This is a genomic window from Tahibacter soli (genome assembly GCF_025717065.2).
GTDB classification, from domain to species: domain Bacteria; phylum Pseudomonadota; class Gammaproteobacteria; order Xanthomonadales; family Rhodanobacteraceae; genus Tahibacter; species Tahibacter soli.
Genome location: NZ_JAOVZO020000014.1, coordinates 115,344 through 173,014, shown reverse-complemented (window position 1 = coordinate 173,014; position 57,671 = coordinate 115,344). Strand labels below are relative to the sequence as shown.

Genomic DNA, 57,671 nt, shown 5'->3' with positions numbered 1-57,671 from the left:
CGATCAGATGAACGTCGAGTACAGCACCAACGCGACGGACCTGACGACCGGCACGTGGACCAACATCCCGGCACTTGCGTTCGTGACCCCGGATACCGCGACGACCGGGGCGAAGAACGGCAACGCCGCATCGGCGCGCACGGCGCTCTCGACGACGGTCGGCGGCCTCGGTATCGCGAACGGGGCGACGTTCTGGGTGCGCTACACCGACATCGACGCGTCCGGTGCCGACGACGGCCTCGCGACCGACGACTTCTCGCTGACCCCGAACGGCGGCATACCGACGCCGTCGCTGAGCATCAACGACGTGTCGCTCGCCGAAGGCAACGGCGGCACGACCAACTTCGTCTTCACCGTGTCGCTGAGCGCGCCGGCCGGCCCCGGCGGCGTGACGTTCGACATCGCGACCGCCGACGGCACCGCGCAGGACGACAATCCGCCGACCGAGGACAACGACTACGTCCCGGTCAGCCTCACCGGCCAGACGATTCCGGCCGGCAGCTCGACCTACGCGTTCACCGTGTTCGTCCTCGGCGATACCGCGGTCGAGCCGAACGAGACGTTCTTCGTCAATGTCACCAACATCACCGGCGCGAACGCCGGCGATTCGCAGGGCCAGGGCACGATCAACAACGACGACGTGACGATCACGCCGATCCACGACGTGCAGGGTCCGGGCGCCTCGTCGCCGGTCGTCGGCAGCAGCGTGACCGTGCGCGGCGTCGTCACCGGCGTGAAATCCAACGGCTTCTTCGTGCAGGAGCCCGACGCCAACGTCGACGCCGACCCGGCGACGTCCGAAGGCATCTTCGTGTTCACGAGCGCCGCGCCGCCGGCCGCCGCGGCCTTCACGGCCTACGTGCAGGTGACCGGCACGGTCGCCGAATTCGTGCCGACGAGCGACGTGCTGCAGCCGCCGGTGACCGAGCTGACGTCGCCGACCGTCGCCCAGCTCCTGCCGGCCGGCCAGACGCTGCCGACCGCGGTGCCGCTGACCGCGGCGTTCCCGAGCCCGTCGGGCCCGTACGACCAGCTCGAGCGCGTCGAAGGCATGCGCGTCAGCACCGCGTCGATGACCGTGACCGGCCCGAGCGACGGCACCGTCAACGAGCCGAACGCGACCGGCACGAGCAACGGCCGCTTCCACGCGGTCGTCACCGGCGTGCCGCGCCCGTTCCGCGAACCGGGCATCGAGGCGCCGAATCCGCCGCCGGTCGGCACGGTGCCGCCGATTCCGCGCTGGGATTCGAACCCCGAGCGCGTGCGCGTCGAAAGCGCGACGATCAACGCGCAGCCGTCGCTGACCGTGAAGACCGGCGATGTCGTCGGTCCGGTGGTCGGTCCGCTCGACTACGGCTTCCGCGGCTACGCGATCTATCCGGACGGCACGCAGACGCTGGTTCTCACGCCCGGTCCCGCGCTCGCGACCACGGTCGCCGCGGCGACACCGGGCGAGTTCACGGTCGCCTCGTACAACCTGCAGCGCTTCTTCGACGACGTCAACGATCCGGCGATCAGCGAGCCGGTGCTCACGGCGGCGGCCTACGCCAACCGCCTGCAGAAGGCGTCGATCGCGATCCGCAATCATCTGCTGGCGCCCGACATCGTCGGCGTGCAGGAAGTGGAAAACCTCTCGACGCTGCAGGCGCTCGCCGCGCAGATCAACGCCGACGCGGTAGCCGCGTCGCAGCCGAATCCGAACTACGTGGCGTATCTGTTCGAAGGCAACGACGTCGGCGGCATCGACGTCGGCTTCCTCGTCAAGACCGCCGACGTCGGCGGCGGCACGCCGCGCGTCGCGGTCACCGCGGTGACGCAGGTCGGCCTCAACGCGACCTGGATCGATCCGTCGACCGGCGCGAGCGACCTCTTCAACGACCGTCCGCCGCTCGTGCTCGAAGCGACCGTCAGCCGTCTGCCGGGCGTGTCGTTCCCGGTCGTCGTCGTCAACAACCACCTGCGTTCGCTGATCGGCATCGAGGACCCCGCCGCGGCCGGCCCGACCACCGCCGGCGACCGCGTGCGCCGCAAGCGCCAGACGCAGGCCGACTTCCTCGCCGCCTATTTGCAGGGGCGCCTCACCGCGACGCCGGGCGAGCACCTCGTCGTCGTCGGCGACATGAACGCGTTCGAGTTCAACGACGGCCTCGCCGACACGATCGGCACGATCGCGGGCACGCCGTCGCCGGACAACCAGACGGCCGTCTGCGCGGTCTGTCCGATCGCACCGAACACCGGCGACGGCACCGACCAGCTCAATCCGGACCTGACCAACCTCGTCAACACGCCGCCGGCCGCCGAGCGCTATTCGTACGTGCACGACGGCAACGCGCAGAACATCGACCATGCGCTCGTCAGCGCCGGCCTCGTCACCGACACCGTCGCGCGCCGCATCGAGCATCCGCGCATCGGCGCGGACTATCCCGAAACCGAGCGCAATACGAACACGACCGGCCTGCGCGTCTCCGACCACGACCCGGTCGTCGCGTACTTCCAGCCGACGGGCTTCACGGTCGCCGACGTCGCGATCACCAAGACCGACTCGCCCGATCCGGTGCTGGCCGGCAACAACCTCACCTACACGGTGACGGTGTCGAACGCCGGTCCCGATCCGGCGGCGGGCACGGCGTGGAGCGACACGCTGCCGCCGGGTACGGCGTTCGTGTCGTTGTCGAGCGCGGCGGGCTGGAGCTGCACCACGCCGGCCGTCGGCGCGGGCGGCGCGATCTCGTGCACGAACGCGAACTTCGCCGTGGGCAGCAGCGTCTTCACGCTCGTCGTCGGCGTCGACGCGGCGACCGCGGCCGGCACCGTGCTGTCGAACACCGCGACCGCGACGTCGACGACGGCCGATCCGACCCCGGGCAACAACAGCGCGACCGCGACGACGACGGTATCGACCTCGGCCGATCTTTCGGTCACGAAGACCGACACGCCCGATCCGGTCGTCGCCGGCACGAACCTCACGTACACGATCACCGCGACGAGCGCCGGACCGAGCGTCGCGGCGAACGCGTCGCTCGGCGACACGCTGCCGGCCGGCACGACGTTCGTGTCGCTGTCGAGCGCGGCGGGCTGGAGCTGCACGACGCCGGCCGTCGGCAGCGGCGGCACCGTCTCGTGTTCGAATCCGGCGTTCGCCGTCGGCAGCGCCGCGTTCACGCTCGTCGTCGCCGTAGACGCCGCGACCGCGGCCGGCACGGTGCTGTCGAACACCGCGACCGTGGCGTCGGCCACGAACGACCCGGTGCCGGCGGACAACAGCGCAACCGCGACGACGACGGTCGGCGCGTCGGCGGACCTGTCGATCACGAACGCGGCGTCGACGCCGACCGCGATCAACGGCCAGCCGATCACCTACACGATCGTCGCGACGAACAACGGGCCGAGCAGCGCCGACGCGGTGACGCTGACGAACGTGATACCGACCGGCACGACGTTCACGTCACTGACCTCGCCGGGCGGCTGGAGCTGCACGACGCCGGCGGTCGGCGCGACCGGCACGGTCACGTGCACGATCGCGGCGTTCACGCCGGGCAGCGCGACGTTCGGCCTGACCGTGACCGTCGACATCGGCCTGCCGCCGACGATGATCGTCGACACCGCGCAGATCTCGTCGTCGACGACCGATCCCACCCCGGGCAACGAATCGGCGACCGCGACGACGTCGACGCCGGTGTCGCTGCAGTCGTTCGACATCGAGTAGCGCCTTGCGACCCGCGCGGACGTTCGTCCGCGCGGGTCAGCGGTCCGGATTCGACCGAACCTGACCGCACGCCCGCAGACCCGCACCGGCCGCTATTGCGATTTTCTGTCGCGTTTCAACGGTACGCAGGACGGCCTCGTCGCGCCGGTTGACGATGACGCCGGCCTCGAGCAGCACGGCCGGCATCGCCGACACGCGCAGCACGTGCAGGTTGTCGTAGTAGTAGACGCCGTTGCGCTCGTCGGCCCACGTCCGGCGCTCGCCGTCGATGTCTTCGGCATGGTGCGCCGTCGGCGCGAAACCGGCCGCGATCAGCGCGGCGCCGATCGACCGCGCGCACGCCAGGCTCTCTGCGAGGTGCGCGTTGCCGCGCGAGACGAACAGCGAAAAACCCGAGTAGCGATCGGAGTACAGCCCCTGCCCGCCGTTGCGCTCCCACGTTTCGAGGTACTGCGGCTGCACCGAGTCGTGATGGATCGACAGCAGGAACGTCGCGCGCTTGGACGCCGCGTACGGCGGGCGCATCTTCACGTCGGTCATCGACCCGTCGAGCCCCACGGGCACGAACGCGATGCCGTCGCGCGCGAACGCGTCGCCGATCGTCTGCGCCAGCTCGCGGTTGAACGCGAACTCGGCGACGCCCGACGCGCTGACCGCGCCGCCGATCGTCGCGGAGTGCCCGACGTCGACGGCGATCAGCGGCGCATCGCCGCCGGACCGTCGCCACGCGAACGCGACGACGGCGGCGACCAGCGCGACACCGGCGAGGATGGCCGCGTTGCGGCGTCGATCTTCAAGCACGCGTCGCTCAGCTCAGCGCCTGCTCGTTCCAGGCGGTACCGGTCACAGCATAGCCCTGAAACGTGCCGCTGGCGCTCGCGACGCCTTCGTACACGGGATTGCCGGGCACCGGAAACTCCTGCGCGTCGACGAGGCTCGTCACGGTGAGGCACGCGTCGAACTGCGGGATTGTCACGAGCAAGGTCAGGTAGTACGTCCTGCCGCTGTCGCAGCTCGTCCAGGTATCGCCCTGCGGCGTGATCGTCGAATCGACGATGTAGGTCGTGCCGTCGGCGAACTGCACGGTCGCGTGGCTCGGCGTCGCCTGGTTCAGCGCGAAGTCGACGCCGGGCGCGAGACTCACGGAATTGGAAATGCACACGCCGTTGTCGAGCTGCATGTCCTGCAGGATCCACTTCGGGCCGGCGCCGCTGCCGAACGCGCCGTACTCGTGATCCATCCACGTCACGCCGGTCACGTCGAACACCTCGTCCCCGAGCGTGATCGTGCCCTGCGCGCGCAGCCGGGTCAGCGAATAATAGTAATTGTTCACTTCCAGGTGCGGCCCCGGTTTGCCCGACGGCGCGACGCCGGTACCCCACACGTAGAACGGCGGACCGAGCTGCGACAGCTTGAGGTCGAACTTCACCGGCGTGCCGGTCTTCTGATCGTTCAGCAGCGCCTTGACCGACATGTTCGACAGCACCTGTCCCCACGGCGCCGACATCGTCACATAAGTGTGGATCGCCTGCGCCGTCGCGTCGTTGCCCGACGCGGGCGGCGCGATCGTCACCGTCGGCGTAGCCGTGTAGCCGGCGCCGGGGCTGAGCAGCACGACCTGCGCGATCGAACCGTCGGCCGCGACCACCGCCGCAGCGAGCGCTCCGGCGCCGCCGCCGCCCTCGATCGTCACCGCCGGCGCGGTTTTCGGGGCCGGCTCGTAGCCGCTGCCCGGCGACGTCAGCGCGATGGCCGACAGCACGTTGTCGACGGTGCCGAGCTGCGCGTACCAGTCGCGCACCGGGTCGTTTTCGGCCCACAGGCTGTTGAACATCAGCGGCGGCGCGAACGGCGTCGTGCGCTGGTAGTGCGCCTTGTTGGCCACATCGGTCAGCATGATCTGCGTGAATCCGATGCCGAGATTGCCCTCGAACGACGCCGCGTTGATCTCGAAGCCGAACGTGCGGTCGCCGGCCCTGAGCGTGCCGATGTGCCACCACCACTCGGTCGGCGCGCCGGTGTGCCGGTACTGGTCGGCCGGAAGATCGATCGCGACGAGCGACGGCGGTATCGGTATCTGCGGAAACGCGTTCACCGGCGCGGCGGCGAGCACGGACGGCGCGCGCGGCGCAACGGCGGACAGCGCCGCGGCCAGCGCGGCGGGCGTGGGCATAGGCGTGGACAAGGCGGTTCTCCCCTGATGAGACGGAACCAGCTTAGGTCGCGCGGCCTGCGTGCCTACCTGTCAGATCTTCCGCTTGCGCGCGGTATCGCTACCTGTCCGTGCCACGCGCGCACCGGCCGCCCGGTGCGCGCGCAAGGTTCGCTCAGTAGCCGCCGCGGCCGAGAAAGCCCGAGCCGATCACGCAATACGGCGCGCACGAATTGCAGATGTCTTCGGCGCGCTTGAACTTGGCCTTGTCGGCATCGGACAGGCTCGCCAGCTCCGCGCCGAACGCCTCCGATCCCGCCGACGCCTTCGCCAGCAGACGCTCGGTCACCGGCGTTGCGTCCATCACCGCGTTGTACAGACCGCCGCATTTGCCGTCCATGTAGCAGAAGCCGTCGTGCACGGCGACGAGTTCCTTCGAACCGACGCCGACCTTCGCCATCTCGCCCTTGCAGCCGACGGTCGCGGACGACAGGAAGCTGCGCATCGCGCAGTTGCCGTTCTTGCATTCGAGGCCGACGTCGCAGCGCGCGATGATGTCGGCGTCCTCGCCGCACGCGCCGCCGAGCTGGCGGACGACCTCTTTCTTGGCCGACGCGCCGGCCGCGAACAATGTCAGCACGATCACGAGGCAGCAACGAACGAACGATCGGGTCATGGCGAATCTCCTGGCGGCCGGCATGCCGTTTGCCGCGCGACCGCGTTCGGGCATCCTCTACGAATCCCCCTTTTTAATTATAAAAAAAGTGCATCAAGAGGCCGTGAATCCGCGCGCGCCGCCGCGCGGCCGTGTCGTTGCGGCGTCACGCGCCGCGCTAGCGCCAGGCGCCGTCGGTCGCCGCCATCGGCAACGCCGGCGATCCGACCTGCGCGACGAAGGCGCGCTGTTCGTCCGGCCACACACCGTACCGATCGTCATGGACATTCGTGAACGCACGGAGGCGTTGAGTCCCTGTCGATCCCGGCCGGACGTCGAACGTATGGCGGTTCGCGATGCGCAGGCCGACGAGGTCGGCGCCGACGTCGCCGAGCGTGATATCGGTGAGCGTACGGCCGACACCGGGCGGCCGGGTCGGCAAGCCTCCCGATCCGCCGTCGACGGCGACGTTGCGCCACACGAGAACCTGTTCGTAGACGAGCGGCGCGGCAGACAGCAGAGCCGCTCCCGCGATGAAGACGGCAATCCGTTGTTGCATGTTCCGCTCCCCTGACCGATCGAATCGCTGGCGATCGTTCTAGTCGCGGGAGACGGGCCGTGTCGGCACGGACCGATAACGGCGGGGTAACGGATGGGTAACGCCGCGTCGCGGCGCGTCAGGGCGGCGACTCGAGCGCCTTTTTCGCGTTCGTATAGACGAGACTTTCCTGCGCGGCGCCCGGCTGGATGCCGGCCAATGCGCGCTGCAGCAGCGGGACGGCGGCGGCATGGTCGCCGCGCTTGTCGAGCAGGACGCCGCCGAGCGCGTCCAGGCGCGCCTGCCACATGCCGTCGCTGCCCGCCGTTTCGAGCGTGGGCGCGTCGAGCGTGCGCAGCAGTTCGTCGGCACGGGGAAGATTGCCGAGTTCGAGTTCGATCGCGGCGAGCCAGAACCCCATCATCTGTCCGTGCGGGCTCTTGGCGCCCAGCGCCGTCGACAATCGCTCGTACGCCTCGCGGATGCGCGGCAGCGCGGCCTTCGAATCGCCGCTTTCGTACAGGATCAGCGCCCAGTTGCCGAGCATCACGCTCGTCGAATTGTGCTCGGCGCCGAACTTCGCGCGCGCGGTCTCGTACACGCGCTGCGCGTAGTCGATCGCCTTCGGAAAATCGCGCCGGCGCGCCGCCACGTCGAACAGGTCGGCCAGCACCATCAGCGCGCGCGTGTGGTCGGTGCCGAGCAGCCGCGAGATCGTGTCGTACGCGGCGCGCATCGGCGGCTCGGCGCGGTCGAGCTGGTTGTCGAGCGCATACGCCTTGGCGAGCGCCGACTGCGCGAGCGCGAGCTGCAGTTCGCTGCCGTCCGCGCGTGCCGCGATGTCGTCGACGAGGCTCTGCCCTTCGCGCTGCGCGCCGGCGATGTCGGCGGTCTGCGTCAGCGCGAGAACGAGATCGACGCGCAACGCGTCGAGCGCCGGAACGTTGCCGGGGTCGCTCTGCCGCAGCGCGGGTATCGCGACGCGCAGCCGTTCGAGCGCCTTCGGGAATTCGCGTTGGTTCATGTAGTACATCGCCCACGTCGACGCCGTCAGATACCGCGCGTGCTCGCTCGGCGCCGCCGCGGCGAGTTCGTCGAGCTTCGTCAGCTCCCGCTTCGCCTCGTCGAATTTCGCGGTGCGCGTGAGCAGGCGCACGACCAGTGCGCGCGCGTTCAACGCGTCGCGGTCGCTCGCGCCTTCGACGGTTTCGTACAGTTCGAGCGCGCGGCGCGCCTCGACGTCGGCCTCGGGCAAGAGTTCGATCGTGTTGAGCAGCGTCGCAAGGCTCAGGCGTATCGACGCCTCGGTCGCCGGCTGTGCCGCGAAGCGCTTCGCGACGCGCTCGCGCGCGTTGAGCAGCACGTCCTTGAGCGACGCGCTCTGCCCTTTCGCAACGACGAGCGGGTTCGAACGGCCGATCAGGTCCTCGTTCAAGAAGCGGTTGATCGCCGTCGCGCGGTCGAGTTCCTGCCGCGCGGCATTGCGTGCCTTGAGCGCCATCTGGTACAGGCCGAGCACCACGACGACGCCGGCGCCGAGCGCGGCGACGAGCGCGATCAGGTACGGCTTGCGCGCGCGGCTTTTCGCGAGCGCGTCGCGCGCGGCCTTCGCCTGCGCGTCGGCCTTCGCCTCGGCCGCGGCCAATGCACGGCGCTCGCCCAGCCGGCGCAGCCGCGCGGCGAACTCGGCGGCGCTCGCCAGGCGCCGCTCCGGATTGCCGTCGGTCGCCAGGCGAATGTCCTCGCGCAGCAGTTCGTCGGCAACGTCGGCTTCCCAGCCCGACGCCATCGGTTTGGTCAGATGTCCGGCGAGCATCTGATAGAGCATGATGCCGAGCGCGAACACGTCGCTGCGCACGGTCGGCGTGTGGCCCTCGAAGATTTCCGGCGCCACGTACAGCGGCGTGCCGGACGACGGATCGGTCGCGAGGTTCTGCGTCAGCGTCAGGCCCAGGCGCGTGATGCCGAGCATTTCGAGCCGTTCGGGATCGAGCAGGCGCGCGCTGCCGAAGTCGGTCAGGCGTATGCGCCAGCCGTCGCCGTCGGGCTCGATCAGCACGTTCGCGGGTTTGAGGTCCTTGTGCAGCACGCCGACCCCGTGCGCCGCCGCCACCGTGTCGGCGATCTGCAGGAACAGGCCCAGGCGCTCGGTCACGCCGGTCGCGGCGAGATGCGCGTCGGACCATTCCAGCAGGCTCTGTCCGCCGAACTCGCACTCGAGAAAGAACGGCGCGTTCTCGAAGTTCCAGTCGATGATTTCGACGAGGTGCCGGCGATCGTCGAGGCTTTCGTGCAGCACCCGCGACAACGTCGCCTCGCGCTTGAGCGCGCGCAGGCGCTCGCCGTCCGCGGCGAACTTGTACACGCGCCGCTCGTGCGTCTTGGCGTGCTCGGCGAGCCACACCTCGCTGCCGCGGTTGCTGCCGAGCTGGCGCTGCAGCCGGAAGTTTTCGCGACCCGGTACTGGCGCGTCGGCCGCGAGTTCGAGCTGGCTCGCCGGCTGGCGGCCGACCGCGGTGCGCTCGACGGTGCCGTCGATGCGATAGCCGACGCGCGCGATCGTCGCGAGGCGCTCGGCGTTCGTTTCGCCGAGCGCACGGCGCAGCTTGTTCACGGCGTTGGGCAGCACCTTCTCGACGGTGATGCGCCCGGCCCACACCTCGCGCAGCAGTTCCTCCTTCGTCACCACCTCGCCGGCGTGGCGCAGGAGGTACGCGAACACTTCCAGCGCGCGGCGCTCGACGTCGACGGGAAGGCCCGCGACACGCAGCTCGAATCGCGCTTCGTCGAACTCGGCGGTACCCAGGCGGTAGCTGTAGGAAGTGCGTTCTTTCGTGTCGTGATCCTGGCTCATGGCCCTGCATCCTGCTGCGGCGCGGCGAAACCTATCACGATTGAATTGTTCGCCGCATCTGCAACGGCGGCGCGCAAAAAGTATGTTTCCCGTTAACGCGCACAATCCGCAACGTCCGTTCCGTAGACATCTCTACGGCACATCCGTAGAGTTCTCTACGGACCCGTTCGCGGCGACGCCCATGGCAACGAAGAAATCGCGCGTACCGCGCGGCGGCAGCGCTCTCGGCCGCGACGAATGGCTGACGGCCGCACGCGCGGCGCTGATCGGCGGCGGCGTCGATTCGATCAAGGTCGACGCGCTGGCCCGCGCGCTCGGCGTCACCGGCGGCAGCTTCTACTGGCACTTTCGCGATCGCGCCGACCTGCTCGACGCGCTGCTCTCGCACTGGCGCGCCGCCAACAACGAGCCGTGGTTCGCCGCGGCGGCCGATGCCGGCAACGACCCCTATGCGCAGTTCGAGGCGATCGTCGCGCTGTGGATCGACGAAACCGGTTTCAGCGCCGCGTACGACTCGGCGGTGCGCGACTGGGCGCGCACGTCGAGCGCCGTCGAAGCGGCGGTGCGCGATGCGGACCGGCGCCGCATCGCGCTCCTCGCCGACATCTTCCGCCGCTTCGGCTACGCCGACGAGGCGGCGTTCGTGCGTGCGCGCATCGCCTATTTCCACCAGGTGGGCTACTACGCGCTGCGCATCGTCGAGTCCCGCGCCGAGCGGCGGCGCCTCAAACCGCTCTACTACGAAGGCCTCCTCGGCGCCGACGTGATGCGCCGCTACGCCCCGAAGCTGCCCGCCGCGAACGAACCGCCCGCGCCGAGCCGGCGCGCCCCCGCCCGTAAGGAACCCGTCATGCACTACCCGTTCGCGCCGCGCGCGCTCGCCGCCGCCCTCGCCCTCGTCTGCACCGCCGCGCACGCGACGCCCGCCGTCACCGCCGCCGACTACGCGCGCGCCGAAAAGGTGCTCGACTCGTCGCTCGCCGGCGCGATCAAAAACGGGCGCGTCGCGGCGCACTGGATCGACGGCGACACGTTCTGGTATCGCCGCGAAGGCCTGCACGGCGCCGAGTTCGTGCTGATCGACGCGCGCCGCGCCGCACGCGCCGCACTGTTCGATCGCGCACGACTGACGCAGGCGCTCGCGTCGGCCGACACGATGGAGATCGACCGTGTCGAACGCGTCGACGGCCGCCTGCGCGCGACGCTCAAACCGCGCGACGGCAACGTCGCCACCTGCGATCTCGAACGCTATACGTGCACGAGCGCGCCGACGCCGGCCGCCGCAACCGACACGCTCGTCGCGCCGGACGGCCGCAGCGAAGCGTTCGTGCGCGACGCCAATCTGTGGGTGCGCACGCGCGACGGCGGCGGCGAACGCGCGCTCACGCGCGACGGCACGGCGAACTACGCGTACGGCAAGCTGCCCGACACCTCGCTGGCCGCGGTGCCGCAGCGTCGCGCGAAAACGCCGCTGCCGCCGATCGGCGTGGCGTGGTCGGCGAACGGCCGCTACTTGTTCGGCGAGCGCGTCGACGAGCGCGAGGTCGCGGCGTATCCGTTCGTCGAATCGGTGCCGCAGGACGGCAGCTTCCGCCCGATCGTGTACGACCTGCGCCTGCCGCTGCTCGGCGACGCGAAGCAGCCGCGACGGACGGCCTTCGTCGTCGACGCCGGCAGCGGCGAAGCGCGCGCGCTCGATCTCGGCGACGGCGCATCGTTCGACGCGGGCGCGACGCTCGCCTGGTCGGCCGACGGCGGCACCGCATACACGCTCGTCGGCGGAAAAGACGCGCGGAGCCTCGCGCTCGCCGAACTCGATCTCGCGCGCGGCAAGGTGCGCCTGATCGTCGACGAGCACGGCAAGACCTCGGTCATGCCGAACAATCTGTTGTACAGCGCGCCGAACGCGCGCGTGCTCGTCGCCTCGCGCGAGGCGATCTGGTTCTCCGAGCGCAGCGGCTGGGGACATCTGTACTTGTACGATCTGGCGACGGGCAGGCAGAAACGCCGGCTCACCGACGGCGACTGGCTCGTGCGCGACGTGGTCCACGTCGACGCGAAGCGCCGCGTCGTCTGGTTCACCGCGAGCGGTCGCGAACCCGGACGCGATCCGTACTACCGGCATCTGTATCGCGTATCGCTCGACGGCGGCAGGCCGAAGCTGCTGACGCCCGAAAACGCCGAACACGAGATCGACCCGGCGCAGCCGACGATGATCGGGCCGGCGCCCGACGGCGTCGCGTTCTCGCCGGACGGCCGCTGGTTCGTCGACACGTATTCGACGGTCGCCTCGCCGCCCGTCACCGTGCTGCGCAGCGCCGACGACGGCCGCGTCGCGATGAAGCTCGAAGACGCCGACGTGTCGGCCGTCGCGGCGGCCGGCTGGCGAGCGCCCGAGCGCGTCGCGGTGAAGTCGGTCGACGGCAGGTCCGATCTTTATGCAACCGTATACTTTCCGCCGGGTTTCTCGCGCGAGCGGAAGTACCCCGTCATCGACGCGTTCTACGGCGGACCGCAGATGATGAACGCGCCGCGCAGCTATGCCGAGGCGGTGAAGACGTTCAACCCGGTGTCGCGCGCCGCGCTCGCCGAACTCGGCTTCGTCGTCGCGACGATCGACGCGCGCGGCACGCGCGGACGGTCCAAGGCGTTCGCCGACATCGGCTACGGCAATTTCGCCGATCCGCAGATCGACGACCACGTCGCGGCGATCCGCCAGCTCGCCGAACGCTACGGCGGCCTCGATCTCGACCGCGTCGGCGTCTACGGCCATTCGTTCGGCGGCTACACGTCGGCGCGCGCGATCCTCGCGCGTCCCGAGTTCTACAAGGTGGCCGCTTCGTCGGCCGGACCGCACAACTACCAGGGTTTCTACGACGGTCTCGAAGGCCTGCTCGGCGTACCCGACTACGGCGACGGCGCGCGCGTGCGGCCGACACCCGCGAGCGTACCGCACAACTTCGCCGCGATGGACAACGCGACGCTCGCGAAGAACCTGCGCGGACATCTGATGCTCGCCTACGGCGAGATGGACGAAAACGCCCTGCCGTCGGTGACCCTGCAGCTCGCCGACGCGCTGATCAAGGCGAACAAGTCGTTCGACCTCGTCTACCTGCCGAACCGCACGCACGACTTCTTCCGCACCGACCGCTACTACATGCGCCGGCTGTGGGACCACTTCGTCGAGCACCTGCTGGGCGCGACGCCGCCGGAGAATTTCGACCTGAGTCCGCCGACGGCGACGTCACGACACTAATCTTCCGCCTCTCAGTTCGCCGCAAAATTCTCCGGGTCGTATCCCGGCGTCCGGCGGCGTCGGACCGTCGGCGCGTGCACGAGCGGCGGTGCCCGGGTCGCTAGCACGAGCGGCGGCATAGCGGACCCTGTCACTCGTTACAGGACGGTCGCGTCCGCCGACACTGCTAGCCTCGTCCACAGTGCAGCACTGTAGCCAAGTCAGCATCGCGTCGTCCCGAAGGACGCATCGCGGTGCGGTGCTGTGCGTTGTCCGCGTCGTCTCTCCACACCGTGCCGGGGGAAACCATGATCTTCAACGCTCGACTTTCGCTCGTCCCGATCGCCGCGGCGATCGCCGCCGTCGCCGCGCTGTCGCTCGAACCGTCCGCTGTCGCCGCCTCGTACGGCACGCCGACGTACCTTGCGAAGTTCCCGTACTTCAACCCGACGCTGTCGACCGCCCTGCCCGGCGACGTCGACACCGCGCTCAAGAAGCAGCTGGAGAACAAGCAGGAGTTCGCGAAGGTGCAGCGCCTGTTCGACCTGTGGTCGTGGCAGGCCTTCATCACGCTGAACTGGCCGGTGAACAACCAGGGCAAGTTCGCGCCGAAAGTCACCGACACGAGCTTCGGTCCGCCGAAGTGGACGACGTGGTACGAAAGCCCGGACATCTTCCGGCAGGACGGCGGCGTGCCGGCCGCGTGCGGCACCGGCCCGGTCGCGGCGCTCGTGTCGCTCACGCGCGAGACGAACCTGCCGGTCGCGCGCGATCTCAAGGCGTTCGCGCTGCCGCAGGCGTTCGACAAGCGCAAGACGCGCCTCCTCGGCAACATCTCGGCCGTCGGCGACATCAGCCCTGCGACGCGGCGCGACGACCAGGAACTCGAAGAAATCACGCAGGCGTTCACCGCGCCGCTGATCGACCAGAACGGCAATTACGCGTTCTACGAAATCATGCTCGACCCGAACGAGGTCGGCTACATCTGCACGTACAAGCTGTACAACATCGAAGGCCAGGTCGCGTTCACCGGCGGCAGTTCCGCCAAGGCCGCCGACCTGCCGCGCGGCAACGACGCCAAAGACGGCAGCGGCTCGTGGGAGCTCAAGCTCGCGTGGCGCATCCTGACCAAGGGCGACGACGCATCGCGCTTCCTGACGAGCGAGGCGATCGTGCCGCCGACGAACGGCAAGTGCCCCGACGGCACGGCGTCGACCGACCAGTGCCCGGTCGTCGTCGGCATGGTCGGCATGCACATCGCGCACAAGTCCGACAGCTCGCCGCAGTGGATCTGGTCCACGTTCGAACAAGTGGACAATCTCGCCGTCAACAACGTCGCGCATCCGGCGCTGAAACCGTCGTTCTTCGATCCGAACTGCGAGATCTGCGTGCCGAACGTGCCGCCCGTGCAGAACAGCGACGGCAGCTGGGCGACGTCGCCGCCGACGCAGGCGTGGCGCGCGATCCCGATTCCGGCCGACAAGGTCGCGCTGAACATCGAGGCGCAGGCCGCGCTGACGAAGGCCGGTTCGGCGATGCGCCACTACCAGCTCATCGACACGCAATGGCCCACCTCGCCTTCGACGCCGCCGGCGAACCCGGCCGGCGGCCTGCCGAACGCGGTCGAGAACAAGCCCGGCGGCAATCCGACGCCGGTGTTCCTGACCAACATCACGATGGAAACCTATTTCCAGGTCGGCAAGCAGCCGGCGTGCCAGCAGGAAGAGAACCAGTCGAACTGCCCGGCCGCCTCGTGGCTGACCGCGAACCAGAAGGCCGGCCAGGTCGACGACACGACGCCGATCTTCGGCACCGAAAGCTGCATGGGGTGCCATTCGTCCGCGGGCCTGTACACGTCGTGGAACCAAGCCACGCAGAAAGGTACGCAAAGCGGCCAGTTGAAAGGCGATTTCTCGTGGCTGTTCACACAGAAGGCGAAGTCGATCTCGAAGCCGACGCACCCGTAAGAGCGGCAGGCGCGCGGCGTCACGTCGACGCCGCGCGCCTGCGCGCAAAGCGCGTGCGCACGAACCCGTAGATCAGAACACCGAGCACGACGAGCACCGGCACCGCGAGCGCGCCAGACTGGCGCACGGCCGCCGGAAAGAATTTCGCCTGGCCGAGAAAGAACGACGCGGTGGCGATCCACATCGCGAGCGTCATGCGCCACAGGTGCCGCGCGAGGCGGCGCGGCCCTTCGATGCGGCCGGCGCGCAGCAGGCGCCAGTCGCCGAACGCAGCCAGCAGCGCGACGGCGCCGAAAATCGCCAGCGCCACGCCCGGCTCTTCCCTGCCCGGCGCGCCGCTCGAGGCGACGCCGAACGCGTAGACGGCGGCGATCAGGGCCACCGCCATGCACCCGGCGATCAGCGTGCGCGCCTCGTCGACGCGGCGCCTGACGGTGACGAGCGCCGTGACGACGAGATACGCGGTGAGCGTCGCGGCGACGGCGTTCAGGCGATTGGGCCGCAGAAACACGGCCATGACGAACGCGCTCGACGTCATCGTCAGCATCGCCGCGACGAACAGCAGGCCCGCGCGGCGATGCAGGGTCGAACCTTTCGCGGCGTACAACGCGACGGCGCCGAACACGAGCGACGACAGACCGGCGGCGATATGGATGAAGCGCATGACATTCCCCCGAGCGACAGTGCACGCATCGCAGGCTGAATCCGGGGCGAGCCGCTGCGAAGGCCATGCGCGACAAACGACGGAATCGGGCGACCCGGCCGCGGCGGCGGCCGACGGGCCGCGCTACATCTGCCGGAACAGATGCAGATAGCTGCGACTGACCGGCAGCACTTCGCGCCGGCCGCGCAGGTGGATGTCGGCCGTTTCGTTGTCGCCACGCGTGACATGGCTGATCGCGCGCAGATTGACCACGACCGAACGGTGCACCTGCGCGAACTGTTCGGGATCGAGCTGCGCGGCGAGTTCCCTGAGCGGCAGCCGCACGAGCGCCTCGCCGGGCTGGCCGCCGTCGCCGCGCCACGCGATCAGCGTGTACTTCGTGTCCGAGCGCAGATAGTCGATCTCCTCGACCGCGATCATGCGCAGCGTCTGGCCGACCTGCGCGCGCAGCCAGCGCAGCGGCGCCGGCACCGCCGAACCGCCCTTGAGCTGCGCGAGCTGCGCCGACAGCTGTTGCAGCAGCGCCTCGGTATTCAACGCGGGCTGCGCGCCGCCGAGCCGCTCCTTCAGGCGCGCGACCGTGTCGGCGAGGCGCGCGGGCTCCACCGGCTTGACGAGATAGTCGAGCACGCCGTGCGCGAACGCCTGCACCGCGTAGTGGTCGTAGGCGGTGACGAAGACGAGATGCGCGCGCCGGCCGATCTCGCGCGCGGCCTCGACGCCGGAGAGCCCCGGCATGTGCACGTCGAGAAAGCACACGTCCGGGCGCTTCGCCTCGAACAGCTTCACCGCCTCGCGTCCGTTGCGTGCCTGCGCGACGACGTCGAGTTCGGGCCACGCCTGCGCGAGCTGGCGCGCGAGCGCGTCGCGCAGCAGCGGTTCGTCGTCGGCGATCAGGGCGGTCGGTCGGGTCATGCCGCGGCCTCGCGCGCGGGGATTTCCACTTCGGCGCAGACGCCGTGCGGCTCCCGCACCGTCACGCGCAGCTGCGCCGCGTCGCCGAAGATCAGCGCGAGCCGTTCGCGCAGCGTCGACAAGCCCGTGCCGAGCCCGTGCGACTGCGCGAAGCCCACGCCGGTGTCGGCGACGCGGATCAGGCAGCGCTCGCCGCGCCGCTCCACCGTGATGTCGATGCGGCCACCCTCCTCGCTCGGATCGATGCCGTGGCGCACCGCGTTCTCGACGAGCGTGAGCAGCGTCATCGGCGGGCAGCGCAGCGCGCGCGCCGATTCGTCGACGCACAGCGCGAACTGCAGCCGGTCGGGCATGCGCATGTGCATGAGTTCGAGATACGCCTGCACGAGATCGATCTCCTGCGCGAGCGTCGTCGCCGCTTCGTGCAGCCGCGGCACCGCGGCGCGCAGGTAAGCGATCAGGCTGCGCAGCACGGCTGCCGCCTGCGGCGAGCCGGCGTCGACGAGCGCCTGCACGTTGGCGAGCGTGTTGAACAGAAAGTGCGGCGCGACCTGCGCCTGCAAGAGGCGCAGCCGCGCGTCGAGCGCCTGGCGTTCGAGCTCGCTGCGTTCGAGGTCGAACGCGAGCGCCTGGCTGCGCGCCAGCGCCTCCTTCTGCCGCACGAGCGCGCCGAGCGCGGCCCACGGCGCGAGAAACATGCCGAGCGTCATCAGCATGCCGAAGCCTTCCAGGCGCTTGCCTTCCTTGTAGAACGGCACCGAGCCCTTCGGCGTCGACGCGACGTAGATCGCAACGACCGTCGGCGGTATCGACAGCGCGACGAACACCACCTGCAGCACCCAGCGCAGGCACCAGCGCGGCAGCCGTTTCGGCCACTGCTCGAAGATGCCGAACGCGATCATCGCGACGAGGCCGATCGTGACGGTGCGCTGGATCAAGGACAGCATGTTCGGCTGCCAGCCGAAGCCGAACAGCACGCCGACGGCGGTCGACGCGATCAGCACGAAGCGCACACGCCGCCAGCCGAACATCAGCGCGAGGCCGCGCGGTTTTGCAGGAGTGGAAGGTGCCGGCATGTCGGGAGAATAGGCGCTGTCGCGCGCGCGGCGCTACAGCCGCGGCAGCCACAGGACGACGGCCGCGGCGCCGACGCCCGCGACCGTCGCGAGCGTCGCTGCGCCGACGAGCGCGGCGACCGCGTAGCGGCTCGCCGCGGAGCCGCAGCGCTGCGCACGCAGGTACAGCTCCAGCACCGTGAGCGGCACGGCGTACTGCGCGAACGCGAGGATCGTCAGCGCCGGCCCCGTGAACGTCTTCGGATCGAAGCCGGCCGGCCCCTGGTTCGCGACGATCCAGAGCATCAGCGAGATGCGGAAGAACCACACGCCGCCGACGACGAGATACAGCCGCAGCGCCCAGCGCCGGTGCGCGTCGATCCGGCGCGCGACGGCGTGACGCCACGCCATCGCGCCGCAGCCGAGAATCAGCAGCGCGTTGACGCTGATCGCGACGTGCTGCGACACGTCGCCGACCGCACCGCGCGTCCACACCATGACGAGCCCGCCGACGCTCATGATCGCGGCCGACGTGAGATAGACGCGGCCGTTCCAGCGATGCGCGCGCGGCCAGCGGCGGCGAATGACCGGCACGAGCTGCAACGCGCCGCCGACGAGGATCGCGACCGCGAACGCCAGGTGCAGCGCGACGACCGTGTTGCCGGCCGCGTCGCCCGCGACGTAGCCGTGCGGCAGCACGCGGTTCCATGCCGCGTAGTCGCCGGCGAGCGCGGCGCGGCCGTAGAAGCCGGCGACGTAGGCCGCGAACAGTAGCTGGCCAAACACCGCGACGCAGGTCCAGGCGGCGGCGGTCGCGTGCAGCGTCGCAGCGGCGGCGCGTTCGCGTCGCGCCGTGTGCGCGCCGCGTGCGACCGCAAGATCGATCGAACTCATCGGCAGTCCCCGTGTTGAAGAATGCGCCGATCTTGCGAACGCGACCGCGGCGGAACCAGCGCCGCGCGACGAACGACGGCCTCGCGCGATCGAACGACGCCGCGCGCGCCGCGAATGCCGATCTGACGTTCCGCTGACGGCGTTTTTACGCGCGTCGAATGCGCGCCAGGCGAGCCTGCCGCACCGTCGGACGCTTTCCGCACGAGGTCACGTCATGCCGTTGTCGAGATCTGCTTTCTTTACGCTGGCGCTGTCGATCGCCGTCTCCGCGGGCGCCGTTTCCACGACCGCCGTCTCCACGAGCGCCGCGGACGGCACGCTCGATCCCGGTTTCGGCAACGCGGGCGCCGCGTTCGTGCGACCCGACGACGTCGAGGCGCGACAGCTGCATCCGTACGCGACGAGCGTGCTGCCGAACGGACAGATCCTGCTCGGCGGCTTTCGCAGCCGCTTCAATCCCGAAGTGCCGTTCGAGCCGGAGCTGCGCGCGACGGTCGCGCGCCTGAATGCCGACGGCAGCGTCGATGCCGGTTTCGGGAACGCCTCTATACCCGGTCTCGCGGTGCTGCCCGACATCGCACCCGACTCGCGCATCCAGGCGATCCACGCGATGCACGTGCTCGACGACGGCCGCATCGTCGCGGCCGGCACCGCGCTCGCGCATGCGCCGGCCACGGGCTTCGTCGTGCGCCTCGCGGCCGACGGCAGCGTCGACGCGACGTTCGGCACGCAGGGCTTCGCGCGCCTCGCGTACACCGACATCCACGCGCTCGCGATCGATGCGCAAGGCCGCATCGTCGTCGCCGGCGACAATCTCGAAGACTTCGGCCACACGTTCGGCACGGTCACGCGCCTGACGCCGGACGGCGTGATCGACACGGGCTTCGCCGGCACCGGCACGCTCGCGATCGACTGGGACGGCGGCGCGCGTTCGAATTCGCTCGACGCGGTGGCGATCGGCGCAAACGACACCGTCGTCGCGGCCGGCAGCTACGAAACGGGCGAAGGCATCGACCGCGACTTCGCGGTCGCGCGCGTCAACGCCGACGGCAGCTACGACACGACGTTCGCGAAGACCGGCCACCGCACGTTCAAGGCGGCCGACGTCGACTCGCCGGCGAATCACATCGAACGCATCGTGCTCGGCGCCGACGGCGCGATCGCGTTCTCGGGGCAGTACACGAACGCCGACGGCAAGCGCGCGCTCGTCGTCGGCCGTCTGCATGTCGACGGCGGCAACGACACGACGTTCGGCGATGTCACGTCGCCGGGCTATCTGCGGCCGTCGATCATGCCCGACGCGTTCGGCGTCGACACGACCGGCTTTCTCATGCAGCCCGACGGCAAGCTCGTCGCGTCGGCGACGTACTACTCGCCGACGGTCAAGAAGACGTTCCTCGTCGTGCGCACGACGGCCGCGGGCGCGCTCGACGCGACGTTCGCCGACGGCGGCGTCTTCGCGCGCGATCTCGCGCCGCAGGGTCCGATGAGCGAAACCGGCAGCATGGCGCTGCAGAAGGACGGCCGCCTCGTGATCGCCGGCGCGGCGCAGCGCGAGGAACCGCTGATCGATCTCGCGGTGGTGCGGCTCGTCAACCCGAGCATCGCACCGGATGCGATCTTCGCGAACGGGTTCGAATCGCGCTGACCGGTCGCCACGGGCACTCGCACGGCGCAAACTGGGCACTTTCTTCATCGGAGCGCACCATGAAAACGCGCAAGCTCGGACACAGCGGTCTTGATGTTTCGGCGATCGGCCTCGGCTGCATGGGCCTGAGTTCGGCCTACGGGCCGGCCACGGAAAAGAACGACGCCGTCGCGCTGCTGCGCACGGCGGTCGATCACGGCGTGACCTTCTTCGATACGGCCGAGGTATACGGCCCGTTCGCGAACGAGACGCTGCTCGGCGAAGCGCTCGCACCGGTCCGCGACCGGGTCGTGATCGCGACGAAATTCGGCTTCGCGATCGATCCCGACACCGGCAGGCAACATGGCCTCGACAGCCGCCCCGAGCACATCCGGCAGGTCGCCGAGGCGTCGCTCAGGCGCCTCGACACCGACGTCATCGACCTCTTCTACCAGCATCGCGTGGACCCCGACGTGCCGATCGAAGACGTCGCCGGCGCCGTGAAGGACCTGATCGCCGCCGGCAAGGTCAGGCACTTCGGCCTGTCGGAAGCGGGCGCGCAGACGATCCGCCGCGCGCACGCGGTGCAGCCGGTCGCGGCGCTGCAGAGCGAATACTCGTTGTGGTGGCGCGAGCCCGAGGTCGAGATCCTGCCGACGCTCGAGGAACTCGGCATTGGCCTCGTGCCGTTCAGTCCGCTCGGGAGGGGTTTTCTCACCGGCGCGATCGACGCGGACACGACGTTCGACAGCGGCGACTTCCGCAACGGCATGCCGCGCTTCTCGCCCGAGGCGCGCCGCGCGAACCAGGCGCTGGTCGACGTGCTCGGCGGCATCGCGGCGTTCAAGGGCGCGACGCGCGCACAGATCGCGCTCGCGTGGCTGCTGGCGCAAAAACCGTGGATCGTGCCGATTCCCGGCACGACGAAGCGGCACCGCCTCGACGAAAACCTCGGCGCGGCGAACGTCGAGCTGACCGCCGACGACCTGCGCCACATCGAGACCGCCGCGGCGGCGATCACGGTGCAGGGTGCGCGCTATCCCGAGCATCTGCAGAAGCTCGTGGGCCGCTGATCGCCCGGAGCGCCGGAACCGCTATGCTCGCGCCCGTCCGATGAGGCTACGAAGCGAGTGTCCATGTCAGTCGAACATCACGGTATCGACCTGCTCCCGGTCATCACGCTGCTCGGCGCGGCCGTCGTCGCCGCGCCGCTGTTCAAGCGGCTCGGCCTCGGATCGGTGCTCGGCTATCTCGCCGGCGGCGTGGCGATCGGGCCGTTCGGCCTGCGCGTGTTCACCGAGCCCGCGTCGATCCTGCAGATGGCCGAACTCGGCGTCGTGATGTTCCTCTTCATCATCGGCCTCGAAATGCAGCCGTCGCGCCTGTGGGGCCTGCGCAAGCAGATCTTCGGCCTCGGCCTCGTCCAGGTGATCGGCTGCGCGCTGCTGCTGACCGCGGTCGGCATCGCCGGCGGCTTTCCGATCGCGCCGTCGTTCGTCGCCGGCGCCGGTTTCGTGCTGACGTCGACGGCCATCGTGATGCAGCTGCTGGAGGAACGCGGCGAGCTCGCGTCCGACGGCGGCCAGCGCATCGTCGCGATCCTGCTGCTCGAAGACCTCGCGATCGTGCCGCTGCTCGCGCTCGTCGCGTTTCTCGCGCCTATCGCGCCGGGCGCCGCCGCGCAGCATCAAGGCATCGACTGGAAGGCGATCGGCATCGGCGCCGGATCGATCGTCGCGCTCGTCCTCGCGGGCCGCTATCTGCTCAATCCGCTGTTCGGCGTGCTCGCGAACGCGCGCGCCCGCGAGGTGATGACGGCCGCCGCGCTGCTCGTCGTGCTCGGCTCGGCCTACGCGATGGAACTGGGCGGCCTGTCGATGGCGATGGGCGCGTTCGTCGCCGGCGTGCTGCTGTCCGAATCGACCTATCGGCATCAGCTGGAAGTGGACGTCGAACCGTTCCGCGGCGTGCTGCTCGGGCTGTTCTTTCTCGCGGTCGGCATGTCCCTCGATCTCGCCGTCGTCGCGGCGAACTGGCGCATGATCCTGTCGTACGTCGCCGCGTACATGGTCGTGAAGGCGCTCGTGATCTACGCGGTCGCGCGGCTGTTCCGCTCGGCGCATCGCGAGGCGGCCGACCGCGCGGTGTTCATGGCGCAAGGCGGCGAATTCGCCTTCGTGCTGTACGGCGCGGCCGCGGCGGCCGGCATCATCGACGGCGAACAGAACGCGATTCTCACGGCCATCATCATCCTGTCGATGGTGCTCACGCCGCTCGCGATCGTCGCGCTCAACGCGGTGCGCCGCCGCTCGGGTCCGTCGGCCGACGGCTACGAGCGGCCGGTCGAGCAGACCGGCACCGCGCTCGTCATCGGCTTCGGCCGCGTCGGCCAGATCGCGAGCCAGTTCCTGTTCGCGCGCGGCTACGACATCACGATCATCGACACCGACGTGGAAATGATCGACACCGCGCGCGAGTTCGATTTCCGCGTGCTGTACGGCGACGGCACGCGACTGGACATCCTGCACGCGGCCGGCGCCGGCCGCGCGCGCGTCGTGATGATCTGCGTGGACAAGGCCGAGGACGGCACCGCGATCGCGCGACTGATGCAGTCGGAGTTTCCCGGCGTGCCGGTGATCGCGCGCGCGTCGGACCGCCGCCACAGCCTCGACCTCATCCGCGCCGGCGTCGGGCTGCAGGTGCGCGAGACGTTCGAATCGGCGATCGTGCTCGGCGCCGCGGCGCTCGAAACGCTCGGCGCGTCGCAGGCCGAGATCGCCGATATCCGCACGCGCATTCGCGAACGCGACCGCAAGCGTCTCGAACTCGAACTCGAAGGCGGCTTCCGTGCCGGCAGCGCGCTGTTCGGCCCGGCGGCGGCACGGACGACGCAGGCGCCGCAAAATCCGCCGGGCACCGACGCCGGCTGAGGCGCAGCCTACGCCTCGCCCGCGCGGCGCGGCAGCCGCACGCGCAGCGCGATGCGGTTGCCGGCCGCGTCCACCTCGATCGTGCCGCGATGCGACTGCGCGAGCTGCCGCGCGATGTACAGACCGAGCCCGAGCCCGTCGCTGCGTCCGTGCTGGCGCGCGCGTCGGAACGGATCGAAGACGTACGGCAGCACGTCGTCCGGAATCGTGCCGGCATTGGCGACCGTCAGTTCGACCGTCGCGCGCTCGCGGCCGTCGAGGAAAACGTCCACCGGCGCCTCGGCGTCGCCGTGCTGCAACGCGTTGCCGACGAGGTTGCCCGCGATCTGCGCGATGCGGTCGGCGTCCCATTCGCCCGCGAGGTCGCCCGACGCGTGCAGGTCGATGCGCCGGTGCGGCCAGGTCGCGGCGTATTCCTGCACCACCTTGTCGACGATGACGCGCAGGTCCGCGGGCTCGGCGTGTACCGGAATGCCGCCGGCGAGGCGCGCGCGCGCGAGATCGAGCATGTCGCCGATCATGCGGTTCATGCGCATGCCGCTCGCTTCCATGCGTTCGGCCACGCGCAGGATTTCCGGATCGCGGGTCATGCGCGGCAGGAGCTGCGCCGAGCCGATGATCGTCGCGAGCGGATTGCGCAGGTCGTGCCCGAGCATCGCGCTGAACATCTCCGACAGGCGCAGCGTTTCGGTGCGCTCCTTCAGTTCCTGCGCCAGGCGCCGTTTCTGGCGGTACAGCTGGAAGAAGACGTCGGCCTTGCTGCGCACGAGGTGCGGCTCGATCGGCTTGTACAGGAAGTCGACCGCGCCGCTTTCGTAGCCGCGGAACAGGCGGTGCTCGTCGCGCGCGCCGGCCGTCACGAAAATGATCGGCACCTGCCGCGTGCGCTCGGTGCCGCGCATGAGCTCGGCGAGCTCGAAGCCGTCCATGTCGGGCATCTGCACGTCGACGAGCGCGAGCGCCACGTCGTGCACGAGCAGGTGTTCGAGCGCTTCGGCGCCGGATCTGGCGGTGACGAGCGTCACGCCGTCGCGCCGGAGCAGCGCCGACAGCGCGATCAGGTTTTCTTCGAGGTCGTCGACGATGAGACACGTCACCGGCGGCAGCTCGGCGAAGTCGGACGGACGGACGGTCATGGCGAAACGGCCTCATGCTGCGATTGCAACCAATGGACGATGCCGGCGAGCGGCAGGACGAAATCGGCGCCGGCGTCGCGCGATGCGATCGGCATCGCGGACGCGTGCGCCTCGTCGGGATCCTGTACGAGCCCGACGCCGCCGGCGCGGCGCACCGCGCGCAGGCCCGCGGCGCCGTCGTCGTTCGCGCCGGTAAGAATCACGCCGGCGAGGCGCGGGCCGAACACGTCGGCCGCCGATTCGAACAGGACGTCGATCGACGGGCGCGAGTACTGCACGAAATCGTCGACGGAAAGCGCGGCGTGCGGCGGTTCGCCGGCCTCGCCCGCTTCGACGAGGAAGTGGTAGTCCGGCGGCGCGATGTACGCCGTGCCCGGCACGATCGGCTCCTTGTCGATCGCCTCGACGACGCGCAGCGCGCAGCGCGGCGCGAACAGGTCGACGAGCAGGCTCGGGCGGTCGCGCGGCAGATGCAGCACGACGAGCAGCGCCGCCGGCCAGTCGGCCGGCAGCGCCGACAACAGGCGAATCAGCGCCTCGACCCCGCCGGCGGACGCGCCGACGGCGACCGCCGATACGCCGGGCCGCGACGGCTGCGCGCTCATGCGTCACCCCGCTTGCGGTACAGCCGCTGTTCGCGATCGAGTTCCTCGAACGCCTGCGCGTGCGCCGAAAAGTTCAGCGATTCCTTCGTGCCGATGCCCAGGAAGCCCTTCCGGCAGATCGCCTCGCGGAAGAGTCCGAGCGCACGATCCTGCAGCGCGCGGTTGAAATAGATCAGCACGTTTCGGCACGACACGAGATGCACCTCGGCGAACGCGCTGTCGGTCGCGAGGCTGTGATCCGAAAACACCACGTTCTTCTTCAGCGATTTGTCGAAGACGGCGCGGCCGTAGGCGGCGGTGTAGTAGTCCGACAGCGACGTGCGCGCGCCGGAGCGCCGGTGGTTTTCGGTGAAACCGGCAATGCGGTCGATCGGATAGACGCCGGCTTCGGCGCGGCGCAGCGCGCCGGTGTTGATGTCGGTCGCGTAGATCAGCGTGCGGTCGAGCAGGTCTTCCTCGCGCAGGAGGATCGCGAGCGAGTACACCTCCTCGCCGCTGCTGCAACCGGCCACCCAGACTTTCAGCGACGGATACGTGCGCAGATGCGGCACGACGCGTTCGCGCAGCGCGCGAAAATACGCCGGGTCGCGAAACATGTCGCTGACCTGCACGGTGAGATAGTCGAGCAGCCCCGGAAACGTCTCGGGATCGTGCAGCACCTTGTCCTGCAGCTGCGACAGCGTCGCGCAGTCGAAGCGCTCGCACGCGGCCGTCAGCCGCCGCTTGAGCGACGCCTGCGCGTAGCCGCGGAAATCGTAGTGGAAGCGATGAAAGATCGCGTCGATCAAGAGTTTCAGCTCGATGTCGGTCGTCCGGGCGTCCACGCTCGCCGTCACTTCTGGATCCACACGCGCGCGAGCGACAGGAGCTTTTCGACGTCGAGCGGCTTGGCGATGTAGTCGTTCGCGCCTGCCGCGAGGCATTTCTCCTGGTCGTCGCGCATCGCCTTGGCCGTCAGCGCGATGATCGGCAGGCGGCGCCAGTCCGGCCGCTTGCGGATCTCGCGCATCGCGGTCAGTCCGTCCATCTCGGGCATCATGACGTCCATCAGCACGAGGTCGTACGTGTCGGGCGTGCCGGCGACGCGCGTCAGCGCCTCGATCGCCTCGATGCCGTTGCGCGCGATGTCCACTTTCGCGCCCTTGGGTTCGAGCACGCTCGCGAGCGCGAACACGTTGCGCACGTCGTCCTCGACGATGAGCACGCGGCGGCCCTCGAACGTCGACTCGCGATCGCGCGACAGCGCCAGCATCCGCTGCGATTCGGGCGGCAGGTCGGCTTCGACCTGGTGCAGGAACAGCGTCACCTCGTCGAGCAGGCGCTCGGGCGAACGCGCGTCCTTGATGATGATCGACCGCGAGAAGCGCCGCAGCGCCTGTTCCTCGTCGCGCGACAGCGAGCGCCCGGTGTAGACGATCACCGGCGGAAACGCGCCGTCGTCGCGGCTCGCCATCGCTTCGAGCAGGTCGAAGCCGCTCATGTCCGGCAGGTTGAGGTCCATCACCATGCAGTCGAACGTCGCGGCGTCGAGGTGCGCGAGCGCAGCGGCGGCCGTCGGCGCGTCGGTGATGCGGATGTCGCCGGTGCCGAGCAGCGCGCGGATGCTGTCGCGCTGGCGCGCGTCGTCCTCGACGATGAGCACGTGCCGCTGCCCCTGCGAAAACTTCGCCTCGAGCTTGTGCAGCGCGTCGACGAGCTGCTCGCGCTTGACGGGCTTCAACGCGTAGCCGACCGCGCCGAGCTCCATCGCCTCGTGCGAATAGTCGGCGACCGACACGACGTGCACCGGAATGTGCCGCGTGCGCGGATCGCGCTTGAGCTGGTCGAGCACGCCGAGGCCGGAATGGTCCGGCAGGTTCATGTCGAGCAGGATCGCGTTCGGAAGGTACGTCGCCGCGGCGGCGAGCCCTTCGTTCGCGGTATGCGTGACGACGCTCTGGAAATCCATCTCGTGCGCGAGATCGCGCAGGATCGCCGCGAAGTGCACGTCGTCCTCGATCACGAGGATCGTGCGCGCGCCCGGCGCGAGGCTGTGGCGGTCGTCGTTCGGTTCGACGACCGGCGCCGGCGCGGCGGGGCGCGGCGCCGGCGCCGCCGCGGGCGGCGCGACGGCGACAGCCGCCTTCGCCTGCACCGGTCCGGCGTGCACGCGCGGCAGCGTCAGCGTGAATACGCTGCCCTCGCCCGGCGCGCTGCTCACGGTGAGGTCGCCGCCCAGAAGATGGGCCAGGTGCCGCGAGATCGACAGTCCGAGCCCGGTGCCGCCGTATTTGCGATGCGTGCTGCCGTCGGCCTGCCGGAACGCCTCGAAGATGAGGCCCTGCTGCGAATCGGCGATGCCGATGCCGGTGTCGCGCACGGCGAACGCGATGCCGTCGTCGCCGGCGGCGCGCACGGTCACCGACACCTCGCCGCGGTCGGTGAACTTGAGCGCGTTCGACACGAGGTTCTTCAGGATCTGCCCGAGGCGCTGGACGTCGGTCTCGATGCGTTCGGGCGTGCCCGGTTCGACCGCCAGCGAAAAGCCGAGGCGCTTTTGCTGCGCGACCGGCTCGAACGTCCGCGCGAGCGATTCGACCGTCTGCGCGACGGAGACCGGCTGCGCCACGACGTCGACCTTGCCGGCCTCGATCTTCGAAAGATCGAGGATGTCGTTGATCAGCGCGAGCAGGTCGTTGCCGGCCGACGAGATCGTGCGCGCGAACTTCACCTGTTCTTCGGTGAGATTGCCGTGCTTGTTGTCGGCGAGCAGCTTGGCGAGGATCAGCGTCGAATTGAGCGGCGTGCGCAGCTCGTGGCTCATGTTCGCGAGAAATTCGTTCTTGTACTGGTTCGCGCGCTCGAGTTCGCCGGCCTTGAGCGCCAGTACCGCCTGCGCCTCGGTCAGCGACTCCTTCTGCATCGCGAGCACCTGCGTGTGCTCTTCCAGGCGCGTGTTCGTCTGCTCCAGTTCGGCCTGCTGCGTTTCGAGATCGCTGCGGGCCTCCCGGAGCACGCGGCCCTGCTCTTCGAGCTCCTCGTTGTTCACGCGCAGTTCTTCCTGCTGCGTCTGCAGCTCTTCGGCCTGGCGCTGCGTTTCTTCGAGCAGGTCTTCGAGCCGCGTACGGTCCTTCGACGATCGCACCGCGACCCCGAGCGCATCGGCGACGCGCCCGAGCAGATCGCGGTCGGCCGCGTCGACGCGGCGGAAGAAGCCGAGTTCGACGACGGCCTGCACCTCGCCGTCGACGAGCGCGGGGACGACGAGAACCTCTGCAGGGCGTCCGCGGCCGATGCCGGTCGACACGTCCAGCCAGCCGGCCGGCACGTCGCGCACGTGCAGCAGGCGGCGCTCCTTGAACGCCTGGCCCGCAAGGCCGGTGCCGGCCGCGACGAACGCCGACGGCGCGTCGGACGCGAGCGCGTACGCGGCGCGGCGGCGCAATCCGCCGTCCTCGACGATGTGCACGGCACCGACCTGCGCGCCGAGATAGGCCGCGAGAAATTCGAGCACGCGATCGCCGAGCGCTTCGAGCCGCTGCTCGCCGAGAATGCACGCGGCGAACCCCGACTGCCCGGCGCGCAGCCAGTTCTGGGTTTCGCGCGCGCGGTAGTCGCGAGAGGCCATCACCGCGCCGATGACGATCAAGGCCAGCAGCAGCCCGGAACCCGACCAGACGACGAAGCGCGACCGCGCCGCCGTCGCCGACCATTCGCGCTGGCGAAGGTCGAGCTGCGCGCGCTCGCTGTCGATCATCTGTCCGATGACCTGCCGGAACGCGTCCATCGTCGTCTTGCCGCGATCCGACCGCACGATCGCCAGCGCCGCGTCCGGCTTGCCGTCGCGCTGCAGCGCGATGGTTTCCTCCAACTCGGCGAACTTGTCCGCGAGGACGCTTCCGGTCGACGCGAGGCGCCGCTGCTGCGTCGCGTCGTCGCCGATCAGTTCGCCGAGCTCGGCGATCTGCGACTTGATGTCGTCGCGCGCCGTGACGTACGGCTGGAGGTATTCCGATTCGTTCGTCAGCAGAAAGCCGCGCTGGCCCGTTTCGGCATCCTTGACGGTCGAGACCAGCGTTTCGAGCTTCGCGTTCAGCGTCACCGTGTGCGTGACGCGTTCGGCCGCGACCGAACGATCGTCGAGCACGCGCTGGAACAGCAGCGCGATCACGATGACCACGATGACGGCGGCGACGAAGCCCACGAACGTGGGCAGCGGCAGCGGCAGCTCGGTCGCGCCGTGGCGCTGGACTATTTCCCTTTGTTCCATTGGCGCCTTGTATCTTTTCCCGAACCACACGGGCCGGCGGGCTCGACGGCAGCCCGCTGACCGTACGTGAATGAACGGCGGATACTAGCGCAAGGATCCCGCGGCCTGTCGAGCGCGACAGCAACAACTTTTCGTCGGGGACGGGGCGTCGGTCCGGCGGACGTCACCAGCAGCCGGGGTCGCCGTCGATGCATTCGCTCGTGCCGCGCAGCGGCAGCGCCAGGGCGTAGTTCGCCCGCACGCCCGGCACGATGTTGCCGTTGAACCAGTTCGTGGCCTGCACGCCAATCACCGGCAGGCCGGCGAATACCTGCCCGCCGATCGCCGGCGCGAGCGCGGCGCCGCGCCACAGCAGCCGCAGATAGCCCTCGTCGAACGCGGCCTCGCCGTTCGCGTTCGACGCGCCGAGCACGGGCGTCGGCACCGGCGCCGGCGACGTCGTCGTGAGCACCGTGGTATCGAAGCACAGCATCGGCGTCGGCGGCGGCTCGGGAAAGCCGCCGAGCGGCTGCGCGTCGCGATCGTACGCCGCGGGTACGTAGCCCGTGCCGTTGACGCGGCACGCCTGCCCCGGCCGCGGTTCGCCGAAGCGCTGGTTGAACGGGGCCTGGCCGAGCACCGGGCTTCCGAGCGCGGGATCGACATAGAAGCGCTTCGTCGGCGCGGTCATCACCCATTCTGTCGCGGCCGATCCGTCGCTCGCGTCGATCGTTTCGCCCATCGTGTAGGGCGTCGCGAGCACCGCGCTGACCGCGTCGATCGCGCGCGAGGCCGGATAGTCGGCGCGCACGGTGCGCGTACCGAACGAGACGAACGCCGAGGCGACGCCGGTGTTCTCGTCGGTCACCGCGTCGGCGAGATTCGGATGCGCATCGCCGGGGCCCGTGTGCCGCGAGCGCACGCTGAACCCGTCGAGCGCGGTCGCGGCGATGCCGAGCACCGAACCGCGCGCGGCGTTGACGATCGTCGCGTTGCCGACGAGTCCGCCGGCCGGCGCGGCGACGTCGGCGGCCGGGTTCGCCGACCAGTAGCCGCCGGGCTTCCACGCATCGACGAGCCGCGCGCAGTCGTGCGGCCGCGGCGTCGCGTCGTAGCGCATCTGCGCGGCTTGCGCCGACGCGCCCGACAGCTTGCCCATCTCGATGATCTCGATATGCCCTTCGCGCGTGCGCGCGACCGTCGCCGGGCCGCCGTCGGCGCGCGCGCCGGTGAAGTCGGCCGTCGAGAACGGCGTGTAGCGGCGTCCGTCGGGCAGCGACGGGAGCGCCGGGTCGCCCCGCAGGTCGGGTACCGCGCAGCTCGGATCGTCGGTGACGAGCGCGGCCGTGCCGTCCGGCGACGCGAACACGCCGGCCGTCCACATGTCGCCCGCGCCGAGATACAGGTTGGCCGCGAATACGACGCGCCCGTTCACGCCCTCGTGAAAGCGCAGCTTCAGCGCCTTCGTCTGCGCGCTGTCGTTGACGATCGACAACAGCGTGCTGTTGCCGGCGTTCGCCGTGTAGTACGGCCAGATCAGCACCTGGCCGTCGCCGTGCGGACTGACGTTGACGGCGTAGGCCGCGGGCATCGCGGCGGCGAGCGCCGCGGCAAAGACGGGTCGGATCGATCGAAGGGGGTCACGCGTCTGGCTCCGGTGTCGAGGTCGTGACCAAGTACGCAACGGGCCGGAAAAACCCGTCACCGCGCGCGAAACAAATCTGTACAACCGCAACATGTTGTGCCGGGCGCGCCGGCGCGTTTCACGCCATCTATACTTTCGAGCACGTTACGGGCGCGGGCTTACTGGCTGTGAAAGGCATTCGCATCATTTTTCAGGTCGTCAACGGCGACGAGGCGGTTTCGGTGCAAAGTTCGCGCATCGTGCCGATGGACCAGCTTTCCGACGTCGACGCGTTCGAAGCGACTGCCGGCAGGTACGCGCGGCGATTCTGGGACAGCTTCGACGCGCTGCGTCCGTCGTTCGGCGACGTCGAAACCGCGTTGTCCCCCCGCCCCGGCGCCTGAAGAGCGCCATCGCCGTTCGAATCGCGCGGCCCGTCCGGGCATCACGCCGGTCGATCCGCACCGGCCGGCGCGCGGACTTTGCAGGGCTCGCGCCCTCCGCGACTCACCCGAACGGGTGTGGCGGCGAACGCGTCTTCGTTTTACCGTCGCGGTCGTTCCGGCTGCGAGGTCACCCCGATGTTCGGCATCACCCCGTTCGGCATGGTCCACACCGCGATCAGTCTCGTCTCGCTGTTCTCGGGCCTGTATCTCCTGGCGAAGTACCGCGAAATCGCATGGGCCGGCCGCACCGGCAAGGTCTACGTGCTATTTACGATCGCGACCTGCGTGACCGGCCTGTTCATCTTCCGCCACGGCACGTTCGGGCCGCCGCATGCGCTGTCGATCCTGACGCTCGTCGCGCTGCTCGTCGCCTGGCTCGCCGAACGACGCGCGCAGCCGGGTTCGTTCGCGCGCATCGTCGCGGTCGTCGGCTATACGACGACGGTGTTCTTCCACTTCATTCCGGCATTCACCGAAACGGCGACGCGCGTGCCCGAAGGCGCGCCGCTCGCGACGGGACCGGAAGATCCGAACCTCAAGGCCGCGATCGGCGCGGTGTTCGTCGTTTTTCTGATCTTCGGCGCGTGGCAGGTGCTGCGCATCCGCCGCGAACGCCGCCCGGCACTCGCCTAGCGGCGCATCCGCCACTACACTCGCGCGCCCTCGCTACCCCGGGCGCGCGACATGCAGATCGGAATCGACTTCGGAACCAGCTATTCGGCCGCTGCCGCGTCGATCGGCGGGCGCCTGCACGGCATCCGCTTCGGCGACGAGAAGCAGTTTCGCACGGCCGTGTTCTTTCCGGCCGCGGTGCCCGACCCGAACGACTTCGTGCTGACCGACGAACTCGACGCCCAGGTCGACGCCCACATGCGCTCGGCACGCGCCGCGCACCGCAACGCGCTCGACGCGTGGCGCCGGCGCGTCGCCGAAGCGAACGCGCTGCCGGCCGAACGCCGCGTCGAGGCGCTCGCGCTCGCATCCGAACCCGTGCAGCGCAGCGAAGACCAGCTGCGCGCCGCCGCGCTGCGCAGCGTGCGCGCCGGCTGGATGGACCGGCGCGTGCGCGAATCGCGCGGCGCCGCGGTCAGCGTCAACGACGCGGTATTCGGCGACGACGCGATCGAGGCCTACATCAGCGACGGCTACGGCCATCTCGTCGAATCGCCGAAATCGATGCTCGGCTACAATCTTCTGCCGAATGCGAAAAAGATCATTCTGCACATCGCCACGCACGTGCTCGAACACATCCGGCTGTCGGCGACGCGACAGCTCGAAACGCCGGTGCGCGCCGCGATCCTCGGCCGGCCGGTCGAGTTCAAGAGCGCGCTCGGGCCGCAGGGCACGCAGCAGGCGCTGGAGATGCTGACCGAAGCGGCGAACGCCGCCGGCTTCGAGGACGTGTCGTTCATGGAAGAGCCGGCCGCGGCGGCGATGCACTACCACACGCAGCGCGCGACGCCCGAGCGCAGCCTGATCGTCGACGTCGGCGGCGGTACGACCGACGTCGCGTATGCGCTGGTCGGCGGCCCGGAACGCGCACCGCGCATCTTCGGCAGCTGGGGCCTGCCCAAGGGCGGCACCGACATCGACATCGAACTGTCGCTGCACGCGTTCATGCCGCTGTTCGGCCGCGGCGAGCCGGGCATACCGGTGCACCACTTCCGCGAGGCGGCGAGCGTGCACAGCCCGCCGCAGCAGCGCGAATTTCGCGGACACGAATACCGCAACGCGCCGCCGCCGTTCCGCCAGCGGCTGACCGCGCTGCAGCGCTTCGGCGCGACGTCGCAGCTCAACCGGCAGGCCGAGCGCATGAAGATCCATCTGGGCGAACACGCGCACGGCCGCGTCGACCTCGGCTTCGTCGAGCACGATCTCGCGGTCGATCTCGACCGCTCGCACCTCGACGCCGCGTACGCCGATTTTCTCGACCGCCTGCGCGCGCTGCTGCAGCGCGCGCGCGGCGACATCGGCGAGACGCCCGAGTCGATCTTCCTGACCGGCGGCTCGTCGCGCGCGCCGGCGATCCAGAACGCGATCCGCACGCAGTTTCCGGACGTGCGGCTCGTCGTCGGCGATCCGTCGCTCGGCGTGGTATCGGGGCTCGCGGCGGCAGCGGCTCTCGATTGAACGGCGGTGCTGTGGTCTGATCGCCGGACCGACGCCGCGAAGGAACGACGATGCGCCTGATCCCGATCGAAGACGCGCACCTTGCGCAGATGATGACGTGGTTTCCCGACGCCGACGCGACGCTCGTCTGGGGCGGCGCGCCGTTTCGCTATCCGTTCGACGCGCTGACGTTTCGCGAGGACACGCACCTCGAACTGCCGTCGTACGCGCTCGTCGGCGACGACGGCGCGCTCCTGGGCTTCGGCCAGTACTACCGCCGGCTCGACCGCTGCCACCTCGCGCGGCTGGCGATCGCGCCGGACGCGCGCGGCCAAGGCTGCGGCACGGCGCTGATCCGCGAACTCGCCGCCATCGGCCGCCGGACGCTCGGCGTCGCCGGCGATTCGCTGTTCGTGCTCGAACACAACCAGGCGGCGTATCGCTTGTACCGCCGCCTGGGTTTCGTCGACGCGGCCTATCCGGAAGCCTTGCCGCCGGCGCATCGGTACATGGTCCGCGACTGAAAAGCCCTCACCGCACCGGTGCCGCAGCCGTCACCAGCGGCAGCTTCCAGTTTTCGATCCGCGAACCCGGCCCCGTGTTGAGATGGCTCGTGAGGTAGTACAGCCGCTGGATCTCGCCGCTCTGCGCCGGGCCGGCCTTCGCGTCGGCGAAGCGCTGCTGCAGGTAGAACGGCGGGATGCTCTGGTTGTACAGCGTCGCCCGCACGCGTGCGATGCGCGCGATGTCGCCGGGCGGCAGGCGGATGTCGTAGCGCACCTCGTCGGCGCCGGTCAGCGCGGGGTCGGTGTAGTACGGGTCGTTCGCGGCCTCGCCTTCCACTTCGCCGAGGATGCGGATGTAAGGCGACGCGTTGGCCAGGAACAGCTTCGGATCGAAACCGCGCGGACGCAGGCGGTTGTCCTTGACCGGCTGCACGCGACGCAGGAACGAGGTCGTGAGATAACCGGACGAATCCTTGATCAGCTCCTGGTAGATCTGCACCTGGCCGCTGTTCGTGATGCGCTGGTAGTGCGGCTGGAACTCGCGCTGCGCGACGCCGTTTTCGGTCGGCAGCCGGCGGTCGCTCAACCCGTCGAGCAGGAAGCCGAGCGCATCGGTGCGGCCCGACGCCCAGATCGCTCGGCCGCTTGAATCTTCGGCGACGAATTCGATGAACGCGCGGCGGAAACCCACGCCCGACGGCAGGAAGTGGCCCGTCTTGTTCGTCACGCGCACGGTCGCGGAGAACGTGTCGCCGGCGCGAATCACGTCCTTGATCGCGATGTCGGCGGTTTCGTGCCTGGCCATGCGCACCATCGATTCGGCGGCGGTGATGAGGCCCGGCTGCGTCGTGCTCGCGCCCATGTAGTCGATCTGGCGCACGCCGAGCAGCAGCGGAAACTGCTGGAACATCTCGTTGAGAAACACGTTGAGGCCGTGCAGCGAATGACGCGCATAGCCGTCGCGCGGGGTCAGCGTGATCTTCTCGTCCGGCAGCCGGTGCGTCGTCGGCGCGAAGTCTTCCGATTCGATGTTCGCGATCTTCGTGCCGGCGAGGCTCAGCGACTTGTAGCGGTTCGGCATGTGGCAGTCCTGGCACGACTGGAACGTCGCGCCGCGCGCGAACACGCTGTTGGTCCATTCCAGGTGCGTCGTCTGCTCGTACGTGCTCGTGACCGTGCCGCCGCCCGGCACGTGCACCGGATGCGGTCGCCCGTCGTTGTCGAGCACCGGCAGCAGGATGTTGTGGCAGCTGCCGCACAGGTCCGAACTCTTGATCTGCTCGCCGTGCTCGGGCGTGATGCCGAGCGCGTTCTTCATCGGGTCGACGATCACGTCGTCGAACGGACCGAAGATCCTGTCGTCGGTACCCGCGACCCAGTTGCCGGTGAAGCTCGCCTCGGTGCCGAGCGCGGCCTTGTCGATGCGATGGCAGACCGCGCACGAAATACCGTCGCGCGCGAGATTGCCGTAGCCGTTCGGATCGTCGGACGACTGATAGCGCGTGACGAGGCCGAGCCGGAACGGATCGCCGAACGGCACCTGCGGCGGCGGCGCGACCGCGAACAGGTTTCTGCACTTCGCGTCGGCCTTGCGCGTATCCATCGCCAGCTGCCGCTGGCCCATCACGCCATGGCAGTGCAGGCACGTGTTCTCGATGCACTCGGTGAGACCCGGCAGGCGATTGGTCTCGCTCTGCAGCTGCGAGAAGAACACCGGATCGCGTCCGGCGAGGCCCATCGGCGAGGCGCGCCATTCGCCGTACATCGACACGTTGATCGCGTTGCCGGTTTCCGGATCGTCGATCAGCATGTTCGGCGTCGCGTCGTTCGACACGGTCGCGTCGTGGCAGCCCTGGCACTGGTCCGACGTCAGGAACAACCCCGGCTTGAGGGCGCCCGCCGTGCGGTGGTCGAAGCTCTCGGCCGGCAGGTGGAAGCGCCACGCGGACGCGAAATCGGTCGGCCCCAGCGTGCCGAACGACGCCGCGAACTGCGGCGCCGGCTGCGGCTGCGGCTGGCTGAAGGCCCACGCCTGGCGCTGCGCCGCGCGCAGCTTCGCCTCGCCGGCTTCGGTGTTGTGCGCGTCGCCGTGCTCGGCGCCGCCGCGATCGTCGAAGCCCGGGTCCGTCACGTTGAGCATGCCGACGAGGCCCGTCGCCGTCTTCGGCGCGGCCGGCTCGCCGAAATGCCGGTACAAGAGGCCCGACGTCAGCACATTGTCCAAAGCGGCAAAAGTGAGTTCTTTCTCGGCCGACGCGTGGCAGTTCATGCAGTACGCGCCGAACAGGCTGTACGGCGTGACCACGTCGGCGAGCTTCTGGCTCGGCGGCTTGCCCGGCTGCTCGCAGGCCGTATTGGTGAAGAGATCGCCGGTCGGATACCAGCACGGGTTGTTCGCCGGCCGGTCGGGGTTCGCGCCGAAGAACTTGGGATCGGTCACGGCGCTCGACGTCAGGATCGGCGGGTTGCCGTCGCCGCTCGCCGTCGGGTTGGCCCAGTACCAGCCGTCGTGCGTGGCGCCCTTGCGTTTGACCATCACCGTCCACGAACCCGGCTCGATCTGCTCGGCCGGCTTGCGGATCACCATGCATTGCGCATTCGTGTCGATATTCAACGCCTGCGGGTCGATCGACCGCATCTCCTTGATGATCATCGCGCCGGTCGGCAGCTCGCCGGCACGTCCGCCGCACAGCCAGTCGGTCACCTCGGGCGAATACCACACGCGCACCGCCGGATGCACGCCGTATCTCTTGCCGTCGGGAAAGTCGCCGGCATAGGGACCGGTCAGGCGCCAGTCGCGGTCGGCGATCCAGCCGTATTTGCGGTAGGTGCGGTCGCGCAGGAAGCTGCGCAGCGCGAAATCGAAGCGGTTCTTCGCCGACAGATCGGAGATTTCGGCCGGCAGATCCGGGAACGACGCGCGCTGCCCGCGGTTCGGATGGGCCTTGCACCACGCGGCGATGTCCTGCGGCGAGGGCTCCGGCGGCGATTCGGCGCAGACCCATTCGGCCGGCGCGTCGGGCGGAAACGGCGGCAGCGCCTGCACGGGAGCGGATTGCGCGAACGCGACGGCGCTCGCCAGCGACAGGGTCGCAAGACCCGCATACTGCATCGGCTTCATGTCCCCTTCCCCTCGGGCGACCGTGGCTCGCGCCATTAGAACATGAAGATTCGCTTTGTGAAAAAGCAGACAAAGCGTGATGGCCGGACGTGCCGGATCGCGCTTAGGGGTATTTCATCGGCGTTGCGCGCGGGTCAGGCCTCGATCGCGTCGGGCCGCAGCGCGACGGCCTTCGGCGCGGGCGCGTCGTCGACGACCGGCGCGCGCCACAGCGCGAACGTCAGCGTGACGCCGAAGCCGCGGCCGTCGAGCCCCGGGCCGGTCGCGACCGTGGCGCCGTGCGACTGCGCGATGCGCGCGACGAGCGACAGGCCGATGCCGCTGCCGCGTTCGTTGCTGCCGGCCACGCGATAGAACCGGTCGAAGATGCGCTCGCGGTCGGCCGCCGCGACGCCGGGACCGTCGTCGAGCACCTGCAGCTGCGCGACGTCGCCGGCACGCTGGCAGCGCACGGCGACGCGTCCGCCGGCCGGCGTATAGCGCACCGCGTTGTCGACGAGGTTGCCGATCAGAATGCCGAGCTCGTCGAGATTGCCGACGATCGTCGCGCTCTCGGCGTCGAGCGCGATCGCCTGCCCTTTGCGCGCGGCCATGATCGCGAACTCGTCGACGACGACGCCGACGACGTCGGCGAGTTCGAGCGGCGCCTGCGCGCCCGCGCGCGATTCGACGTCGAGCCGCGCCGAGTCGAGCAGCTGCTGCGACAGGCGCGCGCTGCGTTCGACGCCCTGCACGAGCTGCTCGAGCGACGCGCGCGCCTGCGCCGGATCGCGCGAGCGCAGCGCGACCTGCGCGTGCGTGAGCAGCACCGCGAGCGGCGTGCGCAGCTCGTGCGCCGCTTCGGCGAGGAATTGCCGCTCGCTCTGCACGTTGCGGTCGAGCTTGTCGAGCAGCCGGTTGAACGCGTCGACGAGCGGACGGATTTCCTCGGGCAGGTCGGCGCTTGGCAGCGGTTTCAGATCGAGCGCGTCGCGCGACAGGATGGTCTCCTGCACCGCGACCACCGCGCGCAGCGACCAGCGGATCACGAGCTTCATCGCGACGATCAGCACGACGAGCACGACGAACGAAAGTCCCAGCCCGACGCGCAGCCACTTGCGCATCTCGGCGACGAATTCGGCGGTCGGCTTGGCGACCTGCACCTGCACCTGGTTCAGCGCGTCCGAAATCGCGTAGCCGCGCCATTCCTCGCCGTCGATCACGAACGTCGAGAAACCGTCTTCGAAGCGCGCCAGGAACGGCGTCGCGGGCGACGTCGGCGAGCGCACCACGAGTTCGCGGCGCGTCTTGGCCCACACCTGAAATCCGAAGCGGTCGAACTTGCTCGACAGCCGCGGCATTTCCTGCGCGAGCTTCAGATTCGACGACGACGACAGCTGCGAGATGTTCGCCGGCATCGACATGACGATGTCCTGCGCGACCGACGCCAGTTCGCGGTCCCACGCGCCGCCGCGCTCGCGCGCGAGCGTCGTCGACACGTACCAGCCCGCGCAGACCCACAGCGCCGCGAACGTCAGCAGCATCGCGACGAACAGTCGCTTGCGCAGCGACGGTCCGTGATGCTCGCGCGGACAATGTCTCATCAGCGCTCTTCCCCGAGCCGGTAGCCGTAGCCGTGCACCGTCGTGATCAGCTCGTCGCCGAGCTTGCGCCGCAGCTGGTGCACGTAGACGGCGATCGTATTGCTCTCGATCGCGCCGGCGCCGCCGTAGACGAGATCTTCCAGGTGCGAGCGCGCGACCGCGCGGCCCTGGCGTTCCATCAGCGCGACGAGCGTGCGGAATTCGTGCGTCGACAGGCGCACGCGCGCCTCGCCGCGCGTGACGCTGCGCCGGGCGGGGTCGACCGCGACGTCGCCGTAGCGCAGCACCGGGGCGACCATGCCGCGGGTGCGGCGCACCACGGCGCGCAGGCGCGCGAGCAGTTCGTCGATCTGGAAGGGTTTGACGACATAGTCGTCGGCGCCGGCGTCGAGGCCGCGGATGCGGTCGCCGAGCTGGTCGCGGGCGGTGATGATCAAGGTGGGCGTGGCGTCGTAGCGCGCGCGCAGCGACTCGAGCACGTCGAGGCCGGACCCGCGCGGCAGGCCCAGATCGAGCAGCACGGCCGCATACGCGTGATCGACGAGCGCCACGCGCGCGGCGGCCGCGTCGTACGCGGTGTCCACCTGCCAGCCGTCCTGGCGCAACGCCGCGGCCATCGCATCGGACAGCATGCGATCGTCCTCGACCAGCAAAATACTCGACAAACCCATGCCCCGTTCCCGCCGTCGCCCGGCCGCGACGGTAACGCCGCGCAGTTTAAAGATTTCTTAAAAGCACGACGAATGCCGGTGCGGCGCGGCCGGTACGCGCCGCCGCCGCAATGGCCCGCATGCTAGGCTCGGCGCACGCAAACCGAACGCCGACGATGCACCCGAAACCGCTCGCCACCGCCCGCGTCCGCGACGACGGCTTTGCCGACCGCGGCGCCGAAGTCACGCGTTTCGAGTCGTTTCTCGACGCCTCGTTCGCGTTCACGATCACGCTCCTCGTCATCGCCGGCAGCGAGGTGCCCGACAGCATCGCCAAGCTCGTCAACGCGCTCAAATCGTTGCCGACGTTCGCCGCGAGCTTTCTTCTCATCGCGCTGTTCTGGGCCGGCCACGACACCTGGTCGCGCCGCTACGGGCTCGACGACCGCCGTTCGCGCGCGCTCGGGTTTCTGCTGATTTTTCTGATGCTCGTGTACGTGTATCCGCTCAAGATGCTGTTCGGCTCGTTCTTCGCGTGGATCAGCGCGGGCGCGCTGCCGGCGAAGTTTCCGATCAACGGCGTCGCCGAACTGCGCGCGATGTTCTACACGTACGCGATCGCGTTCGGCACGCTCGGCGGCACGATGGCGCTGCTCTACTGGCACGCGTGGCGGCAGCGCGACGCGCTCGCGCTCTCGGCGCACGAACGCGAAGTGACGCGCGGCGAAATCGTGCGCTGGGCGCTCGCGCCGGCGTTCGCGCTGCTGTCGGCGGCGCTCGCCTGGTCGCTGTCGGACAGGCCCGCCGACTGGCAGACCGGCCTGCCCGGCCTCGTCTATTTCCTGCTGCACGGCGCGACGACGTATCTGCGGCGTCGCCAGCGCGTGAAGCTCGCCGCGGTCGCCGCATGAGAACCGGGCCGAGCTACGGCGTCGGCGACGTGACGCGGCAGCTCGCCGCGCTCGGCGTCGAACCCGGCGGCGTGCTCGTCGTGCACACGGCGTTTTCGAAGGCGCGGCCGGTCGACGGCGGTCCCGACGGGCTGATCGACGCGCTGATCGACGTTCTCGGCCCGGACGGCACGCTCGTCATGCCGAGCATGACCGACGACGACGACACGCCGTTCGACGCCGCGACGACGCCGTGCGCGTCGCTCGGCATCGTCGCCGAGACGTTCCGCCGCCGCGACGGCGTGCGCCGCAGCGACAGCCCGCACGCGTTCGCCGCGCGCGGACCGCACGCCGCGGCGATCGTCGCGCCGCATCCGGTCGCCGTGCCGCACGGTCTCGACAGCCCCGTCGGACGCGTGTACGAACGCGACGGCCAGGTGCTGCTGGTCGGCGTCGGCCACGATGCCGACACCACCGTGCACCTGGCCGAGAACCTCGCCGGCGCGCGCTACTTCCGGCCCAAGCACGCGACGGTTCTGGAAGGCGGCGCGCCGCGCCGCATCGACTACGCCGAGCTCGATCACTGCTGCGAAAACTTCGCACTCGTCGACGACTGGCTCGACGAGCCGGGCCTGCAGCGCCGCGGCTACGTCGGCCACGCGCGCGCGCGGCTCGCGCGTTCGCGCGACATCGTGCGCGTCGTCGTCGCGCGGCTGCACGTCGACGACACCGTGTTCCTGCATGCGCCCGGCCTGTGCGCCGAGTGCGACGACGCGCGCCGTTCGCTCGGCCGCTGACAGTTTCGCCGCACGAAAAGCGTAAGACCTGGATGGAGCCGTCGCGGCTTCTCCATCGGGGACCTTCCATGACATCGACATCGCAGCACCCGCGCCTACCCACGCCGGCGCCGCTTCCGCGATCCGGACAGGTCCTCGCCGTTTAGCGGGACCCGGCGGCGGGCGAGCACATCCCCGCATCGCTCGCCGCCGGACTTTGCACCGCCGCACGCGCTCCGGGCCGGCGGCGCGCGTTCCAGACCCCGAAGTCGCGCGTCGCCCGGCCATTCGTCCCTGCGCTGAACCAATCGAGGCGGTTTCAACGAATCGCGACGCACCCGCGCAGACCGCGCCTCGCCCGCGTCGGCCTGAACTGTAAAAGGTCGTGGCGCGGTGCGATATCGGCATCGCGGACCCGGTAAAACGGTCGGCGAGCCCGGCGTTCGACGCCGGCAGGAACGTTTGGAATACGCCGAACGGAGTCTCGCGTGCCGATGAACGTGCCGATCAACCTGCCTCGCGGCGCGGGCATGCCGCTCGCCCTTGCGTACCGCATCGTCTACGACGCGGCGACCGGCGAATGGGTGCTGCGCAAGATCGCGACCGACGGCGACATCAAGGTGCTCGCGGCGTATTCGACGCGGGATGCCGCCGTCGCCGACGCGCGGCGCCTGTGCAGCAAGATGGTCGCCGAAGGCCGTATCGCGCGCCTGATGGTCTACGACGATGCGGGCAATTTCGCGTTTGCGCGGCTGTACGAGCGCTAGCGGCCTGTAACCGTTAACTCGACGTAACGCGCGAGCGACGCGGCGACGTCCCCGGTAACGGCTTCGATGCGCGCGCGCTGCGCCGCATCGGCATCGTCGGTGTAGTAGTCGGGCAGCGACAGGCGGCCGGTCCAGTCGCTCGCGAGCGCGTCGGCCGCCGGCGCATCCAGGCCCGCATGCGCGGCGATGCGGCGGATTTCGCGTTCGGGCGCCGTGCACAGCGCCTCGTAGCTCACGACGAGACAGGCGCGCCGCAGGCGCTCGTCGGCCTCGAGCCGGCGCACGAAGGCGCCGTAGATTTCGCGCCACTGCAGCGCATAGCCGAAAGCGGTGTCGCCGCCGTTCCACGCGTCGCGGATCGCCGCGGCGGCGGCGGCGTCGCCGCAGTGCTGCACGCGCTTTTCGGGTCCGAATTCGTAGTGGCCGAGCCGGGCGAGATGCGCGCCGACGCGCGCGTCGTGCCGCGACCAGCGCACGAACCAGCGATCCTGCTTGCACAGCGAGGCGACCTGAGCGCGCGGCGCGCGCACCGGCACGACGAAACGCGCGTCGGGGAACAGCGCGAGCAGGCATTCGATGCGCGCGAGATGGTAGTTGCCCTTGCACAGGTAGCGCCGGCCGCCGCGCACGGCGAGGAGCTTGCGCAGCTGGTCGCGGTAGAACGCCGCGAATGGCGCCGACGCCGCATCGGCACCGAGCGTCTGGTCGACCGATTCGTCGTGGCGATGCGGGAAGAACGCCTGCCACCAGTTTTCCTCGAACGCTTCCGGGCTGTCGGGTCCGACCGCGAGGCGGTCGCGGTGCGCGCGCTCGATGCGCGCCGGCGCCGCGCGCGGCAGGCGCGCGCGCAGCGCGTTCCACCAGTACGGCAACCAGTGGCACGGATAGTCGCTGTAGCGCAGCGACACGAATCCCGGCGCGCCGGCGAGCATTTCGAGCAGCACCGTCGAGCCGGATCGCGCCATGCCGCAGACGTAGACCGGCCGGTCGATCGCCACATCGGCGATATCGTCGCGCACGCTCGCCGTTTCGAGCCGCGCAAGCCGCCGCATCAGGCCCGGCCAGCGCGTCGCGAGCGCGCCGCCCCAGCGGTCGGCGCGCGTCGGCGGCGGCGGAAACCCGTCGCTCATGGAGTTTCGATCGGACATCCGGCAAGTGTAGCTTTGGATACACCGCAGCGAGCGGCGCATGCCTGCTAGACTCCTCCGTGATTTCGGGTACGGGGATGCCGGATGGTACGGTTTGGGGTGTTGACGGGACTGTTGCTGTTGGCGACGGCAGCCGAGGCGTATATCGGCCCGGGGGCCGGCGCGAGTATTTTCGGATCGCTCTGGGCGATCCTGGTCGGCGTGTTCGTCGCGCTCGCGGCGGTGCTCGCCTGGCCGATCCGCTGGGCCTGGCGCCGGCTGCGCCGTCTGACCGGCCACGCGCGGCGCGACACGACGACACCGACGACGCCCGACAGCGGCGCATGAGGCGCCGCGCCTTCGCGCTGGGCCTCGCGGCCTGCGCGGCGCTGACGGCCGGCTGCGGCAGCGAGGCGCCCTCGCCGCCCGCCGCCGCGCGCATGGTCGTCATCGGTTTCGACGGCATGGACCCGGCGCTCGCCGAGCGCTGGATGGACGCGGGCGCGATGCCGCAGTTCGCGGCGCTGCGCGCGCGCGGCCACTATCAGCGCCTCGCGACGACGAATCCGCCGCAGTCGCCGGTCGCGTGGGCGAGTTTCGCGACCGGCACCGACCCCGGCCGCCACGGCATCTTCGATTTCCTGCGGCGCACGCCGGGCAGCTACGCGCCGGACTTCGGCATCGCCGAGCAGACGCCGCCGCAGCACACGCTCGACGTCTTCGGCTACCGGCTCGCGTTCGACGGCGGCGAGCTGCGCACGCGCCGGCACGGCAAGCCGCTGTGGGTCGCCGCCGAGGAAGCCGGCGAACGCGCGACCGTACTGCGCGTGCCGGTGACGTATCCGCCCGACCCGGTCCATCGCATGCTGGCCGGCATGGGCGTACCGGACCTCAACGGCACGCAAGGCACCTACACGCTGCTCGCGACGCGGCCGATACCCGATGCCGACAACGGCGGTCGCGTGCTGCTCGCGCCGATCGGCGAGGACGGCGCGGTGCGCACGGAACTGGAAGGTCCGCCCGATCCGATCCGTATTGACGGCCGCCCGCTGCGCGTGCCGCTCGTGCTCGAACCGGCGCCCGGCGGCGCCAGGCTGACGCTCGACGGCACCGCGACGACGCTCGCGACCGGGCAATGGTCCGGCTGGCTGCGCCTTCGCTACCGCGCCGGCCTGCTGGGCTCGGCCGCCGGCATGACGCGCGCCTATCTGAGCGAGGGGTTTCCAAGGCCGCTGCTGTATCTCGCGCCGGTACAGGCGGACCCGCTCGACCCGGCGCTGCCGATCACCTCGCCGCCCGGCTATGCGGCCGAACTCGCGCGGCGCATCGGCGACTACCACACGCTCGGCATGCCCGAGGAAACGTGGGCGCTGAACCAGGGGCATCTGTCCGAGGAGGCGTGGCTCGACACGGTCGCGACGACGCTGCGCGAAGGCGAAGCGATGACGTACGACGCGCTCGACCGCCGCGACAGCGAGCTCGTCGTGTCGGTGTTCGTGCAGACCGATCGCGTGAGCCACATGTTCTGGCGCGGCCTCGACGAGCGGCATCCGCTGCACGCCGAATCGAGCCCGCTCGCGCGCGGCGCGATCGAACACAGCTACCGCGAGGCCGACCGCGTGCTCGGCGAGGTCGTGCGGCGCCTCGGGCCCGACGACAAGCTGATCGTGCTGTCGGACCACGGCTTCTCGTCGTTCCGGCGTGCGGTGAACCTCAACCGCTGGCTGATCGACCGCGGCTATCTCGCGCTCGCCGCTGGCGCCGATCCGAACCGGCCGCTGTTCGCCGCCGTCGACTTCTCGCGCACGCGCGCCTACGCGCTCGGCCTCAACGGCGTCTACGTCAATCGCCGCGGGCGCGAACCGCAAGGCATCGTGGCCGACGCCGACGTCGCCGCGCTGAAACGGGAACTGAGCCAGGGCCTCGCGCAACTGCGCGATCCGGCCGACGACGCGGCGATGGTGCATGCCGTCTACGACGCCGACACGCTGTACTCGGCCGAGCACCGCGACGAGGCGCCCGATCTCGTCGTCGGCTACGCGCCGGGCTATCGCGCGTCGTGGCAGACCTCGCTCGGCGCCGCGCCGGTCGAACTCGTCGTCGACAATCGGCAGCCGTGGAGCGGCGATCACTGCATCGCGCCGGACGCCGTGCCCGGCGTGCTGTTCGCATCGTTCAAACCGCAGCGGCCGGTCGACGGCATCGCCGACCTCGCGGCGCTGATCGCGAGCGAAAGACCGGCCGGCGAGCCCCGGCCGAAACCCGCGCCCGGCATCCTCGACCTGCCCGGCGCCGGCGTCGCGGCGATCGACGCCGCCGTGTCCGGCGTGGTGCCCGATCTGCTGCGGCTTCTGCTGTGGGGCGCGCTCGGCGGCATCGTCAGCATGGCGATCTACGGGTGGACGTCGCCGCAGTCGCGACTCGTCGTCGTGCGCCGCGATCTGTCCGAGGCGCAGCGCGCGCTGTCGGCCTACGACGGTCCGCTCGCGGGCCTGTGGCCGCTGATGGGCCGGCAGCTCGGCCTGGCGTTCCGCCAGCTCGGCCTCGCGCTCGGCCCGTCGGTGCTCGCGAGCCTGCCGATCGTGCTCGCGTGGCCGGGTCTCGCGCAACGCTACGACGCGCTGCGCTTCGCGAACTTCCTGCCGAACTGGCTCGCCGGGTGGGAGGCGCCGTTCGTCGCCGCGGTGATCGTCGTCTCGCTCGTGTGCCGCCGTTTGTGGAGATTGCAATGACGCGCAGAACGCTCCTCGTCGCCGGTGTCGCGCTCGCGCTCGTCGCGGGCGGCGCGTGGTGGTTCGCGCGCGCGCGCGCGGCGGCGCGCCGATCCTTCTGATCACGATCGACACGTTGCGCGCCGACGCGATTTCCGCGCTCGGCGGCGCCGCGCCGACGCCGAATCTCGACCGGCTCGCCGCCGAAGGCGCGCTGTTCGGCCAGGCGCAGACCGCCGTGCCGCTGACCGGACCGAGCCACGCGACGATCCTGTCCGGGCGCTTTCCGTATCGCCACGGCATCCGCGACAACGGCCAGTCGCTCGCGCCGGACCAGCCTGGCCTGCCGGCCTGGCTGCACGCCGCGGGCTATCGCACCGGCGGCTTCGTCAGCGGCTTTCCGCTGCATCGCCAGTTCGGCTTCGACCACGGCTTCGACCACTACGACGACGCGTTCGCCGGTGCCGAGGGCAATCCGTTCGCGCTGCGCGAGCGCCGCGCCGAAGACACCGTACAGGCGGCGCAGCGCTGGATCGAAACGAACGACGCGTCGCCGTGGTTCGCCTGGGTGCATCTGTTCGATCCGCATACGCCGTACACGGCGCCCGAGGCGTTCAGGCAGGACGGACCGTTCGGCGGCTACTACGCCGAGATCGCCTACACCGACCACTGGATCGGCGAACTCGTGGCGTCGGTGCGCAAGCGCCATCCCGACGCGATCGTCGTCGTCACGTCCGATCACGGCGAGGGCCTCGGCGATCACGGCGAATACGATCACGGCCTGATGCTGTACCAGTCGACGCTGCGCGTGCCGCTCATCGTGAGCGCGCCGGGCCGGCTGCCGCCGCAGCGCGCGGACGCGCCGGTGCGCACGGCCGACATCGCGCCGACGCTGCTCGACCTCGCCGGCGCGCCGTCGCAGCCGAACCTCGACGGCGTCGATCTCGCACCGGACCTGCGACGCGGCGCGGCGCCGTCGCCGCCGCCCGCGTACAGCGAGTCGTACTTCGCCGCCGTGACGTACGGCTGGGCGCCGCTCAAGGCGATGCGCGACGGCGCGACGAAGCGCATCGAAGGCGCGCGCGCCGAAACGTTCGACCTCGCCGCCGATCCGCACGAAGACGCACCGCTCGCCGACGCCGCGCGCGGCGCGCGCCTGGAAAGCCTGCTCGCGACCCTGCCCGAACCGCCGCCGCCCGCGGCCGGCGACGCGCCGTCGGCCGCGGCCGTCGCGCGACTGCGCAGCCTCGGCTATCTCGGCGCCGGCGCGCCGGTCACCGCCGCGCGCTGGCGCAACGACGTCGACCCGCGCGACCGTCTCGCCGAACACGCCGACGTGCTCCGGGCGCAGGAAGCGCTCGACCAGCGCCGCTGGGCCGATGCCGAAAGCCGCCTGCGCGCGATCCTCGAAACCAGCCCCGACAACCGCGTCGCGTGGCTGCGCCTGGGCACGCTCAAGGTCGCGCAGCGCGTCTACGACGACGGCATCGCGGCGCTGCGCCGCGCGGTGGAAGTCGATCCGGAAAATCCCGAGGCGCGCTACCAGCTCGGCGACGCGCTGCTGCGCGCGCGCCGCTATGCCGAAGCGGCGGACGTGTGGTCCGACGTCGTCGCGCGCCAGCCCAAGCGCGCGGCGGCATGGTCGAACCTCGGTTCGGCGCTGCTGTTGAGCGGTCGGCAGGACGCCGCGATCGGCGCGTACGAAGAGGCGGTCGCCGTCGCGCCCGATGCGGCGAACCTGCGCGAAAACCTCGCGCGCGCGCTGTTGCGCGCGGGCCGCCCGAACGATGCGATCGCCGCGCTCGAGGCGCAGGCACGCATCGATCCGCAGCGCTTCGCGCTCGGCGCGCTGCTCGCGCTGCATCTGGCCGAGGCCGGCAAACTGCCGGAAGCCGAAGGCTGGATCGCTCGGGCGACGGCGGCGCAGGAGGCCTATCCCGAAGCGCATCTCGCGCTCGCGATCAGGCTGGCGAAGAGCGACGGGCCGCGCGCCGCCGAACATCTGCGGGCGGCGCTCGCGGCGCAACCGGCGCTGCGCGCGTCGGTCGAAGCCGACGCGGAGCTTGCCGCGCTGCTCGCGCAACCCTGACGCGCACGCGACACGTCCCTAAAACAAAACGCCCGGCACGAGGCCGGGCGTGGGCGCATTGTTGAAAACCTGAACGATCAGTCGATGCCGAAGCTCTGCAACTGCACCGGCGTGAGCGTGCAGCCCGAACCGGCGATCGAGAGGTTGAACGGACCCGACGGGCCCGGCGGCGTCGCACCGGCCGAGTAGCCGTCGACGACGACGAAGTACTGCGTGCCGGCCACCGCGTTCAGCGTGATCGTTTCGGCGCCGTTGGCAACGCCGACGTCCGACGAGCAGCCGCAGTCCGCCAGCGCGCTGGAGCACTGGTTCTGATACAGGAACAGCGCCAGATCCTGACCGCCGGTCGGCGTCATCGTCAGCGTCAGCGAGCAGTTCGCGCTGGTGCGGATCGAGAACGCCTGGTCCGGACCCGTGCCGGTGCCGGTGTAGATCGCACCGAACGGCAGCGAGCCGGCAGGACCGGTACCCGTGCACGACGTGCCGGCCGCGCAGGTCGGATTGGTCGTGTCCGGCGGAAGATCGTAGTCGTCGACGAGGCCGGCGGTCGATCCGGTCGTGTTGTACGTCAGCGCGCCGACTTCCGGCGTGGCCGCACCGCACGTGTCGCCCGGCGCCCGGACTGCATTCGGGGCCGGTGCCGCCTTGGCGGCGGCCAGACGATTGGCGATCTGCTGCGCCATCACATCGACGTGCGCCGCGTACTGTTCCGGCGTCATCTGGTCACGCAACGCCTTCTTCACGTGCACCTGGGAACGGTACTGCTCCCAACCTTCGGCCGCGTTCGCGGCCGCGCAAACTCCAAGTACAGCTACCCCTAACACCAAAGCCAAACGATTCAATTTCATCGGTAATCCTCCCCCGAGGATGTGTCGTTGATGACGGTTCCGATTGCGAAGTTGCGGATTTACGGTGTCTACCCTGGTCAAGCCCCTGAAGTATACTTGATTGACAGTACCTATAAGTATGCGGCGTCGCAACCTATTTATCGGTCGCGCCCGCCGGCAAGGCCGCCATGCGCTGCCGCGCGATGTCCCCGACGCGCGCCGGATCGATCGACTCGGCCTGCCGGTATTGCGCTCGCGCGCCCTCCGGATCGCCCTGCCTCAACGCGATATCGCCGCGCGCCACGGCGATGCCGCCGTGCTTCGGCTCGAGCGCTTCGGCCTGTGCGAGCAACGCCTCGGCGTCCGCGAAGTGCTGGCGCAGCACCACGATCTGCGCGAGCAGCACGAGGCTGTCGGCGTTCGGCCGAATCGCGAGAATCGCCTTGAGCGTCGCCTCGGCGTCGTCGATCTTGCCGAGCGCGAGCTGCGCGCGCGACACCAGGCGCAGCACGCCCTCGTTGCGCGGCGACTGCGCGCGCGCCTGTTCGAGCAGCGCCAGCGCCGGCTGCGGACGGCCGCTGTCGAGCAGGATCACGGCGTCCTGGTGCAGCTCGACGAGGCGCGTCTGCGATTTCGGGTCGGCGAGTTCGCCCTCGGGCACGCCGGTCGCACCGCCGCCGAGATAGCCGAGCGAACGCAGCCGCGCGGTCGCCGCCGGATCGGCGTTCTGCATCGTCGCGGCCGCGGCCGGTATCGTCGGCACGTTCAGGCGCAGCGCGTCCAGGCGCTGGCGCGCGCGGTCGGCGCGCGTGTCGGCGGAACCCGCGAGCGCGGCGTAGCGGTCGTCGCGTTCGTGCGGATCGGCCGCGAGATCGTAGAACTCCGGCGCCGGCGCCTCGACGAAGCGCTCGGTCGCGCCGCGCCACGCGTACAGCGGCGCGAAGCCGTAGTCGAAATACGGCAGCGAGGCCTCCTGGTAGATGCCCTCGCCGTTTGCGCGCGAGGCGCGCAGCCAGTCGATGCCGTCGCCGGGTATCGCGTCGAGCCCGAGGAGGCTGCGCACGCTGGCGCGCACGTCGACGAGCCCTGCGAGGCCCGTCACCGTCTGCCCGGCCCCTTGGCCGTCCGGCAATCGCAGCAAGAGCGGCACGCGCGTGGTCGCGTCGTACAGAAAGAGTCCGTGCGTGCGCTCGCCGTGCTCGCCGAGCGCTTCGCCGTGATCGGCCGCGACGACGATGAGCGTACGGCCCGACGTCAGCGCGCCGGCGGCGAGCAGCCGGCCGATCGCGGCATCCACCTGCGCGATCTCGGCCGCGTAGCGCGCGTGCATGTCGTCCGGCCCCGAGAGATCGCGCGGCGCGTACGGCGCGTGCGCGTCGTAGTAGTGCGCCCACAGGAAGAACGGCTTGCGCGGATCGCGTTTCGCCAGCAGCGCGAGCGCCGTGTCGGTCACGACGTCGGCGTCGCGCTCGTTGCGCAGCACGTAGCCGCCGCGCGCGGTCTTGCCGACCACCTGGTCGTCGTAGTCTTCGAACCCGTGCGCGAGCCCGAAGCGCCGGTCGAGCACGAACGACGCGACGACCGCCGCGGTGTAGTAGCCCTGACCGCGCAGGTCGTCGGCCAGCGTCGCCGGGGCCTTGTCGGCCGCGAACGTCGCGTTGTAGCGCAGGCCGTGGTGCGGCGGCGTAAGCCCGGTCAGGAGCGTCGCGTGCGCCGGCAGCGTGATCGGCGCGGGCGTCACCGCGTTGTCGAACCGCACGCCCTGCGCGCACAGCCGGTCGAGATTCGGCGTCACCGACGGCGTGCGTCCGTAACAGCCCAGATGATCGGCCCGCACCGTGTCGAGCGTGATCAGAAGCACGTTGGCGCCGCGCGCCGAACCGGGCGCGACGTCGACGAGCGGCGCCGGGCCGCGTTCGCAGCCGGCGAGCAACACGATCAGCGCCGCGAACGCGGCGCGCTTCATTTGGCCGGCGCCGCGGACTTGGGCCCCGCCTGCTGCGGCTCGGTCAGCTTCATGCGGTTGCCTTTCTCGCCGATCGCCTCGACGTAGTAGAAGTACACTTTGCACGGATCGATCGCGTAGTCGACGTATTCGTACTCGCGCGTCCGCACCGAATTCGTCGCCGACGGAATCGGCTTGTCGTTGAGCTTGACGTAGTCGCCGTCCGCGCGTTCGGCGCGAAAGACGTCGAAACCCGCGCTCTGGATTTCGCTGCGCGTCGACCAGTGCACGCGATGCTGCGGACGCTCGCCGTCCGCCGGCTTTGCGCAGTCCGTCGCGGCGTTCGCCGCGAATGCGCCAAAAAACATTACCGCCGCCAACCATTGCTTCATCGTCGCGATCCCCCGACCGTGGTGAAGCCGACAGAGTAGCCCGCGCGGAGGCGCCCGACAACGCATGCGTACGGTCAGTTCGTCGCGGCGGCTTCGTCCGGCGCCGGATCGAGCGCCGCCGCGTCGGCCGGCAGCGCGTCGACCGGCATCGCGGCGAGCGCGGCGCTGAACGCGTCGGCGTCGAACTCGTCGCGCACGCGCAGCCGCGCGAGTTCCGCGAAACGCGGCTCCGGCGCCGCCGCGCCTTCCGGCACGAGCGCCTGCGGCGTCCGTCGCAGCGCGCCGACGAGCGCGAGGTACGCATCGGCCGGCACCTGCGCGGCTTCCAGCAGCACCGCCGGCAGCATCCACGAGGCCGTGTCCTCGCGCCGCGGCGCGTCGCGCCGGTTGTCGACGATCAGCCACGGCACCGGCTGCGCGCGCGGTGCGAGCGAATCCATGAAGCCGATCTGCGCGAAGCTCGAATGCAGGCCCGGCAGATGATCGCCGTAGAACAGCAGCACCGTCGGCCGCGCGCGGCGCAGCACGACGTCGGCGAGCCGGCCGAGCTCGCGGTCGGCGTTGGCGAGGTGGTACAGATAGTGACGCAGCGTGCGTGCGCCGTGCTCGTCGAGGTAGTCCGGCAGTTCGATCGCGGCGAGCGCGTCGGCGTCGAGACCCGGGCTGAACTCGTACGGCCCGTGCGCCTCCATGCTGATCGCGAACAGGAACTGCGGCGGACCGTCGTCGGCGAGCTCGGCGATGACGCGGTCGGTCAAGGCCGCGTCGGCGACGAACAGGCCGTCCTTCGCCGCCTGCGCGAACGCCGGCAGCGCGAGAAAGCGTTCGGCGCCGAGCCGGGCGAGCGCGTCGCGGCGGTTCCAGAACGCCGCTTCGTTCGGATGCAGCACGCTGGTGCGGTAGCCCTGTTCGGCGAGCGTGCGCATGAGGCCCGGCATCGGCGCGTCGACGAGTTCGAAGTACGGATACTCCACGCCCGGAAACGCCGCGAGCGGCACGCCGCTCAGGAACTCGAACTCGGTGCGGATCGTGCCGCCGCCGTAGGTCGGCACGCGCATGTCGCCCGACCAGCCGCGCTGCGCGAGGCGCCGGAAGTTCGGCAGCGTCGATCGTTCGGAAATGTCCGTCAGCCGCGCCGGATCGAAGAACGACTCGCTCTGCACGACCACGATGTCCGGCAGCGCGCCGTCGCCTTCGATCGCCGCGCTGCGGTTGAACGCGTCGGCGTGCTCGGCGATGAACTCGAGCACGCGGTCGCGATCGGGCGGCCGGCGGTCGGGCCGCGACAGCTCCCAGTGATACATCAGCAGCGTCGGCGTCACGCCGAGCCGCGCGACGGTCTCGGCCGGCGACCACGGTTCGAAGCCCGAGCCCCAGCCGTCGTAGACGTCGCGCCATGCGCGCGCGCCGCTCGCGAGCGTTACGGCCGCGACGATCGCGGCAAACCCGAGCCCCGCGCGCGCGGCCGGCACGGGCCGCGCGTGCCGCGGTTCGACGACGAGCGCGAGCAATGCGAGCACGGCGAACGCGAGCGGCGCGGCGATATGCGCCATTTCTACATAATTCCAGAACAGCGCCGCGCCGCCGCCGGCGGAAAGAAACCGGAAATCGGCCGGCAGCAGCGGCAGGCCCAGCTGTTCGAGTTTGATCGCGCCGGCTGCCGCGAGCGCGGCGTACAGCGCCAGCGACGCCGCGGCCGACGCGAGCGCGCGGCCGGTCAGCGCGGCGAGCGCGACCGCGAGCGTCGCGACCGGCAATCCGTTGAGCATCGCCAGCCGCAGGCGTTCGAGCGGCGCCAGATCGACCGACGCGAGCGCCGGATCGATCAGCAGCGCAGCGAGCGCGGCCGTGGCGACGGCGAGCGCGACGACGCCGGCGAAGTCGCGCGGTATCTCGATCGATGCGGTGGACGGCTCTCGTGTCATGCAACGGTCATCGGGACGAAACCGCGTACTGTAGGTGCGAGGCGCCCCCGCGGCCAGTGCGCCGCGAGGCGGCGTTTATGGCACGATCAGGCTCGAGAAACGGGGGAATCTCGATGTCGCAGCACGAACACGCCACCACCCACGCGGTGCCGGCCGGCGCGGTCGCGTCCGCGCATCCGGCGCACATCGCCGGGTACGAAATCCAGCGCCTCATCGGCGAAGGCGGCATGGGCCGCGTGTACCTCGCGCGCGAAGCGCACCCGCCGCGCGACGTGGCGCTCAAACTCGTGCGCGGTCTGTCCGAAGGCGCCGCGGCGCGATTCCGCCGCGAAGCGCTGATGCTCGCGCCGCTCGAACATCCCGGCATCGCGCGGCTGTACGCGGCCGGCGAAGCCGACTTCGCCGGCGTGCGCCTGCCGTGGCTCGCCCTCGAATACGTGCGCGGCACCGACCTCGTCACGCACGCGCAGGCGCACCGGCTCGACCTGCCCGCGCGCCTGCGCCTGCTCGTCGCCGTGTGCCGCGCGGTGCACTACGCGCACGGCCGCGGCGTGATCCATCGCGACCTGAAACCCGCCAATATCCTCGTCGGCGAAGACGGCCAGCCGAAGGTGCTCGACTTCGGCATCGCGCACCTGCGCGACGACGGCGACGCCGGCATGACGCAGGCGGGCCAGGTGCTCGGCACCGTGCCGTACATGAGCCCCGAACAGCTCGCCGGCCGCAGCCGCGAGGTCGATGCGCGCAGCGACGTGTACGCGCTCGGCGTCGTCGCGTACGAGCTGATCGCCCAGCGACTGCCGCATCCGCGGCTGTCGACGTCGACGCTGCTCGACGCGCTCGCGATCGTGCGCGACGAAGATCCGCCGCGTCTCGGCGCGCTCGTGCCGACGGCGCGCGGCGATCTCGACCACGTCGTCATGAAGGCGCTCGCGACCGAACCGGAACGCCGCTACGCATCGGCCGCGCAGTTCGGCGCCGACCTCGAACGCGTGCTCGACCACCGGCCGGTCGACGCGCGCGCGCCGACGTTCGGCTATGTGCTGTCGCGCGTCGTGCGGCGCCATCGCGCGCTGTCGGCCGCGCTCGCGACGATCGCGCTCGTGCTCGTCGCGGCCACCGTCGTGTCGCTGCGCTACGCCGCGTCCGAATCGCAGGCGCGCCGCGAAACCGAACAGCGCGCGACCGAACTGGCGGCCGTCAACGGGTTTCTCGACCGCATGCTCGCGTCGGCCGATCCGCAGCAGACCGGCGGCGCGGCGCTGTCGGTGTCCGACGTCGTCGACACCGCCGCGAACGAACTCGGCGGCCTCGAACCGCGCGCGCGGCTCGCGGTGCTGACGACGCTCGTATCGACGCGCCTGTCGCTCGGCGAGTTCGCGCAGGCGCTCGATCTCAACACGCAGGCGCTCGCGCTTGCCGCGTCGGTCGGCGCGCCGGCACGCGACGTGTCGACGCTGCAGCGCCAGCACGCCACGATCGAAACCGAACTCGGCCACTTCGACGCCGCGCGCGCCGCGGCGAACGCCGCGCGGTCGGTATACGCCGACCTGTCGCCCGTCGCCGCGCTCGGACTCGATCTCACCGCCGCGCGCATCGAAGACGAGGCCGGCAAGCCCGACCTCGCCGAAAAAGGCTATCGAGGCGTCATCGACAAAGCCAAAAGTATCGACCCGGCCGCGACGAACCGCAGCGAAACGGCCGCGGTGCTGTCGGAAACCGCACGCAGCAATCTCGCTGCCGTGCTGCGCGATCGCGGCGCGCACGACGAGGCGATCGCGCTCACGCGCGGCATCCTCGCCGACCGCACGGCGCGCCTGGGCGAGAAGCACCCGCTGACGCTCGCGTCGCGGCAGAAGCTCGCGCTCGCACTCGCCGCAAAGGGCGACAACGCCGCGGCCGACACCGAAGTGCGCGCGGCACTCGCGACGCAGCGCGAAGTGCTCGGCGACACGCATGCGAGCACGCTCACGACGATCCAGTCGGCCGCCAACATCGCGCTCACGCTCGGCCGGCTCGACGAGGCCGAAGCGCTGACGCGCGAGGCGCTCAAGGGCCTCGAAGCGCAGCTCGGCGATGCGCACGCGCAGACGCTCTCGTCGATGAACACGCTCGCCTACCTCCTCGAAGACCGCAAACGCATCGACGAGGCCGAGGCGCTGTACCGGCGCATCATCGAGATCCAGACGCGCCAGGGCACGGCGCATCCGACGACGCTCGCGCCGCGCAACAACCTCGCGATGCTGCTGATGACGGCCGGCAAGCTCGACGCCGCGCACGACGAATTCGCCACGCTCGTCGCCGACGCCAAGGCGAGCGTCGGCGACGATCACGCGATGACCGCGATCTTCCGCAGCAACTACGGCCTGTGCCTGACGCGCCAGAAGCGCTACGCCGAGGCGCGCGACGTGCTCGAGGCGAGCCATGCGCGGCTCGAAGCCTCGATGGGCGCGCAACATGCGCGCACGCGCACCGCGGCGCAGCGGCTCGCCGACGTCTACGCCGCGCTCGGCGATAGGGGCAAGGCCGAAGCGCTGCGCGCCGCCGCGGCGCCGAAGACATGACCGCGCTCGCCGTGCTGCTCGCGCTCGCGTCGTGCGCGCTCGCCGCACTGCTCGTGCGCGAACGACGCGCGCTGGCGCACGAACGCGCGCAGGCCGCGAAGCTCGTCCGCGAAGCGACCGCCCACGCCGCGACGGCCGAGCGCGAACGCATCTACCGCGACCTGCACGACGACCTCGGCGCCAAGCTGCTCGAACTCGTCTATCGCGCGCCGACGCCGGACTACGCCGATCGCGCGCGCGCCGCGCTGCAGGACCTGCGCGACGTCGTCACGCGCTCGCGCGGCACGACCGGCACGCTCGACGAGGCCATCGCCGAGATCGCCCACGAGGCGCGCCAGCGCCTCGCCGCCGCCGGCATCGAACTCGTCTGGGAGCAGCCGGGCGACCTGCCGCCCTCGCCGCTCGAACCCGCGCGCGCGCTGCACCTGTACCGCATCGTGCGCGAAGCGATCAGCAACGTGATCCGCCATGCGCATGCGCGGCGGCTGCGCGTACGCGTGCGCGCCGACGCGCGCGCGCTCGACGTGGAACTCACCGACGACGGCGACGGCCGCGACGACGCCGCGCGCGCCGGCAGCGGCATCGCCGGCATGCGCGAACGCACCGGTCGGCTCGACGGCGACATCCGCTGGACGGCCGGCACCGCGGGCGGCACGAAGGTGCTCCTGTCGGTGCCGCTCGAAGGCGGCGGCGCTTGAGCGGCTACGCGCGCGCGCTCGTCGTCGACGATCTCGCGGCGAGCCGCGACTGGCTCGAACGCGCGCTCGCGCTCGCGTTTCCCGGCATCGCGGTCGAATCCGCGGCGAGCGTCGCCGAGGCGCTCGCGCGCATCGATCCGCCGCCGCCGCTCGCGCTCGTCGATCTCGGCCTGCCCGACGGTTCCGGCGTGCGCGTGATCGAGGAACTGGGCAGGCGCGGCGCGACCGTCACGATCGTCGCAACGGTGTTCGACGACGACGCGCACCTGTTTCCCGCGCTGCGCGCCGGCGCGCAGGGCTATGTGCTCAAGGACCAGCCGCCCGAAGCGCTCGCGGCGATGCTGCAGGGGATCGCGGCGGGTCAGCCGCCGCTGTCGCCGTCGATCGCGCGGCGCCTGCTGCAGCACTTCCGGCCGCCGGCGCCGGAACCCGATGCGCCGGCGCTGACGCCGCGCGAAACCGAGGTGCTGCGGCTGACCGCGAAGGGCCTGACGGTGCAGGAAGTGGCCGACCTGCTAGGCCTGTCGCGGCACACGGCCGGCGGATATCTCAAGGACATCTACCGCAAGCTGTCGGTGTCGACGCGCGCCGAGGCGGCGCTGGAAGCCGCGCGGCGCGGGCTTGCTTGAGGCGCTCTCCCCGGTCGCCCGGGGAGAGTATCAACGCAATGATCCGTCACTGCCGCCGTGTTGAATATTTTTCGTTACGATCAACGGCGCCGCCAGCCGATCGCGCCGGCGCCCGCGAGACCCGCCGCGAGCAGCGCGAGCACGCCCGGCGCCAGCATCGGCACCGGCACGACCGCACCGGTGCCGGCGCCGTTGCCGGAACCGACCTGCGCCGAGCCGAAGCCGTCGACGTAGACGTAGCCGCCGTGGCCGCTGAGCGAGCAGTCGGCGCCGATCACGGTGAGCTCGATTTCCTGGCCGACGGCCGACGCCGGCAGCGTCGCGTCGACGTTCTGGAACGGCAGGAACTTCCAGCTGCCCGTGCCCTGCTGGAACGTCACGCCGGGCTGGCCCGAATACGCGAACTGCTCGAACAGCACGCTCTGGTCGGCCACGTTGCGCACGACGACGTAGAAATACGGCTGCTCCTGCGGCGCATGCGACGGATCGTCGAGCACCGGCGCGAACGCGAAGCGCAGATGCGGCAGTCCGTCCGACGCGTCGACGTCGGCCTGCGTGATGCGGTCGCGCTGCACGAGCGTCGTCAGCCGCGCGCCGGTCGCCTCGTCGTTGATCTTCGCGGTGAGATTGCCGACGCGCGGGAGCACGATGCCCGGTGCCCGCGCGTCGACAACCTGGCCGACTACGCTGGCCGGCCCCGGCGCACCCTGGGTGATCTGCACGCTCGCGCCGGTGAACGGCGCGGTGCCGGCAAGGCCCGGGTTCGTGCCGCCGCCGACCGTCCAGCCGTTGAAGTTGTTCTGTTCGAAGCCGCCGTTCACGAACACGGCATGTGCCGATCCGGCGACGGTCAGCGCGAGCGCGGCAATGCCGCAACGAACGTATTTCATGCTTGACCCCTGTAGTGGTTTCCCGTTGATCATTCCGCCGCGCGCCGCGGCGTCGTCGCCGCGACGAGCGTCACGCGCACCGGCTGCGCCTGCGCGGCCGCGAGCAGCGCCGCGCGTTCGTCGTCCGGCGTCGCGCGATTGAGATCGAAGCCGATCGCGTAGCGCCGGCCGGCGCCGAGTTCGGCGAGTCGCAGCGCGCGCGTCGTGCACGGCAGGCGTTCGAGGCACGGCGCGCGGTGCG

The 57,671-nt window shown here is 70.4% G+C and carries 42 protein-coding genes and 1 pseudogene (1 of these 43 only partly in view); 20 read left to right on the top strand and 23 right to left on the bottom strand.

The annotated features are described in order from the left end of the window. Positions 1-286 precede the first annotated feature (286 nt). Positions 287-3,652 (top strand): annotated as a pseudogene (locus OD750_RS09270) (endonuclease/exonuclease/phosphatase family protein); the annotation flags it as partial. A 90-nt stretch (positions 3,653-3,742) separates the two neighbouring features. On the opposite strand, the gene OD750_RS09265 reads toward OD750_RS09270, so the two are convergent. The 3 genes from OD750_RS09265 to OD750_RS09255 all read right to left on the bottom strand — a co-directional run bounded on the left by OD750_RS09265 (position 3,743) and on the right by OD750_RS09255 (position 6,534). After that, the gene (locus OD750_RS09265; protein WP_263544932.1) at positions 3,743-4,507 is read right to left on the bottom strand and encodes an N-acetylmuramoyl-L-alanine amidase; all 765 of its coding nucleotides are present in this window, start codon (positions 4,505-4,507) and stop codon (positions 3,743-3,745) included. A 7-nt stretch (positions 4,508-4,514) separates the two neighbouring features. Then, positions 4,515-5,891, bottom strand: coding sequence for a carotenoid 1,2-hydratase (locus tag OD750_RS09260; RefSeq protein WP_263544933.1), 1,377 nt, complete (start codon positions 5,889-5,891; stop codon positions 4,515-4,517). A 142-nt stretch (positions 5,892-6,033) separates the two neighbouring features. After that, positions 6,034-6,534 (bottom strand): hypothetical protein, encoded by a 501-nt coding sequence (locus OD750_RS09255; RefSeq protein WP_263544934.1) that lies wholly within the window; start codon positions 6,532-6,534, stop codon positions 6,034-6,036. Here OD750_RS09255 and OD750_RS09250 point away from each other — a divergent pair. Next, the gene (locus OD750_RS09250; RefSeq protein ID WP_263544935.1) at positions 6,533-7,087 is read left to right on the top strand and encodes a hypothetical protein; all 555 of its coding nucleotides are present in this window, start codon (positions 6,533-6,535) and stop codon (positions 7,085-7,087) included. The two genes, OD750_RS09255 and OD750_RS09250, sit on opposite strands and share 2 nt — an antisense overlap. A 103-nt stretch (positions 7,088-7,190) precedes the next feature. Here the strand turns inward: OD750_RS09250 and OD750_RS09245 are convergent, their stop codons facing one another. Further along, the gene (locus tag OD750_RS09245) at positions 7,191-9,905 is read right to left on the bottom strand and encodes a protein kinase domain-containing protein (RefSeq protein WP_263544936.1); all 2,715 of its coding nucleotides are present in this window, start codon (positions 9,903-9,905) and stop codon (positions 7,191-7,193) included. A gap of 181 nt (positions 9,906-10,086) precedes the next feature. Between OD750_RS09245 and OD750_RS09240 the strand changes: the two genes are divergently transcribed. Beyond that, positions 10,087-13,161, top strand: a complete 3,075-nt coding sequence (locus OD750_RS09240; protein WP_263544937.1) for a DPP IV N-terminal domain-containing protein — start codon at positions 10,087-10,089, stop codon at positions 13,159-13,161. Between the two features lie 287 nt (positions 13,162-13,448). Continuing rightward, a complete protein-coding gene (locus OD750_RS09235; RefSeq protein ID WP_263544938.1) occupies positions 13,449-15,107 on the top strand; it encodes a hypothetical protein in 1,659 nt (552 codons plus the stop codon). Positions 15,108-15,126: 19 nt separating this feature from the next. On the opposite strand, the gene OD750_RS09230 is transcribed toward OD750_RS09235, so the two are convergent. The 4 genes from OD750_RS09230 to OD750_RS09215 form a co-directional block, all read right to left on the bottom strand. Then, positions 15,127-15,771, bottom strand: a complete 645-nt coding sequence (locus OD750_RS09230; protein ID WP_263544939.1) for a DUF2306 domain-containing protein — start codon at positions 15,769-15,771, stop codon at positions 15,127-15,129. Between the two features lie 123 nt (positions 15,772-15,894). Continuing rightward, a complete protein-coding gene (locus OD750_RS09225) occupies positions 15,895-16,686 on the bottom strand; it encodes a LytR/AlgR family response regulator transcription factor (RefSeq protein ID WP_263544940.1) in 792 nt (263 codons plus the stop codon). Then, the gene (locus OD750_RS09220) at positions 16,683-17,762 is read right to left on the bottom strand and encodes a sensor histidine kinase (protein WP_263544941.1); all 1,080 of its coding nucleotides are present in this window, start codon (positions 17,760-17,762) and stop codon (positions 16,683-16,685) included. Before OD750_RS09220 ends, OD750_RS09225 begins: the two co-directional genes overlap by 4 nt. 33 nt (positions 17,763-17,795) lie before the next feature. Continuing rightward, positions 17,796-18,635, bottom strand: coding sequence for a DUF2306 domain-containing protein (locus tag OD750_RS09215; protein ID WP_263544942.1), 840 nt, complete (start codon positions 18,633-18,635; stop codon positions 17,796-17,798). 214 nt (positions 18,636-18,849) lie between these two features. On the opposite strand from OD750_RS09215, the gene OD750_RS09210 reads away from it, so the two are divergent. The 3 genes from OD750_RS09210 (at position 18,850) to OD750_RS09200 (ending at position 23,192) form a co-directional block, all read left to right on the top strand. Then, positions 18,850-20,283: a hypothetical protein gene (locus tag OD750_RS09210; protein ID WP_263544943.1), complete on the top strand. Its 1,434-nt coding sequence runs from the start codon at positions 18,850-18,852 to the stop codon at positions 20,281-20,283. A gap of 59 nt (positions 20,284-20,342) precedes the next feature. Then, complete coding sequence (locus tag OD750_RS09205; RefSeq protein WP_263544944.1) at positions 20,343-21,335, top strand: aldo/keto reductase; 993 nt, start codon at positions 20,343-20,345, stop codon at positions 21,333-21,335. 63 nt (positions 21,336-21,398) lie between these two features. Beyond that, positions 21,399-23,192 carry a monovalent cation:proton antiporter-2 (CPA2) family protein gene (locus OD750_RS09200; protein ID WP_336407555.1) on the top strand — a complete coding sequence of 598 codons (1,794 nt, stop codon included), beginning with the start codon at positions 21,399-21,401 and terminating at the stop codon, positions 23,190-23,192. 8 nt (positions 23,193-23,200) lie between these two features. On the opposite strand, the gene OD750_RS09195 is transcribed toward OD750_RS09200, so the two are convergent. The 5 genes from OD750_RS09195 to OD750_RS09175 form a co-directional block, all read right to left on the bottom strand. Continuing rightward, on the bottom strand, positions 23,201-24,328 hold the full coding sequence (locus OD750_RS09195) for a hybrid sensor histidine kinase/response regulator (RefSeq protein WP_263544945.1): 1,128 nt from the start codon (positions 24,326-24,328) through the stop codon (positions 23,201-23,203). After that, the gene (locus OD750_RS09190; protein WP_263544946.1) at positions 24,325-24,933 is read right to left on the bottom strand and encodes a chemotaxis protein CheB; all 609 of its coding nucleotides are present in this window, start codon (positions 24,931-24,933) and stop codon (positions 24,325-24,327) included. The genes OD750_RS09195 and OD750_RS09190 overlap by 4 nt, the downstream gene beginning before the upstream one ends. Beyond that, the gene (locus tag OD750_RS09185; RefSeq protein ID WP_263544947.1) at positions 24,930-25,757 is read right to left on the bottom strand and encodes a CheR family methyltransferase; all 828 of its coding nucleotides are present in this window, start codon (positions 25,755-25,757) and stop codon (positions 24,930-24,932) included. Before OD750_RS09185 ends, OD750_RS09190 begins: the two co-directional genes overlap by 4 nt. Positions 25,758-25,765: 8 nt before the next feature. Continuing rightward, entirely contained in the window at positions 25,766-29,182 is a 3,417-nt protein-coding gene (locus OD750_RS09180; protein ID WP_263544948.1) for a response regulator, read from the bottom strand. Between the two features lie 163 nt (positions 29,183-29,345). After that, positions 29,346-30,752: a hypothetical protein gene (locus tag OD750_RS09175; protein ID WP_263544949.1), complete on the bottom strand. Its 1,407-nt coding sequence runs from the start codon at positions 30,750-30,752 to the stop codon at positions 29,346-29,348. A gap of 77 nt (positions 30,753-30,829) precedes the next feature. Between OD750_RS09175 and OD750_RS09170 the strand changes: the two genes are divergently transcribed. From OD750_RS09170 to OD750_RS09155, 4 genes are all read left to right on the top strand, one after another. Then, positions 30,830-31,189, top strand: a complete 360-nt coding sequence (locus OD750_RS09170; protein WP_263544950.1) for a hypothetical protein — start codon at positions 30,830-30,832, stop codon at positions 31,187-31,189. A 177-nt stretch (positions 31,190-31,366) separates the two neighbouring features. Further along, the gene (locus OD750_RS09165) at positions 31,367-31,864 is read left to right on the top strand and encodes a DUF2306 domain-containing protein (RefSeq protein ID WP_263544951.1); all 498 of its coding nucleotides are present in this window, start codon (positions 31,367-31,369) and stop codon (positions 31,862-31,864) included. 51 nt (positions 31,865-31,915) lie between these two features. Beyond that, positions 31,916-33,361: an Hsp70 family protein gene (locus OD750_RS09160; RefSeq protein ID WP_263544952.1), complete on the top strand. Its 1,446-nt coding sequence runs from the start codon at positions 31,916-31,918 to the stop codon at positions 33,359-33,361. A 50-nt stretch (positions 33,362-33,411) separates the two neighbouring features. After that, entirely contained in the window at positions 33,412-33,864 is a 453-nt protein-coding gene (locus OD750_RS09155) for a GNAT family N-acetyltransferase (protein ID WP_263544953.1), read from the top strand. Between the two features lie 7 nt (positions 33,865-33,871). Here OD750_RS09155 and OD750_RS09150 read toward each other — a convergent pair whose 3' ends face one another. The 3 genes from OD750_RS09150 to OD750_RS09140 all read right to left on the bottom strand — a co-directional run bounded on the left by OD750_RS09150 (position 33,872) and on the right by OD750_RS09140 (position 39,221). Further along, a complete protein-coding gene (locus OD750_RS09150; protein WP_263544954.1) occupies positions 33,872-36,967 on the bottom strand; it encodes a hypothetical protein in 3,096 nt (1,031 codons plus the stop codon). Positions 36,968-37,101: 134 nt separating this feature from the next. Continuing rightward, positions 37,102-38,550 (bottom strand): sensor histidine kinase, encoded by a 1,449-nt coding sequence (locus tag OD750_RS09145; protein WP_263544955.1) that lies wholly within the window; start codon positions 38,548-38,550, stop codon positions 37,102-37,104. Next, positions 38,550-39,221, bottom strand: coding sequence for a response regulator transcription factor (locus OD750_RS09140; protein WP_263544956.1), 672 nt, complete (start codon positions 39,219-39,221; stop codon positions 38,550-38,552). Before OD750_RS09140 ends, OD750_RS09145 begins: the two co-directional genes overlap by 1 nt. Before the next feature lie 155 nt (positions 39,222-39,376). Between OD750_RS09140 and OD750_RS09135 the strand changes: the two genes are divergently transcribed. The 3 genes from OD750_RS09135 to OD750_RS09125 all read left to right on the top strand — a co-directional run bounded on the left by OD750_RS09135 (position 39,377) and on the right by OD750_RS09125 (position 41,633). Further along, the gene (locus tag OD750_RS09135) at positions 39,377-40,111 is read left to right on the top strand and encodes a TMEM175 family protein (RefSeq protein WP_263544957.1); all 735 of its coding nucleotides are present in this window, start codon (positions 39,377-39,379) and stop codon (positions 40,109-40,111) included. After that, positions 40,108-40,887: an AAC(3) family N-acetyltransferase gene (locus OD750_RS09130; protein WP_263544958.1), complete on the top strand. Its 780-nt coding sequence runs from the start codon at positions 40,108-40,110 to the stop codon at positions 40,885-40,887. Before OD750_RS09135 ends, OD750_RS09130 begins: the two co-directional genes overlap by 4 nt. Positions 40,888-41,360: 473 nt before the next feature. Continuing rightward, positions 41,361-41,633 (top strand): hypothetical protein, encoded by a 273-nt coding sequence (locus tag OD750_RS09125; protein WP_263544959.1) that lies wholly within the window; start codon positions 41,361-41,363, stop codon positions 41,631-41,633. Here the strand turns inward: OD750_RS09125 and OD750_RS09120 are convergent. Continuing rightward, the gene (locus tag OD750_RS09120) at positions 41,630-42,763 is read right to left on the bottom strand and encodes a sulfotransferase (RefSeq protein ID WP_263544960.1); all 1,134 of its coding nucleotides are present in this window, start codon (positions 42,761-42,763) and stop codon (positions 41,630-41,632) included. The genes OD750_RS09125 and OD750_RS09120 overlap by 4 nt on opposite strands. Positions 42,764-42,883: 120 nt before the next feature. Here OD750_RS09120 and OD750_RS09115 point away from each other — a divergent pair, with 120 nt between their 5' ends. From OD750_RS09115 to OD750_RS09105, 3 genes are read left to right on the top strand one after another with little or no spacing between them, the layout of a single operon-like run. Continuing rightward, complete coding sequence (locus OD750_RS09115; RefSeq protein WP_263544961.1) at positions 42,884-43,108, top strand: hypothetical protein; 225 nt, start codon at positions 42,884-42,886, stop codon at positions 43,106-43,108. After that, a complete protein-coding gene (locus OD750_RS09110) occupies positions 43,105-45,492 on the top strand; it encodes an alkaline phosphatase family protein (RefSeq protein WP_263544962.1) in 2,388 nt (795 codons plus the stop codon). The genes OD750_RS09115 and OD750_RS09110 overlap by 4 nt, the downstream gene beginning before the upstream one ends. Before the next feature lie 58 nt (positions 45,493-45,550). Continuing rightward, positions 45,551-47,560 (top strand): sulfatase-like hydrolase/transferase, encoded by a 2,010-nt coding sequence (locus OD750_RS09105; RefSeq protein WP_263544963.1) that lies wholly within the window; start codon positions 45,551-45,553, stop codon positions 47,558-47,560. Between the two features lie 77 nt (positions 47,561-47,637). Here the strand turns inward: OD750_RS09105 and OD750_RS09100 are convergent, their stop codons facing one another. From OD750_RS09100 to OD750_RS09085, 4 genes are all read right to left on the bottom strand, one after another. Next, complete coding sequence (locus tag OD750_RS09100; RefSeq protein ID WP_263544964.1) at positions 47,638-48,303, bottom strand: hypothetical protein; 666 nt, start codon at positions 48,301-48,303, stop codon at positions 47,638-47,640. 238 nt (positions 48,304-48,541) lie between these two features. Further along, a complete protein-coding gene (locus OD750_RS09095; RefSeq protein WP_263544965.1) occupies positions 48,542-50,353 on the bottom strand; it encodes a sulfatase-like hydrolase/transferase in 1,812 nt (603 codons plus the stop codon). Further along, positions 50,350-50,724 carry a hypothetical protein gene (locus tag OD750_RS09090; protein WP_263544966.1) on the bottom strand — a complete coding sequence of 125 codons (375 nt, stop codon included), beginning with the start codon at positions 50,722-50,724 and terminating at the stop codon, positions 50,350-50,352. The genes OD750_RS09095 and OD750_RS09090 overlap by 4 nt, the downstream gene beginning before the upstream one ends. A 74-nt stretch (positions 50,725-50,798) precedes the next feature. Next, positions 50,799-52,649: an LTA synthase family protein gene (locus tag OD750_RS09085; RefSeq protein ID WP_263544967.1), complete on the bottom strand. Its 1,851-nt coding sequence runs from the start codon at positions 52,647-52,649 to the stop codon at positions 50,799-50,801. 113 nt (positions 52,650-52,762) lie between these two features. Here OD750_RS09085 and OD750_RS09080 point away from each other — a divergent pair, with 113 nt between their 5' ends. The 3 genes from OD750_RS09080 to OD750_RS09070 are packed head-to-tail and all read left to right on the top strand — an operon-like array spanning position 52,763 to position 56,540. After that, the gene (locus OD750_RS09080; protein WP_263544968.1) at positions 52,763-55,213 is read left to right on the top strand and encodes a serine/threonine-protein kinase; all 2,451 of its coding nucleotides are present in this window, start codon (positions 52,763-52,765) and stop codon (positions 55,211-55,213) included. Further along, positions 55,210-55,911: a sensor histidine kinase gene (locus tag OD750_RS09075; protein WP_263544969.1), complete on the top strand. Its 702-nt coding sequence runs from the start codon at positions 55,210-55,212 to the stop codon at positions 55,909-55,911. Before OD750_RS09080 ends, OD750_RS09075 begins: the two co-directional genes overlap by 4 nt. Beyond that, positions 55,908-56,540 (top strand): response regulator, encoded by a 633-nt coding sequence (locus tag OD750_RS09070; RefSeq protein WP_263544970.1) that lies wholly within the window; start codon positions 55,908-55,910, stop codon positions 56,538-56,540. The genes OD750_RS09075 and OD750_RS09070 overlap by 4 nt, the downstream gene beginning before the upstream one ends. A gap of 80 nt (positions 56,541-56,620) precedes the next feature. Here OD750_RS09070 and OD750_RS09065 read toward each other — a convergent pair whose 3' ends face one another. Further along, complete coding sequence (locus OD750_RS09065) at positions 56,621-57,430, bottom strand: hypothetical protein (protein WP_263544971.1); 810 nt, start codon at positions 57,428-57,430, stop codon at positions 56,621-56,623. 29 nt (positions 57,431-57,459) lie between these two features. Beyond that, on the bottom strand, positions 57,460-57,671 hold the final stretch of the coding sequence (locus tag OD750_RS09060) for a hypothetical protein (RefSeq protein ID WP_263544972.1). The gene runs 241 nt beyond the window's last position; 212 of the gene's 453 nt are visible here — the last part of the coding sequence; its start codon lies off the right edge, out of view; it ends in the stop codon at positions 57,460-57,462.

What these genes read in the sequence shown, in the direction of transcription:
- OD750_RS09165 (WP_263544951.1), top strand. Translation starts at nt 31,367, where the DNA reads ATGTTCGGCATCACCCCGTTCGGCATGGTCCACACCGCGATCAGTCTC.
- OD750_RS09200 (WP_336407555.1), top strand. Translation starts at nt 21,399, where the DNA reads ATGTCAGTCGAACATCACGGTATCGACCTGCTCCCGGTCATCACGCTG.
- OD750_RS09085 (WP_263544967.1), bottom strand. Translation starts at nt 52,649, where the DNA reads ATGACACGAGAGCCGTCCACCGCATCGATCGAGATACCGCGCGACTTC.
- OD750_RS09155 (WP_263544953.1), top strand. Translation starts at nt 33,412, where the DNA reads ATGCGCCTGATCCCGATCGAAGACGCGCACCTTGCGCAGATGATGACG.
- OD750_RS09210 (WP_263544943.1), top strand. Translation starts at nt 18,850, where the DNA reads ATGCCGTTGTCGAGATCTGCTTTCTTTACGCTGGCGCTGTCGATCGCC.
- OD750_RS09095 (WP_263544965.1), bottom strand. Translation starts at nt 50,353, where the DNA reads ATGAAGCGCGCCGCGTTCGCGGCGCTGATCGTGTTGCTCGCCGGCTGC.
- OD750_RS09205 (WP_263544944.1), top strand. Translation starts at nt 20,343, where the DNA reads ATGAAAACGCGCAAGCTCGGACACAGCGGTCTTGATGTTTCGGCGATC.
- OD750_RS09160 (WP_263544952.1), top strand. Translation starts at nt 31,916, where the DNA reads ATGCAGATCGGAATCGACTTCGGAACCAGCTATTCGGCCGCTGCCGCG.
- OD750_RS09145 (WP_263544955.1), bottom strand. Translation starts at nt 38,550, where the DNA reads ATGAGACATTGTCCGCGCGAGCATCACGGACCGTCGCTGCGCAAGCGA.
- OD750_RS09195 (WP_263544945.1), bottom strand. Translation starts at nt 24,328, where the DNA reads ATGACCGTCCGTCCGTCCGACTTCGCCGAGCTGCCGCCGGTGACGTGT.
- OD750_RS09240 (WP_263544937.1), top strand. Translation starts at nt 10,087, where the DNA reads ATGGCAACGAAGAAATCGCGCGTACCGCGCGGCGGCAGCGCTCTCGGC.
- OD750_RS09110 (WP_263544962.1), top strand. Translation starts at nt 43,105, where the DNA reads ATGAGGCGCCGCGCCTTCGCGCTGGGCCTCGCGGCCTGCGCGGCGCTG.
- OD750_RS09150 (WP_263544954.1), bottom strand. Translation starts at nt 36,967, where the DNA reads ATGAAGCCGATGCAGTATGCGGGTCTTGCGACCCTGTCGCTGGCGAGC.
- OD750_RS09075 (WP_263544969.1), top strand. Translation starts at nt 55,210, where the DNA reads ATGACCGCGCTCGCCGTGCTGCTCGCGCTCGCGTCGTGCGCGCTCGCC.
- OD750_RS09255 (WP_263544934.1), bottom strand. Translation starts at nt 6,534, where the DNA reads ATGACCCGATCGTTCGTTCGTTGCTGCCTCGTGATCGTGCTGACATTG.
- OD750_RS09090 (WP_263544966.1), bottom strand. Translation starts at nt 50,724, where the DNA reads ATGAAGCAATGGTTGGCGGCGGTAATGTTTTTTGGCGCATTCGCGGCG.
- OD750_RS09140 (WP_263544956.1), bottom strand. Translation starts at nt 39,221, where the DNA reads ATGGGTTTGTCGAGTATTTTGCTGGTCGAGGACGATCGCATGCTGTCC.
- OD750_RS09180 (WP_263544948.1), bottom strand. Translation starts at nt 29,182, where the DNA reads ATGGAACAAAGGGAAATAGTCCAGCGCCACGGCGCGACCGAGCTGCCG.
- OD750_RS09220 (WP_263544941.1), bottom strand. Translation starts at nt 17,762, where the DNA reads ATGCCGGCACCTTCCACTCCTGCAAAACCGCGCGGCCTCGCGCTGATG.
- OD750_RS09120 (WP_263544960.1), bottom strand. Translation starts at nt 42,763, where the DNA reads ATGAGCGACGGGTTTCCGCCGCCGCCGACGCGCGCCGACCGCTGGGGC.
- OD750_RS09175 (WP_263544949.1), bottom strand. Translation starts at nt 30,752, where the DNA reads ATGCCCGCGGCCTACGCCGTCAACGTCAGTCCGCACGGCGACGGCCAG.
- OD750_RS09250 (WP_263544935.1), top strand. Translation starts at nt 6,533, where the DNA reads ATGGCGAATCTCCTGGCGGCCGGCATGCCGTTTGCCGCGCGACCGCGT.
- OD750_RS09215 (WP_263544942.1), bottom strand. Translation starts at nt 18,635, where the DNA reads ATGAGTTCGATCGATCTTGCGGTCGCACGCGGCGCGCACACGGCGCGA.
- OD750_RS09130 (WP_263544958.1), top strand. Translation starts at nt 40,108, where the DNA reads ATGAGAACCGGGCCGAGCTACGGCGTCGGCGACGTGACGCGGCAGCTC.
- OD750_RS09125 (WP_263544959.1), top strand. Translation starts at nt 41,361, where the DNA reads ATGAACGTGCCGATCAACCTGCCTCGCGGCGCGGGCATGCCGCTCGCC.
- OD750_RS09245 (WP_263544936.1), bottom strand. Translation starts at nt 9,905, where the DNA reads ATGAGCCAGGATCACGACACGAAAGAACGCACTTCCTACAGCTACCGC.
- OD750_RS09080 (WP_263544968.1), top strand. Translation starts at nt 52,763, where the DNA reads ATGTCGCAGCACGAACACGCCACCACCCACGCGGTGCCGGCCGGCGCG.
- OD750_RS09065 (WP_263544971.1), bottom strand. Translation starts at nt 57,430, where the DNA reads ATGAAATACGTTCGTTGCGGCATTGCCGCGCTCGCGCTGACCGTCGCC.
- OD750_RS09225 (WP_263544940.1), bottom strand. Translation starts at nt 16,686, where the DNA reads ATGACCCGACCGACCGCCCTGATCGCCGACGACGAACCGCTGCTGCGC.
- OD750_RS09230 (WP_263544939.1), bottom strand. Translation starts at nt 15,771, where the DNA reads ATGCGCTTCATCCATATCGCCGCCGGTCTGTCGTCGCTCGTGTTCGGC.
- OD750_RS09190 (WP_263544946.1), bottom strand. Translation starts at nt 24,933, where the DNA reads ATGAGCGCGCAGCCGTCGCGGCCCGGCGTATCGGCGGTCGCCGTCGGC.
- OD750_RS09135 (WP_263544957.1), top strand. Translation starts at nt 39,377, where the DNA reads ATGCACCCGAAACCGCTCGCCACCGCCCGCGTCCGCGACGACGGCTTT.
- OD750_RS09235 (WP_263544938.1), top strand. Translation starts at nt 13,449, where the DNA reads ATGATCTTCAACGCTCGACTTTCGCTCGTCCCGATCGCCGCGGCGATC.